Source organism: Microbulbifer magnicolonia, assembly GCF_035117725.1.
GTDB lineage: Bacteria > Pseudomonadota > Gammaproteobacteria > Pseudomonadales > Cellvibrionaceae > Microbulbifer > Microbulbifer magnicolonia.
This window is the reverse complement of record NZ_JAYEFD010000001.1, coordinates 576,716-634,386: the sequence shown is the minus strand read 5'-3', so window position 1 is coordinate 634,386 and position 57,671 is coordinate 576,716. Positions and strand designations below refer to the sequence as shown.

At 55.4% G+C, this 57,671-nt stretch carries 48 protein-coding genes (2 of these 48 running past the window's edge); 30 read left to right on the top strand and 18 right to left on the bottom strand.

The features are described from left to right. The 6 genes from RRF64_RS02790 to RRF64_RS02765 all read right to left on the bottom strand — a co-directional run. A protein-coding gene (locus tag RRF64_RS02790; protein ID WP_323844302.1) for a copper resistance system multicopper oxidase crosses the window boundary here: on the bottom strand, positions 1-603 show its 5' end (the start). The gene continues 1,473 nt to the left of window position 1, outside the view; 603 of the gene's 2,076 nt are visible here — the first part of the coding sequence; the start codon lies at positions 601-603; the stop codon falls past the left edge of the window. A 7-nt stretch (positions 604-610) separates the two neighbouring features. Beyond that, the gene (locus RRF64_RS02785) at positions 611-1,147 is read right to left on the bottom strand and encodes a DUF411 domain-containing protein (protein ID WP_323844301.1); all 537 of its coding nucleotides are present in this window, start codon (positions 1,145-1,147) and stop codon (positions 611-613) included. Positions 1,148-1,308: 161 nt separating this feature from the next. Beyond that, positions 1,309-1,713, bottom strand: a complete 405-nt coding sequence (locus RRF64_RS02780; protein ID WP_323844300.1) for a hypothetical protein — start codon at positions 1,711-1,713, stop codon at positions 1,309-1,311. A gap of 90 nt (positions 1,714-1,803) precedes the next feature. Then, positions 1,804-3,699, bottom strand: coding sequence for an NADH:ubiquinone reductase (Na(+)-transporting) subunit F (gene nqrF / locus RRF64_RS02775; RefSeq protein ID WP_323844299.1), 1,896 nt, complete (start codon positions 3,697-3,699; stop codon positions 1,804-1,806). Beyond that, entirely contained in the window at positions 3,696-4,424 is a 729-nt protein-coding gene (locus RRF64_RS02770) for a PepSY domain-containing protein (RefSeq protein WP_323844298.1), read from the bottom strand. The genes nqrF and RRF64_RS02770 overlap by 4 nt, the downstream gene beginning before the upstream one ends. An 86-nt stretch (positions 4,425-4,510) precedes the next feature. After that, a complete protein-coding gene (locus tag RRF64_RS02765) occupies positions 4,511-7,234 on the bottom strand; it encodes a TonB-dependent receptor domain-containing protein (protein ID WP_323844297.1) in 2,724 nt (907 codons plus the stop codon). 253 nt (positions 7,235-7,487) lie between these two features. On the opposite strand from RRF64_RS02765, the gene RRF64_RS02760 reads away from it, so the two are divergent. The 3 genes from RRF64_RS02760 (at position 7,488) to RRF64_RS02750 (ending at position 9,633) form a co-directional block, all read left to right on the top strand. Then, a complete protein-coding gene (locus tag RRF64_RS02760; protein WP_323844296.1) occupies positions 7,488-7,769 on the top strand; it encodes a hypothetical protein in 282 nt (93 codons plus the stop codon). A gap of 372 nt (positions 7,770-8,141) precedes the next feature. Then, the gene (ppk2, locus tag RRF64_RS02755) at positions 8,142-8,903 is read left to right on the top strand and encodes a polyphosphate kinase 2 (RefSeq protein WP_323844295.1); all 762 of its coding nucleotides are present in this window, start codon (positions 8,142-8,144) and stop codon (positions 8,901-8,903) included. A 166-nt stretch (positions 8,904-9,069) separates the two neighbouring features. Then, the gene (locus RRF64_RS02750; RefSeq protein WP_323844294.1) at positions 9,070-9,633 is read left to right on the top strand and encodes a L,D-transpeptidase; all 564 of its coding nucleotides are present in this window, start codon (positions 9,070-9,072) and stop codon (positions 9,631-9,633) included. Positions 9,634-9,647: 14 nt separating this feature from the next. On the opposite strand, the gene RRF64_RS02745 is transcribed toward RRF64_RS02750, so the two are convergent. Genes RRF64_RS02745 through RRF64_RS02725 form a run of 5 tightly spaced genes read right to left on the bottom strand, consistent with a single transcriptional unit; the run spans position 9,648 to position 16,528 of the window. Beyond that, positions 9,648-9,998, bottom strand: coding sequence for a YkvA family protein (locus RRF64_RS02745; RefSeq protein WP_323844293.1), 351 nt, complete (start codon positions 9,996-9,998; stop codon positions 9,648-9,650). Between the two features lie 38 nt (positions 9,999-10,036). Continuing rightward, positions 10,037-10,654 (bottom strand): class I SAM-dependent methyltransferase, encoded by a 618-nt coding sequence (locus RRF64_RS02740; RefSeq protein WP_323844292.1) that lies wholly within the window; start codon positions 10,652-10,654, stop codon positions 10,037-10,039. A 17-nt stretch (positions 10,655-10,671) separates the two neighbouring features. Continuing rightward, complete coding sequence (locus RRF64_RS02735) at positions 10,672-13,827, bottom strand: efflux RND transporter permease subunit (RefSeq protein ID WP_323844291.1); 3,156 nt, start codon at positions 13,825-13,827, stop codon at positions 10,672-10,674. After that, on the bottom strand, positions 13,824-15,227 hold the full coding sequence (locus tag RRF64_RS02730; protein ID WP_323844290.1) for an efflux RND transporter periplasmic adaptor subunit: 1,404 nt from the start codon (positions 15,225-15,227) through the stop codon (positions 13,824-13,826). Before RRF64_RS02730 ends, RRF64_RS02735 begins: the two co-directional genes overlap by 4 nt. Then, positions 15,224-16,528, bottom strand: coding sequence for a TolC family protein (locus RRF64_RS02725; protein WP_323844289.1), 1,305 nt, complete (start codon positions 16,526-16,528; stop codon positions 15,224-15,226). Before RRF64_RS02725 ends, RRF64_RS02730 begins: the two co-directional genes overlap by 4 nt. 923 nt (positions 16,529-17,451) lie before the next feature. Here RRF64_RS02725 and RRF64_RS02720 point away from each other — a divergent pair. The 6 genes from RRF64_RS02720 (at position 17,452) to RRF64_RS02695 (ending at position 22,220) form a co-directional block, all read left to right on the top strand. Continuing rightward, a complete protein-coding gene (locus RRF64_RS02720; protein ID WP_323844288.1) occupies positions 17,452-17,853 on the top strand; it encodes a MerR family DNA-binding protein in 402 nt (133 codons plus the stop codon). A gap of 2 nt (positions 17,854-17,855) precedes the next feature. Continuing rightward, entirely contained in the window at positions 17,856-18,173 is a 318-nt protein-coding gene (locus RRF64_RS02715; RefSeq protein ID WP_323844287.1) for a heavy-metal-associated domain-containing protein, read from the top strand. 15 nt (positions 18,174-18,188) lie between these two features. Next, a complete protein-coding gene (locus RRF64_RS02710) occupies positions 18,189-20,513 on the top strand; it encodes a heavy metal translocating P-type ATPase (RefSeq protein ID WP_323844286.1) in 2,325 nt (774 codons plus the stop codon). Positions 20,514-20,538: 25 nt separating this feature from the next. After that, on the top strand, positions 20,539-20,892 hold the full coding sequence (locus RRF64_RS02705; protein WP_323844285.1) for a cupredoxin domain-containing protein: 354 nt from the start codon (positions 20,539-20,541) through the stop codon (positions 20,890-20,892). 358 nt (positions 20,893-21,250) lie between these two features. Next, entirely contained in the window at positions 21,251-21,544 is a 294-nt protein-coding gene (locus tag RRF64_RS02700; protein ID WP_323844284.1) for a DUF2933 domain-containing protein, read from the top strand. A gap of 25 nt (positions 21,545-21,569) precedes the next feature. Continuing rightward, positions 21,570-22,220 carry a methyltransferase family protein gene (locus RRF64_RS02695; protein ID WP_323844283.1) on the top strand — a complete coding sequence of 217 codons (651 nt, stop codon included), beginning with the start codon at positions 21,570-21,572 and terminating at the stop codon, positions 22,218-22,220. Between the two features lie 72 nt (positions 22,221-22,292). Here the strand turns inward: RRF64_RS02695 and RRF64_RS02690 are convergent, their stop codons facing one another. Next, entirely contained in the window at positions 22,293-22,655 is a 363-nt protein-coding gene (locus RRF64_RS02690; protein ID WP_323844282.1) for a hypothetical protein, read from the bottom strand. Positions 22,656-22,725: 70 nt separating this feature from the next. Between RRF64_RS02690 and RRF64_RS02685 the strand changes: the two genes are divergently transcribed. The 15 genes from RRF64_RS02685 to RRF64_RS02615 all read left to right on the top strand — a co-directional run bounded on the left by RRF64_RS02685 (position 22,726) and on the right by RRF64_RS02615 (position 40,570). Further along, positions 22,726-24,231, top strand: a complete 1,506-nt coding sequence (locus RRF64_RS02685) for a thymidine phosphorylase family protein (RefSeq protein WP_323844281.1) — start codon at positions 22,726-22,728, stop codon at positions 24,229-24,231. Beyond that, positions 24,231-25,157 carry a ribose-phosphate diphosphokinase gene (locus tag RRF64_RS02680; protein WP_323844280.1) on the top strand — a complete coding sequence of 309 codons (927 nt, stop codon included), beginning with the start codon at positions 24,231-24,233 and terminating at the stop codon, positions 25,155-25,157. Before RRF64_RS02685 ends, RRF64_RS02680 begins: the two co-directional genes overlap by 1 nt. Then, positions 25,154-26,509, top strand: coding sequence for an MBL fold metallo-hydrolase (locus RRF64_RS02675; RefSeq protein WP_323844279.1), 1,356 nt, complete (start codon positions 25,154-25,156; stop codon positions 26,507-26,509). Before RRF64_RS02680 ends, RRF64_RS02675 begins: the two co-directional genes overlap by 4 nt. 33 nt (positions 26,510-26,542) lie before the next feature. Then, positions 26,543-27,001, top strand: coding sequence for an ATPase (locus tag RRF64_RS02670; RefSeq protein WP_323844278.1), 459 nt, complete (start codon positions 26,543-26,545; stop codon positions 26,999-27,001). Positions 27,002-27,041: 40 nt separating this feature from the next. After that, a complete protein-coding gene (locus RRF64_RS02665; protein WP_323844277.1) occupies positions 27,042-27,299 on the top strand; it encodes a DUF5676 family membrane protein in 258 nt (85 codons plus the stop codon). A 23-nt stretch (positions 27,300-27,322) separates the two neighbouring features. Further along, positions 27,323-28,474 (top strand): hypothetical protein, encoded by a 1,152-nt coding sequence (locus tag RRF64_RS02660; protein ID WP_323844276.1) that lies wholly within the window; start codon positions 27,323-27,325, stop codon positions 28,472-28,474. Between the two features lie 9 nt (positions 28,475-28,483). Next, positions 28,484-30,838 carry a phosphoketolase family protein gene (locus RRF64_RS02655; RefSeq protein WP_323844275.1) on the top strand — a complete coding sequence of 785 codons (2,355 nt, stop codon included), beginning with the start codon at positions 28,484-28,486 and terminating at the stop codon, positions 30,836-30,838. Between the two features lie 88 nt (positions 30,839-30,926). Beyond that, entirely contained in the window at positions 30,927-31,127 is a 201-nt protein-coding gene (locus tag RRF64_RS02650; protein WP_323844274.1) for a hypothetical protein, read from the top strand. A 9-nt stretch (positions 31,128-31,136) separates the two neighbouring features. Further along, the gene (ftsH, locus tag RRF64_RS02645) at positions 31,137-32,999 is read left to right on the top strand and encodes an ATP-dependent zinc metalloprotease FtsH (RefSeq protein WP_323844273.1); all 1,863 of its coding nucleotides are present in this window, start codon (positions 31,137-31,139) and stop codon (positions 32,997-32,999) included. Positions 33,000-33,378: 379 nt separating this feature from the next. Continuing rightward, a complete protein-coding gene (locus RRF64_RS02640; protein WP_323844272.1) occupies positions 33,379-34,638 on the top strand; it encodes an MgtC/SapB family protein in 1,260 nt (419 codons plus the stop codon). Between the two features lie 852 nt (positions 34,639-35,490). After that, positions 35,491-36,615 (top strand): phospholipase D-like domain-containing protein, encoded by a 1,125-nt coding sequence (locus tag RRF64_RS02635; protein WP_323844271.1) that lies wholly within the window; start codon positions 35,491-35,493, stop codon positions 36,613-36,615. 34 nt (positions 36,616-36,649) lie between these two features. After that, entirely contained in the window at positions 36,650-37,123 is a 474-nt protein-coding gene (locus tag RRF64_RS02630) for a fatty acid cis/trans isomerase (RefSeq protein WP_323844270.1), read from the top strand. Then, positions 37,111-37,803: a heavy metal response regulator transcription factor gene (locus tag RRF64_RS02625; protein ID WP_323844269.1), complete on the top strand. Its 693-nt coding sequence runs from the start codon at positions 37,111-37,113 to the stop codon at positions 37,801-37,803. The genes RRF64_RS02630 and RRF64_RS02625 overlap by 13 nt, the downstream gene beginning before the upstream one ends. Further along, on the top strand, positions 37,784-39,208 hold the full coding sequence (locus RRF64_RS02620; protein WP_323844268.1) for a heavy metal sensor histidine kinase: 1,425 nt from the start codon (positions 37,784-37,786) through the stop codon (positions 39,206-39,208). The genes RRF64_RS02625 and RRF64_RS02620 overlap by 20 nt, the downstream gene beginning before the upstream one ends. A 78-nt stretch (positions 39,209-39,286) precedes the next feature. Further along, positions 39,287-40,570 (top strand): tyrosine-type recombinase/integrase, encoded by a 1,284-nt coding sequence (locus tag RRF64_RS02615; RefSeq protein WP_323844267.1) that lies wholly within the window; start codon positions 39,287-39,289, stop codon positions 40,568-40,570. Positions 40,571-40,619: 49 nt separating this feature from the next. Here RRF64_RS02615 and RRF64_RS02610 read toward each other — a convergent pair whose 3' ends face one another. Next, positions 40,620-41,198, bottom strand: coding sequence for a hypothetical protein (locus RRF64_RS02610; RefSeq protein ID WP_323844266.1), 579 nt, complete (start codon positions 41,196-41,198; stop codon positions 40,620-40,622). Positions 41,199-41,521: 323 nt separating this feature from the next. Here RRF64_RS02610 and RRF64_RS02605 point away from each other — a divergent pair, with 323 nt between their 5' ends. Beyond that, a complete protein-coding gene (locus RRF64_RS02605; RefSeq protein WP_323844265.1) occupies positions 41,522-42,568 on the top strand; it encodes an IS481 family transposase in 1,047 nt (348 codons plus the stop codon). A gap of 42 nt (positions 42,569-42,610) precedes the next feature. Here the strand turns inward: RRF64_RS02605 and RRF64_RS02600 are convergent, their stop codons facing one another. The 3 genes from RRF64_RS02600 to RRF64_RS02590 form a co-directional block, all read right to left on the bottom strand. Continuing rightward, complete coding sequence (locus RRF64_RS02600; RefSeq protein WP_323844264.1) at positions 42,611-42,892, bottom strand: hypothetical protein; 282 nt, start codon at positions 42,890-42,892, stop codon at positions 42,611-42,613. A 6-nt stretch (positions 42,893-42,898) separates the two neighbouring features. Continuing rightward, the gene (locus tag RRF64_RS02595) at positions 42,899-43,222 is read right to left on the bottom strand and encodes a hypothetical protein (protein WP_323844263.1); all 324 of its coding nucleotides are present in this window, start codon (positions 43,220-43,222) and stop codon (positions 42,899-42,901) included. Between the two features lie 124 nt (positions 43,223-43,346). Further along, positions 43,347-44,207, bottom strand: a complete 861-nt coding sequence (locus RRF64_RS02590) for a SprT-like domain-containing protein (protein WP_323844262.1) — start codon at positions 44,205-44,207, stop codon at positions 43,347-43,349. 173 nt (positions 44,208-44,380) lie between these two features. On the opposite strand from RRF64_RS02590, the gene RRF64_RS02585 reads away from it, so the two are divergent. From RRF64_RS02585 to RRF64_RS02575, 3 genes are all read left to right on the top strand, one after another. Beyond that, on the top strand, positions 44,381-47,452 hold the full coding sequence (locus RRF64_RS02585; RefSeq protein WP_323844261.1) for a Tn3 family transposase: 3,072 nt from the start codon (positions 44,381-44,383) through the stop codon (positions 47,450-47,452). Between the two features lie 405 nt (positions 47,453-47,857). Further along, on the top strand, positions 47,858-49,252 hold the full coding sequence (locus tag RRF64_RS02580) for a DUF1254 domain-containing protein (protein ID WP_323844260.1): 1,395 nt from the start codon (positions 47,858-47,860) through the stop codon (positions 49,250-49,252). A 596-nt stretch (positions 49,253-49,848) separates the two neighbouring features. After that, positions 49,849-52,287, top strand: coding sequence for a glycoside hydrolase family 31 protein (locus tag RRF64_RS02575; RefSeq protein ID WP_323844259.1), 2,439 nt, complete (start codon positions 49,849-49,851; stop codon positions 52,285-52,287). 410 nt (positions 52,288-52,697) lie between these two features. Here the strand turns inward: RRF64_RS02575 and RRF64_RS02570 are convergent, their stop codons facing one another. Then, entirely contained in the window at positions 52,698-52,895 is a 198-nt protein-coding gene (locus tag RRF64_RS02570; protein ID WP_323844258.1) for a hypothetical protein, read from the bottom strand. Between the two features lie 480 nt (positions 52,896-53,375). Further along, positions 53,376-53,870 (bottom strand): SixA phosphatase family protein, encoded by a 495-nt coding sequence (locus RRF64_RS02565; RefSeq protein ID WP_323844257.1) that lies wholly within the window; start codon positions 53,868-53,870, stop codon positions 53,376-53,378. 344 nt (positions 53,871-54,214) lie between these two features. Here RRF64_RS02565 and RRF64_RS02560 point away from each other — a divergent pair, with 344 nt between their 5' ends. Both RRF64_RS02560 and RRF64_RS02555 read left to right on the top strand, forming a co-directional pair. After that, positions 54,215-55,906, top strand: a complete 1,692-nt coding sequence (locus RRF64_RS02560; protein WP_323844256.1) for a VRR-NUC domain-containing protein — start codon at positions 54,215-54,217, stop codon at positions 55,904-55,906. A 17-nt stretch (positions 55,907-55,923) separates the two neighbouring features. Continuing rightward, positions 55,924-57,671, top strand: partial view of an ATP-dependent DNA helicase gene (locus RRF64_RS02555; RefSeq protein WP_323844255.1) — the 5' portion only. Its footprint extends 856 nt past the window's final position; only the first 1,748 of its 2,604 coding nucleotides appear in the window; it begins with the start codon at positions 55,924-55,926; the stop codon falls past the right edge of the window.

Here is a 57,671-nt window from a genome sequence, read left to right as displayed (position 1 = left end):
TTTCAGCTTGGCGTAGATGTCGTGGGGAGATTCGTCGCTCCAGTCGGACAGTAGCACGACGTAATCGCGGTCGTAGGCCACCGGGTCGGCGTCGGCCGGGTCAATCACGATACTGCCGTACAGGCCTTGCTGTTCCTGGAAGTCCGAGTGGCTGTGGTACCAGTAGGTACCGCTCTGGCTCAGCTGGAACTGGTAGGTGAAGGTTTCGCCCGGGCGGATGCCGTTAAAGCTGAGTCCGGGCACGCCGTCCATATTGCTCGGCAGGATGATGCCGTGCCAGTGTATCGAGGTGTCGTGGGCCAGGTGGTTGGTGACGTTCAGCGTCACTGTCTGCCCTTCCTTCCAGCGCAATATCGGGCCGGGCACGCTGCCGTTCACCGCCACTGCAGTGCGCTCGCGGCCGGTGTAATTCACCGGCAGGTAGCCAATGTTCAGGTCGAACTGGTTGCCGCGCAGCGTCTGCGGTGCCGCGCCCGCACGCGGTGCGCTGGCGGAGAGCCCCGCCGGCATACCCAACAGCGCTGCGCCAGCCGCCATACCGGTGACAAAGCGTCGCCGGGACAGTTGCGGCAGCTCAAATTGGGGGCTGTTTCTTCTTTTCATTGGTACCTCAGTGCTGTTGTTCGATGCTGTCCATGCGCGCGTAGACGCTCTCGCTGCCGTTGCTGTTCAGCTGCATCACGTTATAGGGGGTAAAGCGGCCATCCACTTCCATGCCCGGGCTGCCCAGCGGCATGGCCGGCACTGCGAGGCCGCGGGCGCCCGCCGGCGGATTCTGCAGGAACTGGCGGATGAGCTTGGCCGGGATGTGTCCCTCGAAAACATAGCCCTCAGCCGACACGCTGGTGTGGCAGGACTGGTGGCGGGGTTCTATCCGGTGACGGTTCTTGATGTCGTTGAGGTCGTCGACATCCTGTGCGGTAATCGCGAAGCCGCTATCGCGCGCGTGATCCACCCATTTCTTGCAGCAGCCGCAGGTGGCGCTTTTGTAGGTGGTCAGTTCGATGGCCGTGCTATCGGCAGCCTGGGCCGATTCGCTTTGCGCGTCACTTTTCGTGTTCGGGCTGCCGGATTCCGCGTCCGCACAGGCAGTCAGAGCCAGCAGGGCGAGCGCGACCAGGGCAGACATCATGGGCTTGATGATCATGGTTGTTCTCTCTGGTTATACAGGTAGTTTGTTCGGGTGCAGTTACAGGCTGCTGTTTTGCGGATGAATATCCGTCTTGGCGCCACCGGGTGAGAAACTCACCGCGGCGTCAGCGCTTTTCGGGAGGGGATGCGTTTATTTAGGACGCACTGACCCCGTGATCAGCCAATTCGCGGTGGCTTGATCGCGGATTCCGGATTCGGAGAGGAGGTGATATCGCGGTACGTATTGATTGGAAAAGCGCGCGGCAGACTATTGCTGCCGAGTGCGGTAGTGGGTAGTACAGAGGCGCAGTGACCGGGACAGCAGGTGCAGCTCTGCCCGCAGTCTTCTGCGGTGCTCTGAGCTTCGCCGCAATGGGACTGCAATTCCGCCGCCATCGCCTCGCCGTCACCGCAGTGGGCGGCGTGGTCGTCGTCAGCGTCGCCCATCGGGTGGTCGACCGTCATTTCCGCGCTGGCCCCCATCATCTGCGCATGCATATCCGCGCACGGCTGCGCCATCACCTGTCCGAAAACGGTGATCAACATCAGCAACAGCAGTGATTTCGCGATGATCTTTTGCATATGCAGCGCTGGGTGAAATCTGGTCCCGAAGATTAGAGGTTGCACGGCGGCTTGGCAAGCGCCGGGGGTAGGACCGGCGCTGCCGCGCTATCAGCAGCCGAAGTCGTCGAAGGCGATCCTGTCTTCGGTGACACCCAGCGCCGTGAGCATGGCGATACAGGCTTTCAACATCGGCGGCGGGCCGCAGAGGTAGAACTCACAGTTGCCGATTTCCGGGTGACTGCGCAGGTACTGTTCCGCGACGATATCGCTGATGAAGCCGCTGGCTCCGGACCAGTTGTCCTCCGCGCGCGGCTCCGACAGGCCCAGGTGCCAGGCGAAATTGCCGTGCTCGGCGGCCAGTTGGTGGAACTCCTCTGCGTAGAACACTTCGCGCAGGCTGCGCGCCCCGTACCAGAAACTGATTTTGCGGCCGCTGCCCCGATTGCGCAGCTGGTCCACGATGATCGAGCGCAGCGGAGCCATGCCTGCACCGCCACCGATAATCACCATCTCGCGGCCAGTCTCCGCAGCATGGAAATTGCCGAAGGGCCCGGATACTTTCACGCGGTCACCGGGCTGCAGGTTGAACATGAAACTCGATCCCACGCCACCGGGCACCGTGTGGTCGCTCTGGGGCGGCGGCTGAATACGCACGTTCAGTACGACGCTGTTGCCGCTCGCGGACTGGTTGCCGGGCATGACTTCGCCGGGCGCGCTGGCCATGGGCTCGCCGGGCGCGTTAGCCATTGAGTAGGAGCGCCGCACGGGTTCGCGGTGTCCGGCGTTGGCCGCAACCTGCCACTGGTGCCAGTCCGCGCGGAACTCGGTATCCACCGGCAGGTCCGCCAGCCGCAGCTGGTGTGGCGGCACTTCGATCTGCACAAAACTGCCGGCGCGGAAGGCAAAGTTGGCTGTATCCGGCAGACGCAGGTGAATTTCCTTGATGAACGGCGTTAGGAAGCGGGTTTGCACCACTTCGGCGGCGTATTGGCTGGCCTGCAGCAGGCTGTCATCCAGGGTCAGGCGCGTTGCGGCGCTGGCGCGCTGTTGGCACGCCAGTCGATAACCGGCGTCCAGCTCGCTGTGAGACAGCAGTGCTTTTTCACTGGCGCTGACCGGCGCATCGGCATCCATGCGCACCTGGCACAGGCCGCAGCTGCCACCACCACCGCAGTTGGACGGCAGCTGTACGCCGTTGGCGGCGAGGCCGTCGAACAGGTTGCTGCCACTCGCCAGGGCCAGCTGGTTGATCGGATTGGCATTGCTGCCAAACAGCTGTACCGCCACGCGGCTGCGGCGCAGCTTCGCCACCAGGTTGAAATCGTGGCGGGAAAAACTGCTGAACAGCAGCAGGCAGCCGGACAGGGACATCAGCAGGGCGCCGAGACCAAAGGCGATCACGAACGGGTTGTTGAAATCCTGCCGCTCGCTGTAGTCCATGATGTGCAGCATCCAGAAGATATCGAACAGCCGCCAGCTGTCATTGCGGCGTTCCAGCACCCGGCCGTCCTGCGCGGAGATATACAGGCTGGTGGCAAAGTCGTCCGCGACGTCCACGCGCCACATGGCTCCCCGGTGTCGGCGCGCTTCCATATTGGCCGATTCCATAGGCACCGGCTCGCCAATCAGGCTGTCGTCGCCGGCGTAATCCCGTGCGGCGATGGCCGCGGCGCGCGCGCTGTCGATCACCACCGGTGCGCCACGGCCGGTATCGCGCAGCTCGACGCTGTCTTGGGTCTGTACCCGATAGACTGGGCGCTCAAAGCCGGGCTGCAGGCGGATATCGATGACCGAGCCTGGCGCATACAGTCGCGCAATGGCATCGTGACCGACAGTTACTTCGGCGGCGCTGAGTTCGGCGGCAGCCGGGCTGGCGACCAGGTGGCGGCCGCTGACAATTTTGGAATCGAGCAGGTTGAAGGCCAGTCCGCTGGCCAGCCACAGCGCCAGCTGGAGTCCGATAAAAAGGCTGAGCCACTTGTGGGCTACTTTGACAAAATTCATGCGGTGGCCTCCTGCTGTCGCTGTGCACTTGTGCTACTGCGCTTGCCAAAGCTGTAAAACAGCAGCACCAGCCCCGCCAGTACGCTGACCAGGCTGAACAGGGTGGCGATCAGCAGCAGCGGGTTGTGGATGTTGTCGCGTTCCTCGTAATCCATGATGTGCAGCATCCAGAAGAAGTCGAACGCGCGCCAATAGTCGTGGCGGCGGGTGACCAGGGCGCCGGTATTGGGATCGATATAGAAGCTGGTGCCGTAGCGATCATCGAAGTTCACCCGCCACAGTGGCAGCATGCGGGACTGCAGTTCTGTCGGTGGGTTTTCGCTGATCAGTTCCGCGGTGGCCGCCGGCAGGTCGCCGCTGTAGTAGTGCTCGGCCAGTGTTATCGCCGTCTGTTGATCGAGTGGGGAAACCTCGATACCACTGTGGGCGTCGAGTAGGTGGGCGCCGTCGCTGTCGCGCACCACAAAGAATAATTTTTCGCGAATGGATTTCAGCTGCAAGGATTTAACATCGCTGCGATCGCGCAACAGCTCGCTTGTAGGAAATAATTCTGCTGTTGCGGCGGGCAGTGGTTCATTCAGGTTTTTCACCAGATGGTCGCCATGGATGAAGTCCAGGTCCATCACCACCATGTAGGCGCCGCTCAGGGTCCAAAACAGTGCCTGGACACCGACAAACAGGAAGATCCATTTGTGGATCTTCCTGGTAATAGAGGCTGTTTGCATTGTACGTTTTCTCTAGGTTACCGCTGTTGAGAAAATAAACAGCTGGCGGGAGTCTAACCCCCGCCGCCGTGAATGTCCCCGCTGACTCAGTCGAACCGGTAGGTCATGCGCACGTAGCTGCGCATGCCGGCCAGATCGTAGGTCATGGTATCCGTATTGCCATCGGTCCAGCTGGCGACACGGGGTGCCTCCTGATCGAACAGGTTGTCCACGCCAACGCTCATCCGCAGTGCGTCGCTCATCGCATAGGAGAACTGCACATTGTGATAGAAGACGTTGGGCATGCTGGAACCGATGCCGCTGTCCGCGTTGAAGTCATCACCTTCGCCGATCATGCGAATCGAGTAGGTGCCGCTCCACTGGTTGCCGCGCGTGGTCAGAGACGCGTTGGCGCGCCAGTGCGGGTAGCCACCATTGCCACTGCCGATGAAACCGTCGAGTACAAACGGCTCGTCGCCTTCGAAGGCGGTGGTCTCATATTTCTTCAGGTATGAGGCCTTGAAGTCGAAAGTGTGCGACAGGCCGGCCATGTCGAAGTCATACAGTGCACCGAAATCGATACCCTGCATCACTTCGTTACCGGTGTTGAACTTCTGCGTAGACAGGTAGTTCACGTCGCCGTTGACCGGGTTGCGGGTGTGCTGGTCCGGTGCGCAGAAAGCGTGTCCCAGATTGGCGGACTCGTAACACATGGCCAGCTTGGTGGAACCGGACACTTCGCGGATGGCGTCGTCGATCTCGATATCGAAATAATCGAGCGTCAGCGACAGGCCGTCCAGCGGTTGCAGCACCAGGCCGAGGGTGAAGCTTTCGGCACTCTCCGGCGTCAGGTTCGGGTTGCCGCCGCGGTCGGTCAGGATGGTAGTGCCGAGCTGGGTGTAATTCAGCGGTACGCCCGCGGCCTGGCAGTTCTGGTACACGGTGCTGGACGGATCCAGTGATGCATAGTTGGAACACGGGTCGGTGGTGGTCAGGTTGCCCTCGGACACGCCGCCGAACAGTTCCGGCACATTCGGCACGCGGAAGGCGGTGGTCATGGTGCCGCGCACTTTCAGCATGTCGTTGACCTGCCAGTTGAGGCCGGCCTTGTAGGTATCATTGCCGTCGAACAGGTCGTAGTCGGAGTAGCGCAGGGCCAGGTCGAGTTCCAGCGACTGCACCAGCGGCAGATCGGCCAGTACCGGTATCAGCAGCTCGCCGTAAATCTCGCGCGCTTCGGTGGAGCCGGAAATGGGGTCTTCCTGGTTGCCGAGTGCATAGCCCGCCTGTACCAGCGAGTCTGGCTTGCGCCAGCCGCTGTCTTCGCGCCACTCCACACCCGCGGCCACACCCACGGTACCGGCCGGCAGTTCGAACAGGGAACCGTTGATATTCGCGCTCACGCTTTTCTGCTCGTTGCCACCGGTGCCTTCCTGGTTGAAGACGATGTAGTCGAGTACTTCCGGGGTGACGTCGCCGTAACCCAGGTAGTCGGCACAGGGAATACCGTTGCTGCCGCACAGGTTGGTGTCGATGGTTTCGCCCACGCGCTGCATATTGATGTTGTTGGCGATGGCATCGGTGGCGGTGTTGCGGCCCCAGTTAAACGCGACGTCGTAACCCCAGTTGTCGTTGATGTCACCCTCGATGCCGGTGACTATGCGCCAGGTGTCCACTTCCTGGTAGAAGTCCCGCGCACCGTTTTCCAGCAGGCGGCGGCGCTCCAGCACGAAATCGCTGCCGGTGGGATTGGATGGGTGATCGGCGCTGTAAGAGAGGTCCGCCAGGCTCGCCGGGGAGGCGGGCTGCATCGACTGGCGGTTGGTGAACATCAGTTCCGTAAACAGCGTGGCCGAATCGGAAATCTCGTAGTTGCCGAGGGTGGTAAAGCTGAAGCGCTCTATCGGCTGCACGGCATTGAAATACGGGTTGTAGTTGAACCCGTGCTTCAGCCCGTCGTAGGGCTCGTAGAAATCGCCGTTGCCGCCTGGATCCTGATTGAAGTTGACGCGGGTGGGTTCGGTCAGCACTGTGCCGTCTGCCAGGACGGCGCCGGCAGGCAGGGTGGTGCGGCCACCGATGGTGGACGAGCTGCCGCTGCACTGGCTGTCATCGTCCAGCGGGCAGGGCACGCGGTCGGCCAGCGGTGAGGGCTCGTTGTTCTGGTAGCTCATATTGACCATCAGGTTGCCGTGATCGCCGGATACGCCCCAGGTCAGATCGAGTACCGTCTCCTCGCCGTCGCCGAGCGCGGTCTGGCCATATTTGCCCTCGATTTCGAGGCCATCGAATTCCTTCTTGGTGATCAGGTTGACCACACCGGCCACGGCATCGGCACCGTAAGTGGCGGAGGCGCCGTCTTTCAGTACTTCGACGCTTGAAACCAGTGACATCGGAATCATGGACAGGTCGACACTGCTATTGGCGCCGGTGCCGCCGTTGACCACCCGGCGGCCGTTGACCATCACCAGGGTGCGATTGATGCCGAGGCCGCGCAGGTTGATCTGCGGGGTGCCCCAGCCGTTGGAGGTCCAGTAGGCATTGGTCTGGTTGCCGCCGAAGCCGGCCGCGGCGGGCAGGGATTGCAGCAGGTTTTCCAGCGAGCTGATACCGGTGGCTTCAATGGAGGCTTCATCGAGTACGGTAACCGGGCCGACGCCCTCGATATCGGCCCGCTTGATACGGGTACCGGTGACGTTGACTTCTTCAATCTGCGATTTGGCGCCGGCATCTTCGGCTTGGGCATAAGTCATTTGGCCGTAACCGGCAGCGGCAGCCGCCAGTGCAATAAACAGCGGTGTTCTCGCGATCTTGTTGCTCGTATGTGTCATCTCGAATTCCTTTATCTTCTATTTTTTTGGAGTCCCGCGCGATGGTTGTGCAGGGACTAACACACAGGCGTATACGATGTACGCCGTGCGATATTGGACTTGAGTAGTTAGCGGAGGGATTGAATGCGATACCCCGGCCTACCAGAAAGATCTATCTGCTTTTGAAGTGGCAGATTGCGCTTTCAGTAGGCGCACCTATCCCATATCAGGTGGTAATGGGAGGACGCAGGGCCGCTTCGGGAAGAGGAGAGGAATGGAGTTCTGTGTAGATGGCTTTTGCCGTTACGGGCAGGCTCGCTGCACCATGGATTTCACTACCGGGCATGGCGCTGGCGCAGTGACCGGGGCAGCAGCTGCAGGCCTGTTCACAGGCTTCGAGCGTTTCGCCCGCATCACCGGAATTGCAGTGATGGGCGGTCACACCGGCAATGCAGTGATCGCTGGTGGCCAAATCGGTATTTTGGTGGTGGCTATCATCACCTTTACGAGCAGACGCGCAGGGTGCTGCAAAAGCCTGACCGTTAAGGGTCAGTAGCAAAATTAGCAGTAGTAAGCGGGATAGCGCGTTGTTCATGAAGGAATGCGGAAATGGCCCCGAAGTTTTTATTGTCTGATTTCCGTCTGAGATTACGTGCGAATGCTCGTGAGCACAAGCCCCGATGCTGACGTTGGTCTGTTCGACAGTCACCGTGCAAACTGCCGGCGAGGGAATTTTTCGGGGTAAAAAGAATGATGAATAGCGCGCAATTGCCCATACTGCGGATCGGTATCCGCAGAGACTATAGTTTGCCGATATGGAATTGCTATGTCGGTAATTTCAGTGGCAGGCCTGGATAGTTGCCAGCGGAAGCCCGAGTTCGATTGAGAGACCTGTGTTGGCGATACGTTGCATAGCGAGGGGTGAATCTTGAGCGATCCAAAAGGGTATAAGCAGGTACTGCGCGAATTGCAGGTCAAGCTGGTGACACTGCAGCGCCACCTGATCGAACACGATCTGCAGATTCTCGTATTGTTCGAAGGACGCGATGCGGCCGGCAAGGACGGTACTATCAAGCGTATTGTCCAGCACCTGAGCCCGCGGGAGACGCGCGTGGTGGCACTGGGCAAGCCTTCGGACCGGGATAGCGCCAGCTGGTATTTCCAGCGTTTCATTCCCCATTTGCCATCGCGGCAGGAAATGGTGCTGTTCAACCGCAGCTGGTACAACCGCGCCGGAGTCGAGAGGGTCATGGGATTCTGTACCGACCAGGAATACCGGGACTTTATGGATTCGGTAGTGCCTTTCGAAACGATGCTGGTGCGCTCCGGTATTCAGATCATCAAGTACTACCTGGATATCGACAAAGAAGAACAGCGGAAGCGTATGAAGGACCGTAGGGTGGACCCGCTCAAACAGTGGAAAATCAGCCCGGTCGATGAGGTGGCGGTAAAGCACTGGAAAGAGTACAGCGTCGCCCGCAACGAGATGTTCGCCAAGAGCCACAGCGAATTGGTGCCCTGGTATGTGGTGCGGGCCAACAATAAGAAAATCGCGCGACTGAATGTGATCCGCCATCTGCTCACTGCGGTGCAGTGCCCGGAATGCGACCAGCAGGCCGAGGCCGCGGATCCGGACATTGTCTTTCCCTATGACGGAACTCATCTGTTGAACGGCACTATTGCGCCCTAAAACTCAACCAGCAAAGGCTGCTCGGGTTTACGGCCAAACGCCGCCGCACTCCCGTGAGCCTATACACGAGCGATTATTGCCTCTACCGGCTTCGCAGCCCGCGGCATAGTCACGTCTACGGAACTTCGCCGTGCGACGTTAAGCTAGAAGTCCGGGAGGTGATTCAATGCGCCCGAACAGCCAGGACAGTCCGTTTATCGCCGCGCTGGTAATGTGCTTTGTCGTCCTGCTGCCGGCTCCGGCTCAGGTCTTCGCCGATACGGTCGGCTGGTTTGACGAGGAGGCTGCGGTTGACATCTCGCGGGCGCCATCTATTCGAATTTCCCTGGGCGAGCAGCGCGCTTATTTTTATATGGGCGGAGAGCTGGTGGGGATTTCCCGGGTCTCATCCGGTCGGGCCGGTTACCGTACACCGAAAGGCAGCTATCGGGTCAGGGGCAAGAAACTCAGGCACAGATCCACGCTCTATGGCAGTTATGTCGACCGGAATACTCACCGCGTGGTGCGTGCCGACGTAGATACCCGCAAGCACCGCCGCCCGCCCGGCACTTATTACCGCGGCGCCAAGATGGATTACTTTATCCGCTTCAACGGTGGTATCGGACTGCACGCGTCCGGAGACGTACCCAACTATCCCGCATCGCACGGCTGCGTGCGCATGCCGCGGCATATGGCACAGAAATTCTTCCGCTATGCTCCGGTGGGTACGCCGGTCATCGTCACTGATTGAGGTACGCGCTGGTTCTAACCGTTCAGCCCTTTCCAGAGCCAGTAGGCGACAGCGGCGAGCGCAGAGATCCACAAGGTCGCGATGACGACGCTCGCGCGAAAATTTTTCGGCAATGACAGCGGCTGCGCCTCGGCGCGGGCCTGCAGTTCGTGCCACAGCTCGGCCGGCACCAGCTTAATCGCCAGCCAGATACCCAGCGGCAGCAGCAACAGGTCGTCCAGGTAGCCGAGCAGGGGAATAAAGTCCGGGATCAGGTCGATCGGACTGAGTGCATAGGCGACCACGACAATCACGATCAGCTTGGCCAAGAGCGGCGTCCTCGGCTCGCGACTCGCGAGGTAGAGCACCTCCAGCTGCAGTTGCATTCGCCGTGCAAAGCGCCTCAGCCGCTCGATCATTGCGATCAATCCAGCTTGCGGCAGAAACAGTAGACGAAGCGCTGCACCACACCCGCCGGCGTATGGTGCTCCTCCCGTTCCTGCCCGAGCAAATCAAAAGGCGCGCCGAACTCGCCGTGCAGCTGGTCGGCGCTGTAACGCACCACCGGCAGGCCGCTGCATTTTTCCGGGCCGTCTTCGGCGAAGGTGGCCACTATCACATGGCCACCGGGTTTTACCGCGCGCAGCACTGCATCCACATACGCCTTGCGTTCCCGTTCGTCGGTCTGGAAGTGGAACACCGCGCGGTCGTGCCAGACGTCATAGGCCTGTTGGGGCAGGTCGATCTCCAGGATGTTGCCTTCCAGCCAGCGCACCTTATCCGCTCTAGCGCCCAGTCTGTGTTGCGCCTTGGCCAGTGCTTGGCCGGACAGATCGAGCACGGTGAGGTTGTCGTAGCCCTTGTCCAGCAGATCGTCCACAAGCTTGGAGGCGCCGCCGCCCACATCGATAATATTTGCGGACTTGGGCGCGCCCGTCTGTTCGATCAGCCGGACAGATACCTCGGCGTGCTCCTGGAACCAGCTGACTTCGTCTTCCGATTTTGAGCTGTAGATCTTTTCCCAGTGGTTTTTATTTTGCATAAGGCGCGCCATTAAATTTAACTGAGAGACTGTTGATGGTTTGGAGTGTTCGCCGCAATAAGCGCGTGGCGTTTCCACAAATAAAATACTGCGGGCAGCACCAGCAGTGTCAGCAACAGCGCACTCAACATACCACCGACCATCGGCGCGGCAATGCGGCTCATGACTTCGGAGCCGGTACCGGACCCGAACAATATCGGCAGCAGGCCGACGACGATGGCGGCGGCGGTCATCATCACCGGCCGCACCCGCAAGCCGGCGCCCGCCAATACCGCTTCGCGCAGAGACTCCGCGTCGGGGATTGCGCCCTCATGCTCGCTGTCAATGTGCATTTTGGCGTAGCTCTGATTGAGATACACGAGCATGATCACGCCGATTTCCACGGCCACCCCAGCGAGCGCGATAAAGCCGACTCCGACGGCGACGGAAAAATTGAAATCGAGCAGGTAGATAAGCCACAGGGAGCCGACCATTGCCAGCGGCAACGTACCCATAATGATGGCCACTTCCTGAACGTTGCGGAAATTCATATATAGCAACAGCGCGATTATCAGTAGCGTCAGCGGGACCACGTAGGTGAGTTTTTCTATCGCCCGCTGCATATATTCGTACTGCCCCGACCAGGTCACCGAGTAGCCGGCCGGCAGCTGCAGCTTGTTGTCGACGGCGATCCGCGCCTGCTTCACATAGCTGCCGATATCGACGCCCTCGATATCCACGAAGCTCCAGCCGTTCAGCCGCGCGTTTTCACTCTTGATCGCCGGCGGGCCATCTTCCACCGCAATTTTTGCCACGTCGCCGAGGGCGATGCGCTGTCCCGCCGGGGTGACGATCGGCAGCTGTGCAAGCTGTTCGGGCGAGTCGCGGTAATCCTGCGGGTAGCGCAGGTTGACCGGGTAGCGCTCCAGGCCCTCGACAGTCTGGGTGACATTCATACCGCCGACAGCGGTGGCGACAACCTGCTGCACGTCGGCGATATTGAGCCCGTAGCGGGCGGCGCGCTTCCGGTCTATATCCACGGTGATATAGCGGCCGCCGGCAACCCGCTCGGAATACACTGACGCGGTGCCGGGCACCTGTTGCAGAATCTGCTCCAGCTGCTGTCCTATCTGCTGTATCTGTTCGAGATCCGGGCCCGCGACCTTGATGCCCACCGGTGTCTTGATGCCGGTGGCGAGCATGTCGATGCGGGTCTTGATCGGCATTACCCAGGCGTTGGTGACGCCGGGCAGCTTGACCAGTGCATCCAGTTCCTTCTGCAGTTTTTCCGTGGTCATGCCGTCGCGCCACTGGTCGCGCGGCTTCAGCTGGATAAAGGTCTCGATCATGGTCAGCGGCGCCGGGTCGGTGGCGGTTTCGGCGCGACCGATTTTGCCGAACACGGTTTTCACTTCCGGCACGGTGCGGATCAGTTTGTCGGTCTGCTGCAGCAGCTCGCGCGCCTTGCCGATCGAGAGACCGGGGTAGGTGGTGGGCATATACATCAGGTCGCCCTCATCCAGTGGCGGAATAAACTCGCTGCCGATTTTGCCGAGTGGCCACAGCGCAGTGAGCAGCAATACGAGTGCCAGCGCGAGGGTGGTTTTCGGAAACTGCAGTACCCGCTTGAGCGTCGGCATATAGGCGCCGATCAGCCAGCGATTGAGCGGGTTCTTGTGCTCGGGCAATACCCGTCCGCGAATGAAGTAGCCCATCAGTACCGGCACCAGCGTTACCGCCAGCGCCGCGCTCGCCGCCATCGCATAGGTCTTGGTGAATGCCAGCGGCGAGAACATGCGTCCCTCCTGGGCCTCGAGGGCGAATACCGGTAGGAAGCTGACGGTAATGATCAGCAGGCTGAAGAACAGCGCCGGGCCCACTTCCGCGGCGGATTCGGCGACGATCTGCCAGCGGTTGGAGTCGTTGAGCGGTGTGCGCTCCATATGCTTGTGCATGTTCTCGATCATTACGATCGCGCCGTCGATCATCGCCCCGATGGCGATGGCAATGCCGCCCAGCGACATGATGTTGGCGTTGAGCCCCTGCAGGTGCATAACGATAAAGGCGGCGAGTATGCCTACCGGCAGGCTGATAACGGCGACCAGCGACGAGCGCAGGTGAAACAGGAACACCACGCACACCAGCGCGACCACAATGAATTCCTCCAGCAGCTTGTGCCAGAGGTTGTCCACCGCGCGCTCGATCAACGCCGAGCGATCGTAGACGGTAACTATCTCCACGCCCTCGGGCAGGCCCGCCTTGAGTTTTTCCAGCTTGGCCACAACGCCGTCGATGGTCTTCTGGGCGTTTTCGCCGAAGCGCATCACCACGATGCCGCCGACCGCCTCGCCCTCGCCATTCAGTTCGGCGATACCGCGGCGCAGTTGCGGGCCCAGGGCGATATCGGCAACATCTTTGAGCAGAAGGGGTGTGCCATTGACATCCATGCCCAACGGTATTTCGTTCAGGTCGTCGATCGCCTGGATATAGCCGCTGGCCCTGACCATGTATTCGGCTTCCGCCATTTCCACCACCGAGGCACCCACTTCCTGGTTGCCCCGCTGTATCGCCACCTGGATTTGGGACAGCGGAATGCCGTAGGCGCGCAGCTTTTCCGGATCCACCTTGACCTGGTACTGCTTGACCATGCCGCCGAGTGCCGCCACTTCGGAGACGCCGGGCACGGTCTGCAGTTCGTACTTCAGGAACCAGTCCTGCAGGCTGCGCAGTTCGCTGATATCGTGCTTACCGCTGCGGTCGACCAGGGCATAGATATAGACCCAGCCGACGCCGGTGGCATCCGGCCCCAGTTGCGGCCGCGCATTGGCCGGCAGCGTCGGCGCCACCTGGGAGAGATATTCCAGTACCCGCGAGCGCGCCCAGTAGGCATCGGTGTCGTCGTCGAAGATGACATAGACATAGGAATCGCCGAAAAACGAAAAGCCGCGCACGGTGACAGCACCGGGCACCGACAGCATCGCCGTGGTCAGCGGGTAGGTAACCTGGTCCTCGACCACCTGCGGTGCCTGGCCGGGATAGCTGGTCTTGATAATCACCTGCACGTCGGACAGATCCGGAATCGCATCCACCGGTGTCTTCTTCAACGAATAGATACCGGCACCCACCAGGAACAGTGTGGCCAGCAGTACGAAAAGGCGGTTGTTGACCGACCAACGGATAACGGCGGCAATCATGGCTGTTCTCCATGCGTTCCGTGGTCGCTATGGTCGCCGTGGTCCTTGGGCTCTTTGTGTTCGTTGTGTTCACTGTGTTCGCCGTTGTCGTTGTGCCCTTCGTGCTCTTTGTCCTCTCTGTGCTGGATATGCTCGTTGTGCTCCCTGTTCTCTTTGTGCGTACCGTGGTCACTATGTTCGCCATGATTCATCTGACCCCGGGGGGCCATGCGCATGAAATCCGAGGTCTTGCTGGATTCGGAGTCGATCAGGAATTGCGCCGAGGTAACGATGCGCTCGCCCTCCCGGAGTCCTGCCAGTATTTCCACCTGACGTTCGCCGATGCGGCCTGTCTGCACGTTGACCGACTTGAACTTGCCGTCGCCGAGTGCGAGTACCACGCGCGGTTTGCCGCCGGTGCGGATCAGTGCCTCGGCGGGAATCAGCAGTGTCTCCTCGCCGCGGCGCGCGTGGATGGCCAGTTGCGCAAACATATTCGGCTTCAGCTTGTGGTCCGGGTTGCCAAAGCGGGCGCGTATTTGTGCCGTGCGCGTCTTTTCATCCAGAGTCGGGTAGATGTAATCGACGGTGCCGGTCCAGCTCTGTCCGGGCAGGTAGTCCAGCCGCATGGTGACCGGATCGCCCTTGTTTACCTGTGCCGCCTGGCGCTCGAAGACTTCGCCGATGACCCACACCTGGTCGAGCGCGGCGATGGACAGCAGCGCCATGCCCGGCTTGACGAAAATACCCTCGCGCACACTGAGCTTGTCCACCACGCCGGACTGGGGCGCGTAGACGGTGACGGTGCGCTGGACTTTGCGGGTTTTGATCAGCTGCTCGATGGCACTTCGCGGCAGTTGCAACGCGCGCAAACGCTCGCGCGCCGCGTCTATCAGGACGCGGTTATTGTGCTTCAGCGCCAGCACCAGCTCCTCCTGGGCATTGACCAGTTCCGGCGAATAGAGGGTGTACAGGGGCATACCGCGGTTCACCGGATCCCCCTCGGCATTGACGTAGAGTTTTTCTATCCAGCCCTCGACCCTGGGGTTGATCTGTACCAGCTGCTTTTCATCGTACTGCACGTAGCCGACGGTCCTGATTTCCGCATCGAAGCGGCCGCGCTCGACGGCGGCGGTGCGCACGCCCAGGTTATTGACCACTTCCGGAGAGATGCGCACCGTGCCCGGCGAATCTTTTGTGCCCGGTTCCTCTTCGTACACGGGGACCAGGTCCATACCCATGGGCGACTTGCCCGGTTTGTCCCGGCGGTAATTTGGATCCATCGGCGCGACCCAGTACAGCGGCTTGCGCTCGCCGCCGCTGGCCGCCTCTTCCCGGTCGCCGCGCAGCAGCAGTGCGATGGCGATGCCGACAGCGACGCCCAGCGCGATCAGCAGTGTCGTTTTGATACGGTTATTCATTTCTGCGGGGCTCCTGTTTCCGCGGGAACCTGCGCGAGCAGGTAATTCAGCTGCGCGATGATTTTCAGGCGCTCGACCTCGATATCGAGCGCGTCGATTTTGGCGTTGAGTTCGGCGATGCGTGCGCGCACCGCCTCGGCGAAATCGCTCTCATCGTTGTAGTAGCCGGCCAGGGAGGCCTCGGCCTGTTCGCGCATTTGCGGCAGTAACTGTTGCCGATAGAGAGCGCGGCGCTGATCGAGGCGGATGAGTTGCAGGCGCGCATTCTCCAGCTGCGCCAGCAGTTGCCGGAGCAGCAGGGATCTCTCGGTTTCCGTGGCGGCGGTGCGCGCCACTGCGGCACTGAGGGTTTTGTCCTGCCGTTTTTCGGTGAACAGCGGCAGATCGAAACTGACGCCGACGGTGAATAGGTCTGTCCTGTCCTCTCCCTGAGGGTCTTCGCCGCGGAGGCCATAGGCGGCCTTGAGGCCCCACTCGGGTTTGTATTGCTGTTTCGCGAGATCGATGCCGGTGGCCACCGCATCTATCTTCACGTCCAGGGCCAGTACCGCCGGGTGCAGGCGCAACTGCTGATACCAGTCGGACGGGGGGCGGTTGTCCGTCACCGGCACTAGCGGCTCCAGATGCGGCAGGGCACCGCCGGTAGCCCCGGCGTCCTGCACCCATTCCGCCAATCTGCGCTCGGCGCCGTCCTGGCGTTGCCGCAGCATCGTCAGGCGGTCGTCGAGACGGGTCAGTTCCAGTTGTGCGCGGATGACATCCGGCTGGCGCGCGCGGCCGCGGGCCGATGCATAGCCGGCCACGGCCGCATCCACCAGCTGCTCGAACAGGGCGCGGTCGCCCTCGATCAGCTGGATGCTCTCGCGCGCGCCGTAGGCGTCCAGCCACAACTGCGCGACCGTGGCGGTCACCCTGGCGCGCCGATCCGCGCGCAGCAGGGGTTCGCGGGCGGCCAGCTGTTCTTTCTGCTGGCGGGAGAGAGCGCGGCTCGCCCCGCGTGGAAACATCTGGTTGATGCCGACGGCGAACTGAGTCATCGGCTCCTGACCGAAGTTGAAGGTATCCGTGGGAAAGTTGAGCGCGGAGACTTCCATTTTGGGGTCCGGCAGCTGAGCCGCTGCCAGGGCCTCATCCATCAGCGCCGCCTCGGTATGGCGGCTTCCGTCCAACCAGGGGTCGCTTTGGATAGCGATGTCGATTGCCCGGCCGAATGTTAGCCCGGTACTTTGCTGCGCCAAGCTCTTGGGAGCCAGTAGGGCAGTGGCCAGGGCCAGCGCGGCCGGAAAAGTCTTGCCAGTCACAGGGGGAACTCCTCGAACATGCGGGCGCGTGAAAGCGCCGCTTTCTTTATCCAGTGCGGGAAATCAGTATTTTAGTGGGAGGATTGGCTCAGATACGCAAACGCAGTGTAGTCAGCCAGGTACGGTTACCGGGGGTGGCGGGATTAGAATGGGGATAAATGGCGGCGAGGGGCACTGGCGGGGCTAGTATCGACGGCCACTCCACACCAGGCAGCGCGCCCAGTTGCGGGAGGTCCGGCCCCAAGTTCGTCTGTGGAAGTAGAGCCTGTTGCTCCCGGCAGTCCACCTTCAGCGATACCGACAGCTCCTCCGTGCAGCAGTCACAATCCGCTTGCTGCCCCTCAACCATTGCCATCGCCATTGCGGAAACGGTATGCCCAGGCATGGTGCAGGCAAACACCACCTGCACCTGCAGCAACAATAAAAGTATTGCAGCAAGGGAGATTGATCTCGAGGTGTTGGAAGGGTTTGCTATCTTCATCGCCCGCACATATTAGCAGAGACCCCACTGACTGGAAACTGGGGTAGCCTACGGAGGCTAGAGGCTTTCATCATGCACTTACTCTTGCTTTACTGCCATTTCCTGTCGATAGATCCGCTATTCTGCCGCACAATCAACACTCCGGATACGGGGGAGTGAGTAAAAAGATCTCAAGATTACGTATTTGTCATGTTGGGGTCATCTCGGCGTCAGGAATGCTTCCTTAACATCTCAATTAGTGCCCAATCACTCGCGATTGAAAGTGACTTGACCCATGTGCAGCACATAGGTGTAGTCTGCGGACGAAAAAATCTCACTGTGGTTAGTTCTTGTCCTAGGTTTTACTCCGGTGCTTGATCTATATCAAGATAGTAGTGATCGTATTTCCGGTACGCTGTACCTCAGTGCTATCAGCTTGTGCCGGAGCAAGATTATGAGAGTAATGGAAATCGCCAAGCGCTTAGATGTCACGGCGGAAACGGTCCGTTTCTATACGCGGATTGGAGTTTTGCAGCCGACAAAGAACAAGATCAACGGCTACCGGGAATTCAGCGAAAAAGATTTCATCCGTTTGCGATTCGTATTGAATGCCAGGCAGCTGGGCTTTTCGGTAGGCGATATCAAGGAAATTCTCGCCCATGCGGATAAGAAACAATCGCCTTGTCCAACGGTGCGGCGACTGATCGATCAGCGCCTGCATGAGACCGAGCGGCGGTTTACGGAAACTCAGAAGCTGCGGGACCGCATGCAACAGGCGGTGGCGCAGTGGAGCCAAAGGCCGAATAAAGCCCCGACCGGGAATATGATTTGTCACCTGATTGAAGAATTTGCCGCGGAAGATTGAGCATGACGACACCAAAAGTGAAGCAGGATCAAGGTCACGGGGGTTGCTGTTGCACTGGCAAGTCAACCGTTTCCACCAACGAGCATGAAGCTGGAATCGACCGCCCTGAATCCCTTCCTCTTCAGCAATTAAGAGTGAAGGGTGCGCACTGTGGCGGTTGTGTGAAAAATATCGAGCAGACGTTACGCTCCGTTGCCGGGGTCAGTGAGGTGTCTATGGACCTGGCGACCGGCATCGCTTCGGTTGTTGGCATTGTCGAGCCAAACGACCTGATTGAAGCGTTGGACCGAGTGGGCTTCCCTGCGGCGGCTATCAATTAAATCAGGAGCGATTGTATGAGTTCAATAAACATGGAATCCGGCAACTCAAGATGCCATGTAGACGCCGAGACACGTCAGAAGCATCACCATCACGGTCATAACGACAGCTCGGCACAGCAGGAACTGATTATCGAAGGTGCCGGTTGTGCCAGTTGCGTGGGAAAGATCGAAGCGGCGTTAAAGGCAGTGCCGGGAGTGGAAAACGCTGAGATGAATTTCGCTCAGCGCACAGTGAGCGTGACAGGTAATGCCGACGCGACTGCTTTGGTTAAGGCGGTGGAGAAAGCGGGCTATAACGGCAAAGTCGCCGCTGCCGCGAGCGAGGATGATGCGCTGACAGAAAAAGAACAAGCAGACTGGGCCTACTACAAACGGCTAATGCGTGAGATGTCGATCGCATTATTACTGGGTGTGCCCTTGATGGTCTACAGCGTTGTTGTTGGCGAAATGACGGTTAGCACGACGGGTGAACGCCTAGCGTGGCTGATAGTTGGGCTACTAACCCTTGGCGTTATGGTGTTTTCTGGCAAACACTTTTTTGTGGGTGCCTGGCAGTCCTTTAAAAATCATTCGGCCAATATGGACACCCTGATTGCGTTGGGTACTGGTACAGCATGGGTTTACTCCATGGTCGTAGTGTTTGTGCCACACGTTGTCCCGGAAATGGCGCGCCATGTCTATTTCGAGGCAACGGCCATGATTATTGGTTTGATTGATCTTGGTCTCGCTCTCGAACTGAAAGCCCGTGGACGAACATCGGAAGCCATCAAGCGGCTTATCGGTCTGCAGGCCAAAACCGCCAGGGTAATTCGCGACGGCAAGGAATTGGATATCGCCATCGAGCAGGTGCTGATGGATGACGTTGTGCGTGTGCGTCCGGGTGAAAAAATTCCTGTCGATGGTGAAGTTATCGAAGGCCATACCGCCATTGATGAATCCATGTTGACCGGTGAGCCCATGCCGGTGGAAAAAGCCGTTGGTGATAAGGTCGCGGCTGGGACCATCAATAAAACGGGTTCCATTTTGTTTAAGGCAACCCGCGTGGGTAAGGACACGGCACTGGCACAGATCATCAACATGGTCAAACGCGCGCAGAATTCCAAACCGTCTATCGGCCGCCTGGCGGATGTGATCTCAGCGTATTTTGTCCCCGTGGTTATGATCATTGCGGTGGTGAGTGCGCTTGCCTGGCTGAACTTTGGGCCGGCGCCAGCGGTGGCATTCGCGATTGTATCGGCGACGACCGTGCTGATTATCGCCTGTCCCTGTGCGCTGGGCCTCGCCACACCCATGTCCGTAATGGTCGGCGTGGGTAAAGCCGCAGAGGCGGGCGTGCTGATTCGCAACGGAGAAGCGCTGCAAACCGCGTCAAAGATATCCGCGATGATTTTGGATAAAACCGGCACCATCACTTTAGGCGCCCCCAAGGTCACCGACGTGTTGATCGCGGGTAGATATGACGAGGATGCCATTCTTAAACTGGCGGCAACGCTCGAATCCGGTTCCGAGCATCCGTTGGCGCTCGCCATTGTGGAGTCTGCTCAGGAAAAGGGGATCGAAACCGGAAAGGTCGCCAACTTTAACGCCATTGCTGGCCACGGCGTGCAGGCCGAGGTCGAAGGTAAAACCCTGTTGTTCGGCAATGAAAAACTGATGCGTGAGCGCAATATTGAACTCGGGGATTTTGTAGAAAAAGCACAAATCCTGGCAGCCGAGGCCAAAACGCCAATGTATTTCGCCGTGGATAATACGCTCGCTGCGATTATCGCAGTGGCAGACCCTATCAAGGAGGACTCAATTGCCGCCATTAAACGATTGCAGCACAACGGCATTCGCGTCGTCATGCTGACCGGGGATAACCGCGCCACGGCAAAGGCGGTAGCGGAAAAGGCGGGTATCAAGGAATTTTTCGCCGAGGTGTTACCTGAAGATAAATCCAAAAAGGTTCAGGAACTGCAAATGGAAGGCGAAGTGGTCGGCATGACAGGCGACGGTATTAACGATGCTCCGGCGCTGGCGATTGCCAATGTGGGTTTTGCTATTGGTACTGGCACGGACGTCGCTATTGAGAGCGCGGATGTCACCTTAATGCGTGGATCACTGCATGGTCTCGCCGATGCGATTGCCGTGAGCAAGGCCACGCTGCGTAACATCAAGCAAAATCTATTCGGTGCGTTTATTTACAACGTGGCAGGCGTTCCCTTTGCGGCGGGTGTTCTGTATCCATTTTTTGGTCTGCTGTTAAGTCCCGTGATTGCCGGTGCCGCGATGGCGTTCTCTTCGCTTACTGTAGTGACCAATGCTAATCGGTTGCGCCTGTTCAAGGCGCAGGATAATTAAGAGCAACCCGATCAGGAGAGTAGAAATGTTAATTATCAATGTCGCCGGTATTGTACTGATCGCATTAATCGTGTGGTGGTTTTGGCTCTATAAGCCTAAAGAAGCGGAGCTGGGTGAAAACGATCTGGTCATTACCGTGGAAAATGGCACTTACTCGCCCTCGCGTATCAAAATGCCTGCTGGAAAACCGGTGGAAATAAAGTTTATACGCAAGGATCAGTCGCCCTGTTCTGAAACATTTCTCGTGCCGGAGCTGGAAATCAGTGATACCTTGCCGCTCAACAAGCTGAAATCCATCCAGTTGCCTGCATTGAAGTCGGGAGAGTACGCCTTTCATTGCCAGATGCAGATGTACCGCGGGCAGATCACCGTTGACTAGGGATAGTGCCGCCGCCAGCCGCAGGCTGGCGCGAGACCTTGAAATACCGGCAAATCCGCGCATTTGTGAAGACCATCCCTGAGCTTTGCCCTGCGGGCCAGCGATAGCTGGCCAAAACCGCTCCCAGCGGTTTTGTGCGCCAGTATTTCAAGGGCGACAAGCAAATAATTCAGGAGAATTATTTGTTTGCCGGGTTAATGGGAGAATTATTTGTTTGTCGGGTTAATAAATAGGAGGAAAGTCTACGCCTATGCGAAGCGCTGGCTTGTATTGTCCAGATAAATGAACTCTTTTGAATTCAAGACAAATGCAGTGCTGAAGACAATAATTTTAATTTTCATCAGTGATGGGACATGATATGACAACTCAAAAATCATCATTCTGGTTTACCCCTAAAGGTCTGGCAGCGCTGGGGATTATCGGTGCGGCCACATACTTTCTACTAATCGAACACCGTGAGCATGTCTCACAATTTTTACCCTACCTGATTCTCCTGGCATGCCCCTTTATGCATCTTTTTATGCATGGAGGGCATGGTGGTCATGGCGGTAATGGAACACACGGCCAGAACGAGGGCGAGTCTGAACAGGATGCCTATCAACGTGGCCTGGAAAAGGGGCGTAGGGAAAGCCAGCACCGCCACTACCATTAAACTGATTCATAACAGGAGAACGACAATGCACGGTGATTCCGCTTACGGGCTCTGGACGCTGGTGATACTTAATTCGGCGATATTTATTTTCTTTGCCTTTAGTTTCGCCAAGCCACAAACAAAAACTGACTGGCGCAGTTTCGGTGCTTTCTCGGCCTTTGTTATCGCTCTGTTTACCGAGATGTACGGCTTTCCGTTGACGATTTATTTCTTCTCTGGATGGTTGGCGGAAAAATATCCCGGCGTCGATTTTCTCTCCCACGAAAATGGGCATTTGCTGCATACCATCGTGGGGTTCGAGGGGGATCCGCATTTTGATCCACTACATATTGCCAGCAATGTCCTGATTGTACTCGGCTTCTTCCTGCTCGCTTCGGCGTGGAATATTTTGCACAGGGCACAACAAACCCGTTCTCTAGCGACAGCCGGCTGGTATGCCCGCTGTCGGCACCCACAGTACATAGCCTTCATTATGATTATGTTTGGATTTTTATTGCAGTGGCCCACACTGCCCACGTTGGTGATGTTCCCGATATTGGTAGTGGTTTATGTGCGTCTCGCTAAGCGGGAGGAGCGTATGGCGATAGAAGAATTTGGTGAAGAGTATCTCAGCTATATGAAGTCGACACCTGGGTGGATTCCAAAATTCACCATCGACAAAACCGTTTCCACATGATGAGCCCTTTCCGATTATTAACCCGGCTATTGCAGAGATCGACAATTTGTATGGCCTTGATAGCGTGTCATTTTATGCTATTAACCCGACAAACAAATAATTCTCCTGAATTATGTATTTGTCGCCCTTGAAATACTGGCGTAAATGCGCGGATTTACTGGTATTCCAAGGGCTCGCGCCAGCCTGCGGCTGTCGGCGGCACATCCCTGTGCCGCTATTAACCGGGCAATATTCTATTGCCGGGTTAATAAATCCCAGGTGTTGAATCCTGCCTGCGAAGCATCGCGAATCTGTCTGGATGGTATCGAAGACGTGCTGGCTAAACATGACCTGGAAATAGGTCGCGATTGGTGGACCCATTTCAAAGAAGGCTATTACAAGTTTGTCGATGAAAATATAAACGAAAATAGCCGTCATGAATCTTGGATCTGTCATCAGTCACCACCGGGGAAAGGTCTAAAGCGTTGATGAATAACGAGGATAATGAGGTGCCATCGGGAGCATTATGAAAGAAACAAATTCGCTTACGGTCATTGACATGGGTATCGACACCCATCAGGAGCCGGTTGTATACATGCGCAGTGACTGTCACATTTGCCGTTCAGAGGGTTTTACGGCTAACAGTCGTGTGCTGCTGCACTATGAAAACAATTCAATTATCGCCACTTTGAATGTCGTGGATGAAAAGGTGCTGGCGCCTGCGCATGCTGGATTGTCCAAAATTGCCATGCGCCGCTTGGGAGTGCTCGATGGAGTATCGATAACGATAAGTCACGCGCCGGTCATTACCTCACTGACAGCCGTTCGCAAAAAAATATTTGGTCACAAGCTTAGTGATGAGGAAATTTGGGCGATTGTCTCGGACATCAGCGCCCATCGATATTCCGATATTGAAATTGCGAGCTTTCTCAGTGTTTGTGCCGGCAGCCGCCTTGACGTGGATGAAATTATTAGTCTCACGCAGGCTATGGTGGCTTGCGGCAAGCGTTTAACCTGGCCAAATGAGACCCTGATTCTCGACAAACATTGTATAGGCGGGCTACCAGGAAACCGCACAACACCGTTGGTGGTTGCCATTGTCAGCGCGGCAGGATTGACGATTCCAAAAACCTCGTCGAGGGCAATCACGTCACCAGCTGGTACTGCCGATACCATGGAATCCTTGACCACCGTCAATCTAAACCTTGCGGATATTCAACGTGTCGTCAATGAAACCCACGCCTGCCTTGCCTGGGGAGGGGCGGTGAACCTGAGTCCTGCCGACGATCTTTTGATTCGTATCGAGCGAGCGCTGGACCTTGACGGCGAAGGCCAGTTGATTGCCTCGGTACTGTCAAAGAAGATTGCCGCCGGTTCTACTCATGCGGTGATCGATATTCCCGTTGGTGCAACGGCGAAAATTCGCTCGCAAGTAGAGGCCGAGCGCCTGGCATCATTGTTCACCCAGGTCGGGGCGGCCTGCGGTATCCAGATTCGCTGCCTGATTACTGATGGCAGTCAGCCTATCGGAGCCGGCGTCGGACCAGTCGAAGAAGCACGAGACGTATTGGCTGTTTTACAGGGGCGCGATGATGCGCCGCAGGATTTACGCGAACGAGCGCTTTATCTCGCTGCGCACCTGTTCTCACTCGCATATCAGGAGCGCTATGAACTCGGGCTGATCCGGGCAATGGATATCTTGGACAATGGCGAAGCCTGGTTGCAATTTCAGCGGATCCTGGCAGCACAAGGCGGAATCAAATCACTGCCGAAGGCCAGTTATCAACATACAGAAGCTGCTCCGATGACAGGCACATTGCAAGCCATCGACAATCGTCAGCTAGCGCGTTTAGCGAAACTGGCCGGAGCACCGACCACGGCAGCTGCAGGTTTACGTCTGCATAAACGTGTTGGTGACAGAATCGAGCGCGGAGAGCCGCTGTTCACCCTCTACTCCGATACAGCTGGAGAGCAACAATACGCCTTGGATTTTTATCAACAATCAGCAATTTTTAATATTGGAGAGGCTTGATGAACGAACAGAAAGAGACAGTCGGCCAGTCCCCATTGGTTTTTTCCCTTAATGATCACCCGTTGAAGAATTTGTTGACCAGGGCAATTGGCGGTCAGCAGGGCGGTTTTGACACGCGGCAGTTTCCCGATGGTGAGTCTTATCTGCGTGTTTCCTCAATGATTGAGAAAAGTCCCTGTGTGGTTATCGCTGACCTATCGCACCCGAATGACAAGTACTTACCGTTGCTGTTTTTAATCGAAACGTTGCGTGAATTGGGTGCATCCCAGGTCGGTTTAGTCGCACCTTACCTGAGTTATATGCGCCAGGATCGCCGTTTCATTGATGGTGAAGCAGTGACTTCACGCATTTTCGCCCACTCGCTGTCACGTCATATTGATTGGTTGGTTACCGTCGACCCACATCTGCATCGCTATCATGCCTTAGACGAAATCTATTCTGTGCCCAGCCGTGTTGTTCAAGGGGCGCCTGCATTAGCACAGTGGCTGCAGGGGCAAAATAACCTGCTATTGGTGGGACCGGATAGCGAAAGCGAGCAGTGGGTATCGAATATTGCTGAGTTTAGTCAACACCCTTACGTGATTGGCGAGAAGCAGCGTTTGGGAGATCGCAATGTCGAAGTGACCTTGCCGGATATCCATGTTCACGGTGGCCGAACCGCAGTCATTATCGATGATGTAATATCCAGTGGCCAGACTATCCTCCAATGTATAAAAGCCCTTCAATCAAAAGGGATTGACAGTATCCAGTGCGTGGCGGTACACGGTATTTTCGCCGATAATTCCGACAGGGCCTTGATGGCCGCCGGTCTCAGCCAGTTGGTAACTTCCAACACCATTCCCCATTCGTCCAACGCCATTGATATCACGCCGCAGCTGATCACTCCCGTTATCGACATGCTTAATTTGTCAGGAAAGTCTTCATGAAAATTACCTTTTTGGGCGGAACGGAAACCGTGACCGGTTCCAAATTTCTTCTGGAAACAGACAATACCTCGGTATTGGTCGATTGTGGCCTCTATCAGGGCTACAAATGGCTGCGGGAGCGCAACTGGCAATCTCTGCCACTGGATATCGACAAGTTGGATGCTGTCATACTCACCCATGCGCACCTCGACCACTCCGGTTATATCCCGGTGCTGTACAAGCGCGGATTTCGTGGGCCAATTTTTACCCATCATGCCACCAAGGCCTTGTGCCAAATCCTGCTGGCAGATAGCGGCCATATTCAGGAGGAGGACGCCAAATATTACAGTAGACATAAACTGAGCAGGCACGAACACCCTGAACCGCTCTATGACCGTCAAACGGCCGAATCCAGCATGGTCCTGTTTCAATCAGTTGACTTCGATGAACAGGTTGTTGTGGGGGATATTCGTTTTTACTTCCAGCCGGCCGGGCATATTCTTGGGGCTGCCAGCGTTATCGTTGAGGCAGAGGGAAAGCGCATTGGTTTCTCCGGTGATGTGGGCCGATTCAATGATGTACTGATGAAGCCACCGCGCCCCCTGCCTGAGCTTGATTTCTTATTGATGGAATCCACCTATGGTAACCGCCAGCATGAGACAAACGATGCGGCGCAGCAATTGGCCTCCATTGTAAATCGTGTCGCGAAGAGTGGAGGCGTTTTGCTGATTCCGGCTTTTGCGGTGGGGCGGGCGCAGGCCTTGCAACATCTCCTGGCAAGCCTGATGGACCAAGGCGTCATACCAAGGCTTCCGATCTATCTCGACAGTCCAATGGCGATTAAGGTGTCGGATATCTTTTGTCGTTTCAGTGAGCAGCATCGATTGACGGAAGCACAGTGTCACCGTATGTGCGATGTTGTCACCTATACCCGCACGGTGGATGAGTCCAAGGCGCTGGCTGGGCAGGCCTTTCCCCACATTATTATCGCTGGCAGCGGTATGGCCACGGGTGGCCGTATTCTTCACCACTTCAAGCGCCTGTTAGGCCACTCCAAAACCACAGTGCTGTTTACGGGCTATCAGGCAGGCGGCACTCGTGGCGCGAAAATGCTGGAAGGCGTCGATGCGGTGAAGATTCACGGTGACTGGATTCCAGTGAGAGCTGAGGTCGACTTGATCGCGGGTTTATCGGGACACGCCGATTATCTCGAGCTTACCGAGTGGTTGCGACAGTCAGAATTAACCGACGCCACCCGAATCAGGCTGATTCACGGTGATCCGGAGGCTCTTGAAGGCCTGCGAGTGCACTTGCAGGAGCAGACGAAATTCAAAGTGGATGTTGCGGGCTATCGCGATATTTTGCGTCTATAACAGATTCGGAAATCATTGTCAGAGGATAATTTCATGCAAATCGAGACCCTAAAAGATGTGCTGCACTGGACTAAAGAGTTTCATCAGCACCTAAGTCAGTGCTTATCCCACTGCGCGGACAAAAATACTGACGAGCGAGCTCGAATGATCCTTGCCTACCTTTCCGATCATGAAAAAGCGTTGACTAAGGTGGTGACTGGATTTGAAAAATCTGGGGAAGAGCATGCCCTTAACACCTGGTGCTATGAATACCTACACCATCATCCGATTGCCCGGCATGTTCATTGCGATTCCCCCTTCGCCGAACTGAATGCCGAGCAGATTATGGAAGTGATCGTCGATCAGCACCGGCAGGTGATTGAGTTGTATCGCTCCCTCGCATCGAGGGCGGATATTCCGCCTGCGAAAGAATTGCTGGACAACCTGAAGTCGATGGAAGAGCATGAAATGATGCGCATGTCGCAATCTGCCAACCGGTTTGAAGAGATGTAAGCAGTTGGAATCAAAAAACTGCTGAAGAGAAGGGGCTCCTATGCCATTACATACTTTGACATTGGGCCTGACGGGCGGCATTGGCGCCGCCATATTGTGGCTTGTTTGCGGCGTTTTGGTCATGCTGTTCCCTTCAATGTTGTTGTCCCTATGCAATGATATGTTGCCTGGGCAACAGCGGGGGCCGGACTGGCATCTAACTCTGGTTGGGGCAATTAACGGATTGCTGTACTGGATGATCATCGCAGCTATTACGGGTTGGCTTCTGGCCGCTGTTTACAAGCGGTTACTGGCTTAAGTATTGGGTACATCGTCCAAACCATGATGACTTTGCCAAATAAGCAGCCTGCTATACTGACCGTCAATTTAGGAAGTTCCAGTGTCAAATGGGCCCTATTTGGTGCCTCGTCACTGGACGCTTCAGGAACACCTTGCGCCATTGATTACGGACAAGTGTCCATACAGACTGGCGCGGACATACCCTTCCAACTGGATGGCGTGCTTGCAAATTGCGATGTTCGCGTACTGATCGTCAGGGTGGTACATGGTGGTCCGGAATTTCTGGCACCTGTGGAGATCAACGGTGAAAACCTTCAACGGTTGAAATCTGTGATTTCCCTGGCGCCGTTGCACAACAAGGTTGCAATAAATTTCATCGAACAATGGCGGAACACCCGCATTTCATCCCGGGTCTTTGCTGTATTCGACACGGAATTTTTTACCAATCTTCCAGCGGTTGCGCAGGCCTATGGCCTCCCCTCTCCATTGATGAAAAAATACCAGATACGACGCTACGGCTTTCATGGTTTTGCCCATGCCGATATGGTCCGGCAGTGGCGACAATTGAACCCGAGTATAAAACAGTACACTCTCGTCACCGCTCAACTGGGTAGCGGTTGTTCCATCGCTGCCATTCGCGACGGAAAACCGGTGGATACCACTATGGGCTTTACTCCCAATGAAGGTTTGCTGATGCGCACCCGCAGCGGTGATATCGATCCCGGTTTGCTGGTCTGGCTGCAAAAGCAGGAAAGTTGGTCCCCCGAAGAGGCCGACTACATGCTAAATCACGAGTCGGGTTGGCGCGGAATGTCCGCTGGAATCGACAACATGGCTGATCTGTTTATCAGCAGCCGGCCGCAAAGCCGCCTGGCTTTTGAGCTGTTTCGTTATCGCTTCCAGAAAACGCTGGGCGCTTACTTTGCGATTTCAGGCGGCCTGGATGGTGTGGTCCTAAGTGGTGGTATTGCAGAGAATAATGCAGCCATTTGCCGGAACCTGCTGTCCGGGCTTTCGCATCTGAATATAGAATTAGAACCTGACCAGGCCGATAGCGACCTGCCGTTATACCTCTCGACCGCCGAATCTTCGGTGAAATGTTATGTGGTCGCCGCGGATGAGGCGGCCGCGATGTTATGGGCTGTACAAGAGAAATTTTCTGATGATCTTGCCGTTCAGCTCGGAATTGACTGAGGAATCTCCATGTATGTGATAGACCAACAAAATGATCACCGAATCGGTCAACGGGCAAGGTTGTATCGCGAAACTTACCAAGCGTTTGCCCATTGGGCGAATGGTTATGGGGCAATACAACATCGAGATGAGACTCAGGTGCGTGTCTTTGATCTGTGCCAGCAGCTGGTCTGCGCGGGGCGGTTTCCACAGATCGAAGAGGCTTTGGAGTTATTTAGCGCTGCCGACCGCCTGGCGAGCGCGGCCATGTGGCTGGTGGTGCATATGACTTACAGTACCAAGGTAGATCTTGCCGGTGGAACGCTCGAAGCCGGCGACTTCAAGGTCAACCCCCAGGGACATACCGGCGGCTCTCTGAATATGGTTCCCGCCTATGTAGGTTATATGGTCGCCAACCAGCTGGCAGGTATCACCCGCAGCTGGTTGATGGGGCAGGGGCATTGCGTGGCAGCGGTTGATGCGGTCAACGTATTGTTGCAAAACCTCTATCCGGAACAGGCTGAACGTTACCCCTTAAATAACGAAGGGTTGTCGCAGTTATCCCGGGATTTTTACAGCTATGCCATCGCCGATAGCGGCCGGCCCGGTGTCCCCTTGGGCAGCCATGTGAACCCCCATACGGCCGGTGGCCTGATCGAAGGTGGTTATCTCGGCTTTGCCGAACTGCAATATGTGCATATGCCTCTGCCGGGCGAGCGGTTGGTGGCGTTCTTGAGCGATGGCGCTTTTGAAGAACAACGTGGCAGCGATTGGGCCAGCCGCTGGTGGCGTGCCGAAGATTGTGGTCTGGTCACCCCGGTGATGATCGCCAACGGGCGGCGTATTGATCAGCGCTCCACCATGTACCAGCAGGGTGGCCTATCGTGGTTTTATGAGCACCTGGAACACAATGATTTTTACCCTATTGCTATTGACGGGCGCGATCCCGCCGCTTTTATCTGGGGAATTTTTGAAGCGGAGGAAAGACTTCAAGCCTGCAGTACGCATATTCGCCAGGGCACAATGCGCTATCCGGTGAAGTTGCCGTACCTGATTGCCGAAACGGAAAAGGGCTACGGCTTTTACGGCGCTGGAACCAATGCCGCGCACGGTACGCCTTTACCTGGAAACCCGAGAAGTGACGAAGCCTCCCGGGATTTATTTAATTGCCACGCAGCCAGATTGTTTGTTCCGCAAAATGAACTGCACAAGGCTGTCGCGCAATTGACGCAACACGAAGCGGATAACCGCGTTCGGGAAAAGCACCACACGCTCTGTCAGCGTAAAGTTGTACTGCAAGTGCCTTCCGAGGCACCGCTGCACGAACAAGGCGAAACACTTTCACCTATGGCAGCGGTGGATGCACGACTATGCGAGTGGCATCTCGCCAATCCTGATGTGCGCGTACGTGTCGGCAACCCCGATGAGCTACGTAGTAACCGTATGGGTAAGACGCTGGACCTGCTCAAACACCGGGTGCTGAATCCGGAACCCGGTGTGGCCGAGTCGATACAGGGCTCCGTCATTAGCGCCCTTAATGAAGAGGCAGTGGTGAGCGCGGCGCTGGCTAATAAAGGCGGCATGAATCTGGTAGTCAGTTATGAAGCTTTCGCCATGAAGATGATCGGTGCATTGCGCCAAGAAATTATTTTCGCGCGCCACCAGAAAGAGCTCGGGCGAGCGCCGCACTGGTTGTCGTTGCCCGTCATCGCCACTTCCCATTTGTGGGAGAACGGCAAAAACGAGCAATCGCATCAGGATTCCGCCTTCGGCGAAGTACTGCTGGGCGAGATGAACGATATGGCACGGGTGGTGTATCCGCCAGATACCAATAGTGCCATTGCCTGCCTCGACGCCTGCTATCAAAGCCAGGGGAAAATCTGGGCGATGACGATTCCCAAGCAAGAGGTTACTACCGTTTTTAGCCCGGAACAGGCCAGGCAGTTGGTGGAGTGGGGCGCCCTGACACTAGAAGAGGACGAGAATGTCGATGTGCAGTTAGTTGCGGTGGGCGCTTATCAATTGCATGTCTGCCAGGAAGTGAGACAGCTACTGATAGCAGACGGTATTGGCTGCCGTATCACTTGCGTGATCGAACCAGGTCGGTTCCGAATCCCGCGGGATGAACATGAGCAATCATTTATTGGCACGACAAGCATTCGAGCAGAGTTGTTTAGCGATGATATTCGTCTGCGCGTGTTTGTTTGCCACCTGCGACCAGAAATCCTGCTTGGCGTCTGTCGTCCCCTGGACCTTGGCAGTGAACGCTGTTTGGCTTTTGGTTATTCCAATCGGGGCGGAACACTGGATACAAAAGGATTATTACGGGCAAATGGATGCGATGCCCGGTCTATTGCCGCGGCGATCACACAACGGTTGAGCTGAGCGTAAAGAGATCACCCCGATAAGGGCGCGACGCTGCCAAGGCTACTGAAAGCTATGCGGCCGATTACAAGCAAGCGAAGCAGGACTGGTGTCTGAAAGACAGTGTATTTACATCACCCGCTATCCACTGCGAGCTTCGTTTGATGTGATCGAAGTGGCCATCCAAAGGAAAGCGATAACGCCGCATTGCGAGCTTATCGACAGGACGGCGTGCGGGTTTATTCGCCATGGCGAAAATTGTGAATTCGATAATCTGGCGCATTGGCTAATCGGCGGCGGTTGTCATTGAGAAAAAAGTATGAATAAACAAAAGCAGTTTAACCTCGTCTATCTGTTCGTCGCGTTGTGGGGGATTGTATTGTTTCAGAGCTTTTGGGGGCATACAGCCCGCCAAGTTGAGCTCAGTTACAGTGAATTCGAACGCTACCTTGAACAGGACCGGTTAAAGGACCTGGTGGTTGATCAGCAAACCATTAGCGGCAGTTTTAAGGAACCAATCGAGGGAAAAGATCATTTTGTCACGCCAAGGGTTGAATTCGATCTGGCCGAAAAGCTGAATGCCTACAACGTGAATTATAAAGGCGTGGTTTCAGGGGGCCCTTTGGCTACGCTAATCGGTTGGGTAGCGCCGGCTCTGGTATTTTTCCTAGTGTGGATTCTGCTCTTCCGTAAATTTGCCGGCAAGCAAGGGATGGGCGGTATGATGAATATCGGTAAGAGCAAAGCAAAAGTATTAGTGGAAAAAAATACGGGTGTCGATTTCGAAGATGTGGCCGGCGTGGACGAAGCCAAGGATGAATTGATCGAAGTGGTACAGTTTTTAAAGGAACCCGGTCACTACAGCCGGCTGGGTGCACACATCCCCAAGGGCGTATTGCTGGTCGGCCCACCGGGTACCGGTAAAACCCTGATCGCTCGCGCTGTGGCCGGTGAAGCGGGTGTACCCTTTTTTTCGATCAGTGGTTCCGAATTTGTCGAGATGTTTGTCGGCGTCGGTGCGGCCCGGGTCCGGGATTTGTTCGAACAGGCAAAAAGTCATGCGCCGGCGATTATTTTTATTGACGAGTTGGATGCGCTGGGCCGTGTGCGGGGTGTCGGCGCCATGTCCGGGGGGCACGATGAGCGGGAACAAACCCTGAACCAATTGCTGACCGAGTTAGATGGCTTTAATCCCTCAGAGGGTGTGATTATTCTTGCCGCTACCAACCGGCCGGAAATCCTCGACCCGGCACTGTTGCGTGCCGGTCGGTTTGATCGCCAGGTTCTGGTGGATCGTCCGGATAAGATCGGCCGTGAGCAGATCCTGCGTGTGCATATGAAAAAGATCCATTCTGACCAAACCGTCAGCATAGAAGCAGTGGCTTCCATGACGACGGGGTTTACCGGCGCGGACTTGGCGAACCTGGTTAACGAATCAGCCTTACTTGCCACCCGGCGCAGTGCCGATGCCGTGTCCATGGACGATTTTGTCAATGCCATTGAGCGTATTGTTGCGGGCCTGGAGAAGAAAAACCGGCTGATTAATCCCCAGGAAAAGGCCATTGTGGCCCACCACGAAATGGGTCATGCCTTGGTGGGCATGGCGCTCAGTCCGGAGCAGCCGATTCAAAAAGTTTCTATTATTCCGCGCGGTGTGGGCGCACTGGGCTACACCATCCAGCGGCCTTCTGAAGATCGCTACCTGATGAGTAAAAAGGATTTGCAGAACCGGATTGCCGTTTTACTGGCGGGGCGGGCTTCGGAGCAACTAATATTCGGTGAAGTCACCACCGGCGCGGCAGATGACCTGGTAAAAGCCACTGACATTGCCAGAGCTATGGTGACCCAATACGGAATGTCGGATGAGATCGGTATGTTATCCATCGATGTACCGAAAACACAGTTTCTCGATCCCACTCTTGCTGAGTCAAGCCTGCGCTTTGGCCCGGATATGGCGCAACGTGTATCGGTAGCCGTCAGCAAATTACTGGATGAGGCCTTTCAGCTGGCCACTGACGTGCTGACGTTCAATAAGTCGGTTCTTGAGGAGACCGCCCGCGAACTGCTCGCGGAGGAAACCCTGGACGAGCGGCGCCTGGCGTCCATCAAGAAAAAAATTGCCGTTTCCGATTACATCCAGCAGGCGGCATTTTCCCGTTTAGCTTCAGTGGAGGAGCATTGAAGCGGTGACATCTTGAGGGGGTTTTATCGTCTACATCCTCATCTGTATTGTGGCCGCGTTTTGGTCGGGTGGTCACCGGCAGGTCAGGCGGAGCCCCGGAATACCGTCCGCGGTAGAGCGAAGTGATTGGGTGCGGATGCGCAAAACACTATTGAGGTGTTGCAGCAAGCCCGCGGTGCCGTGGTTTTTATCACTGCCTTGCTGCAGTCGCCAATCCCAGGGACCGAAGCGTATTTGAAGCGCCAGCCGGCACGGGCTCTGGATTCTTCCGGGATGTAAAAGGCCATATCGTCACCAATTATCAATTCATCCAGCGCGCCGGACGTGTGGCCGGTGTTAAAGCTGTATTAGCTCATTGTGGAACGGGACTGACTCGCCGATGACTGAATACCAGACAGAACTTTCCCACCTGATGCTCTTTGCGCAAAGCATTGGTATCGGTTTTTTGATCGGCCTGGAACGGGAGCGCCATCACAATACCATCGCCGGAGTGCGCACGTTTACGCTTATCGCACTGGCTGGTAGCCTGGCGGGGTATATCGGCATATTGAATCAAAACGCGGGCGTAGCCATTACCATCGGCGCCCTGGTTGGAGCGGCACTGGTGGTGGCGCAATTTCGGTCAACCTCGGAAGAGCCGGATACCACTACGATAATGGCCGGGGTGATTGCGTTCGGGCTGGGCTATGGGCTCTGGCTCGGTCACCCTCAGCTCCCAGCCGCACTGGCAATAGCCATTACCGCGATACTGTATTTTCGCGAACAGTTGCGGAGCATGCCCAAGCAATTGACCGACAAAGATATCCGCTCGTTTTTCCAGTTCGCGGCAGTAGCGTTTATCCTGTTGCCTGTGCTACCTGATACTACTTATGGGCCCTACGAGGTATTTAACCCCTACCAGGTCGGTTGGCTGGTGGTATTGATCAGTGGCATCAGTCTTGCTGGCTACGTCGCGTTGCGCTGTCTGGAAGGCAAGGCCGGACTCTTGGTAATTGGGCTGTTTGGCGGGCTTGTTTCCACCACAGCGACAACATTAGTCTACGCGCGACACAGTAAGAATATACCGGGATTTACTACTGCTGCCAGCACCATCATCTTGCTCTCCCACATTGTGCTGTTCGTGCGCATCGGAATTTTGGTTGCCGCGGTTGAGCCCTCGATGCTACAGCCCATGTTGTATTGGCTGCTGGGAGGAGGCTTGGCAGGTACGGCGTATGTGGTCTGGGCATATCAAAGCACCGCCAGCAGGAAGAAAGCATTGCCTGAATTGGAAGTACGAAATCCCGCAGAACTGAAGACGGCACTTGGGTTTGCTGCGGGTTTCGTCTTGGTATTGATGCTGTCTTCCTGGATGAACGATCAATTTGCAGATACCGGCGTTTATTTGGTGGCTTTCATTTCGGGGTTGACCGATCTGGACGCCATCACCATTTCAAACCTAAAACTGGTTTCCACGCAAGCGCTCACACCCTCTGTCGCGGTGATCGCTATTGTCATCGCTTTCATTGCCAACCTGATTTTTAAGTTCTCAATCGTGTTATTCGTAGGGGACCAATCCATGCGTCTACCTGTAGCGGCTGGTTTCCTCACATTGCTGATAGGCATTGGATTAGGTATTAGCACGGAGACATTGTGGTAACTACGACTCTTACAGATGACGGAAATGAACTATGAATATTCTGTTGGCACCGATTTATCCCCCTGATATTTTTTCGGCAATTGGGTATAGGCGGATTTTACGGCCACCATGGAGGTTGTTACGACAGCTCACGCCGGGCGGCTTTGGTAGTGGCAGTGGTAGTTTCGGCGGCGGTGCTTCAGGACCTTGGTGATGCGGTTTTCAATCGCCAACCCCCATTCCGCCATTGTTCATGGGCTCTCAACACGGGTAATCGGAGACCGTACTGTCAAGCTCCAGGTTTGGTACGACAACGAATATGCCTACGCCTGTCGATTGTTGGGTTTACTGGCGGGTTTATAACGTTGGCCTATGCGTTTTCATTAGCGGCAAGATGACAGTCGGCGCGATAGATCATAAGGGGGAATTAAAAATGGAAGAATATATAACTCACTCTGGGAATGGGGGCTCACTATTATCATGATTGTGGGGATTTCATGGCTTTCTACCGTTACGTGGTACCTAAAACCTTGCGTGAGTGGGCCAGCGCAGGGATGTGCAGATATTTATCTTTGCGTTGTATGTGGAGATGTATGGGTTTCCTCGGACCATTTATTTTCTTTCGAGATTCTTTGGGCTCGACAGGACCGATCTAAATGCAAGCTTGTGGTCCACCCTGTTGGGTAAGGGAGATACCGGTATGATAATTTCAGTGATTTTCGACTATGTTCTGGTCTCTCTAGGGATTGGCATTTTTTTAGAGTTGGCGGCAGGAGTTCCGTGCGCGACCAGCCAACGAGTTGGTCACTGATGGGCTGTACCACCTTGTACGGTATCCTCTGTACAACGGCTTATAATTGGGGCTGATGACTAATGCTCTCTAACGGAGGAACAAAAACACCTGAGTTTGATTGTATTGCTAACGCTGGTGATCGTAAGGAAACCTTTCGCTTGTTTATTGAGGGCGACGAGTTGTATTCAGCTATGTTGTCCTCAATCGCAAAGGCGAAAGATTGCATACAATTAGAGAGTTATATCTATGCTGATGATAGGGTAGGGCATCAGTTTAGTCAGGCTTTGATCGAACGGGCACGAGCGGGCGTGCTCGTTAGGGTACATATCGATGCAGCTGGTTCCCTGTTCTGGTTCTCACGAAAAATGCAAAACCATCTCCGTGAGCACGGTGTTCAATTGCGCTGGTTTCACCGCTGGAGCTGGCGCCAGCCATGGCGTTACAACCATCGCAATCATCGCAAGCTACTTATCGTCGATAATCGTATCGCGTATCTCGGCGGCTTTAATATCCACAATGAAAATTCCCGTAGCTTTTATGGAGAGTCCCGCTGGCGCGACACCCATGTGAGCTTTGACGGTCCGCTCGTCGACGTGGCCTCACAGTTGTTTGATGCCTTCTGGCAGGGCCGCCAACACTGGGTTCCCAAACAGGAAAATTCCGGTAGCAAATTGTTACACAATCATACCCTGATGTGTCGTTATCGGCTTCGCTGTGTATTTGGGGCTGCATTCAGCAAGGCTAAACAATCTATTTTTCTGACAACTCCTTATCTGGTGCCGGATACGTACACGCTCAAGCAATTACGTCTTGCCGCAGAGCGTGGTGTGGATGTCAGGCTGCTTGTTCCCCGAGAAAGTGACGTGCCAATTGCGCGCTGGGCGGCTCGGCATATTTATGGATCGTTACTCGCGGCAGGCGTACGAATTTATGAATATCTGCCACGTGTACTTCACGCGAAAACCGTAGTCATTGATGGAAGCTGGTCGATGGTCGGAACAGCAAATTTGGATTATCGCAGCTTATTTACCAACTTTGAACTGAATTTGATTACCAGAAATATGAATTTATCCTGTAAATTGAATGATAATTTTAATAATGATTTGCGATTTTCTGAACGCATAGAGTTGGATTCCTGGAAAGAAAGAAAGTGGACATCTCGCGGACTGGAATATTTAGCGATCTTAACGAGGCGTTGGTTGTGACCATGTTGGTCGTGACTGTATTGCGGTAAAGTCAATGGTTATTCATAGATATTTCTTATTGAAGATAGCGGTCGCGCTGCGATTTTTACAGATTGCGTACGCTGTTGCTGATAGTGCTTACACTGTGCGGGTTAAGTCCCGTGCAACATCGCAGTCGGTCTATAATCCCTCGCGATTAGCCGCTAATGCCACGGCGCGGCTTTTCATTGATGGTAAGTCAGTTGCTGATTGGCGCAATCTCGGCTTTCTTGACGTTATCACCGCGGGAATCCATCAGGGGAAAGGTTCACAGAAAAATAACAACGTGAAGCAGACCAAATTTTCTTCCGGTAAAAGACTGCCAGACGATTTTCCACTTGATATTAATCGAGAACTATCTTGCGCCACAACAAGTGAAGTTGATCAATTTTTCGAAAGCCAGCCAGTGTCGGGCAGGCCTATGGTATGGCACCATGGGCTAACCGGTCTTAAAGCGATAAACGGAGCGACACAGCGATGCGGTTGTTAGTGGTCGAAGATGAGATCAAAACAGGCGATTATTTACAACAAGGTCTGACCGAGGCGGGATTTGTGGTGAGCCTCTCACGAAATGGCCTGGATGGGCATCACCTTGCCATGACTGAAACCTTTGACCTGCTGGTGTTGGACGTGATGCTTCCGGGTATGAATGGTTGGCGCATTGTACAGTCACTGCGGAAAGCGGGCCACCAAACACCAGCCCTCTTCCTGACCGCTTGTGACAGCGTGGATGACCGGGTTAAAGGGCTCGAAATAGGCGCGGACGATTACTTGGTTAAACCGTTCGCGTTTGCCGAACTGCTGGCCCGTGTTCGTACCCTTCTACGAAGAAGCACTGCACCGTTATTGACGGATCAAATCAAGGCGATGGACCTGACCCTGGATCTAAGGCGTCATCGTGCCGTGCGCGCGGGTCGCAAAATTAACCTCAGCCACAAGGAGTTCTGCCTGTTGGAGCTGCTGATCAGTCGCCGGGGTGAAGTCTTGCCACGTTCACTTATTGCCTCTCAGGTATGGGACATGAACTTTGATTCCGACACCAACATAATTGATGTGGCTATCCGCCGCCTACGCGCCAAGATCGACGACGATTTTGAGCCGAAGCTTATTCATACCGTACGCGGTTTGGGTTACAAGCTGGATGTCGAGGATGACCGTGACGAAGTTTAGCCTCACTCGGTGTCGCCCGCTATCGCTCAATAGCCGGGTGATGTTCTTCGTAGCGGTTGCGATCAGCTTGAGCGTGTTGATCATTGGCCACCTGGTACAAAGCGCGGTGGAACGGCACTTCGCGGAACAGGACGCCGGCGAGTTGTTGGTCATTACTCATGCGGTGGAGGCAGCCCTGGAAAGGGCAAGCAATGAAGACCTGGCAGCAACGGACGCTTTGGCTCATGCCGTATCAGGGCATCATGGCGTTTATTTTCAGGTCTGGGATGAAAACAATCATTTGATTTATGGACCGCCTGAGTCGCCGCGTTCAGTGCAAACCATTATCCACGCCCCGGCAAACAGAGCCCGTTCTGACAATTTGTATCTCTGGCCACTAGATGGGAAAACCTACCGTGGCACAGTGACACAAACTCAGGTCGGTGAGAGCCGATACCGCATTGTCGCCGCCATTGACATCGGTCCCCATCTCCAATTTCTGCAAAGCTTTGGTCGCACCCTGTGGCTGATCATGACTGTGACTGGGATAGCTACGCTGCTGGCGGGCTGGTTCGGTGTGCAGCAGGGGCACGCGCCGCTACGCGAGCTGAGCGAAGCGATGCGGGATATACAGCCGGATCGGCTGGACGTTCGACTGGACACCGAGACTGTACCAGCTGAGCTAATGACCCTGGTGGAATCTTTTAATAGCATGATCGGCCGTCTGGAAGACAGTTTTGTAAGACTTTCCCACTTTTCGGCCGATATCGCCCATGAGTTGCGCACACCATTAACCAACCTGATTACACAGACTCAGGTGGGGTTGAGCAAATCCAGAAGCCGTGATGAATACCGAGAGTTACTTTATTCAAACCTGGAGGAACAGGAACGGTTGTCCAAGATGGTGAAGGACATGTTATGGCTGGCCCAGAATGAGAATGGTTTACTCAAACCTGATTGGGAACGATTGGAGTTAGTTCAGGAAGTAAAGGCGGCTATAGAGTTCTTTGCTGCCTTGGCGGAAGAAAAGGGTATCCGCTTACAAGTTGATGCTCAGCCAGCAACGGTCATTGGGGACCGGGCAATGTTGCGCCGTGTGTTGTCCAACCTGTTATCCAACGCACTTCCATTCACTCCTGAAGGGGAGAAAGTGCAGTTCAGAATATGGGAGACCGATAAAACTGCATACCTGAGCGTGGAAAATCCGGGCGCGAATATTGACGCCGAACACCTGCCTCGACTGTTCGACCGTTTCTATCGGGTCGATCCCTCACGTCAGCGCCAGACAGAAGGGGCAGGGCTGGGTCTGGCTATCGTCAAATCCATCGTGGACGCGCACGAAGGCACCATTGATGTTTCTTCTGCACATGGGATAACGTCTTTCACAATCAAGCTTCCTCGGCAGCGAGGGTGTTTCGAAAGCTGACTCGCAAAGACAAAGACCTATATCCCACATCCTTCTAATACCCTTTAGTATTCGACATAGCCTGTAGAGACCTGTAGAATGGGTTTCTCACTGAAAACCCGGACTTCAGGCTTACGTATGGCTATCCCCAAACCCGTCCCGCTGTATCCGACCTATGCTGAGCTTAAGGACTTCAGCTTTAACGACTATCCAGACCTCCGGGGCTTCCTGGAATCTGGCGAGACCTGGTGGCAGGCACACTGGCGCTGGGGCCAGGAGTTCCTGAGCTACACGGGCCGCAACAAGTCCGAGCATACCTTTACACGCTTCCGCAATGAGACCGAACGCTTCCTGTTGTGGGTGTTCCTGGTCAAAGGCACACCCACGGAGCGATTGCGCAAGGCCGATATCCTCGAGTATGCGGATTTCTGCTGGCAGCCGCCGGTGTCCTGGATCTGCCTGGCCAACCACGAGAAGTTCCTGTTCAACAACGGCCGGTTTATTCAAAACCCGTCCTGGGCGCCGTTTAAGCTCAAGCAGCCCAAAAATAGCGATAACCCAGACTCAAAGCCGGATAAAAGAAAGTACAAGCCATCACAGCAGACCTTGGCTGCCACGTTTACTGGGATCATTGCTTTCTACAAGTATTTGATGAACGAGGAATATCTGTATGGAAATCCCGCTCAAATTGCCAAACCAGATTGTCGCCATTTTATCAAGGACGCTCAGGTTAAAGAAGTTCGACGGCTGACCGAAGCCCAGTGGCAATATGTGTTTGATGTCGCATTGACCATGGCCGAAGAAGACCCAATCTATGAGCGAAGCCTGTTTGTAATTTGTGCGCTCAAGACGTTATTTCTACGAGTTTCAGAGCTGTCCGAACGCCCGCAATGGACTCCAATCATGAGCCACTTCTGGCAGGATTCGGACGGCAACTGGTGGCTGAAAATTTTCGGTAAAGGCCGGAAATTGCGTGATATTACTGTTCCAAATAGTTTTGTCCCACTCCTTAAGCGATACCGCGCCTACAGAGGCTTAAGTCCGTTGCCGGCTTCAAGAGAAAATCAGCCCATTGTAGAAAAAATTCGCGGACAAGGCGGTATGACATCTCGACAGATCACTCGTATTGTTCAGCAAGTTTTTGATCGTGCTTACGAGGAAATGCGATCCACCGAAGGTGAAGACAGCGCCCGTAAGCTAAAAGAGGCTTCTACACATTGGTTAAGACACACTGGCGCCAGCATGGAGATTGAACGTGGCCGTGCACTCAAGGATCTTTCCGAAGATTTAGGCCACTCAAGTATGGCAACCACCGATACTGTATACGTACAGACTGAGAATCGCATACGCGCGCAAAGCGGAAAAAGTCGCGGCGTCAAATAGCAGGGAAGGTATATTGCGAAACCGAACTCAAGCAGATCTATAAAATGAGTCACCGAGTATTGCCGATTCTTTTCTTGTTGATCACATTGGTATTCCCGGGGACAAGACGATCGTCATAGTGCTTGGAAAAATAGTAGGCGCCATTGAAAGCGAGGAACCAGGCGAGCCTACCATTCGGCCACCGCCTGACCTGAATCTCTCCGAAGTTCGCGTGGTTAGCAAGACTGAGATAAGCGCGCCAGAGCGTACCGGTATGGCGGTCGTATGAACCGAAGAGATACTCACGCTCGTCTGCAAAGGAAAGATTACTAAACAGTAACACCGACGACAGCTTGACTTGGCATCCTTTGTCAATTTCCCAGGTAGTGCCGCTATACCAATAACTCAGCGCCTGAAAGATACCTCTTGAGGATTTCCCGTGAAAGCCCTTGTCAGTCCTAGGGTCAAGGAATTTTACTTCGACACCCATGTACTGATCGGCAAACCCGGCGCGCTGTAGGATCGGCTTAGGCCGGATTACAAAGTCAATCCGGAGATTTCTTTGCTCGCGATCAATATAGCCGAGGCCGTCAACTTCCTCGAAAATCTCAAACCAACGGGAAAATGCCCTCTTGAACCAGTGCGCCAAATCTAGCTCCGAAGACCATCGACTTTCAAGTGCGTCGATATGCGCAGCTCGCTGCTTAACCAGATAACTGTGAAACAACCGGTTGATTTCACAATCAGTGTGTTCAGCTCTAAAGTCCTCGATCGTTTGGTTGATCTGTCTCGAAAAAGCATCGTAGAGATCGACGCTGGGTGGGCGCGAAGGCAGCGCGGGGCGGCTATTGGCCCGTATGTAGTGTGATGGTATTTACCTGACACCTGGCCACTTTTTAAGCGGTGGCCATGGTGCCTCCATTGGGTTAAAAGATTAATCGCCAAACCAATCTTTTACTCAGGAGAATCACCATGGCCACACAAGCGAAAGTAGCACGTCGCAAACTGTCGTTGCTAGAGCTGGCACATGAACTGGGGAATGTTTCCAAGGCCTGCAAGGTCATGGGCTACTCCCGCCAGCAATTCTACGAGATCCGCCGTAACTACCAGACTTACGGCTCTCAGGGGTTGATAGATCGGCTGCCGGGGGCGAGGGGCCCTCACCCAAACCGAGTAACCGACGAGGTAGAAAAAGCCATCCTGGACTATTGCCTGAAGAACCCAACCGAGGGTTGTCTACGAGTGGCCCAAGAACTCTCACTTCAAGGCATACAGGTAAGCTCCGGTGGAGTCAGAGGTGTCTGGGTTCGCCATAACCTCACGACCAAGCACGAGCGGCTATTGCGGCTGGAAAAGACCAGCTCTCAATCGGGCTTTCACCTCACAGATTCCCAAGTCAAAGCGCTCGAACGCTTCAGTCCTGAATTCCGCGAAAGACACATAGAAACGCGGCATACAGGTGATTTAGTTGCTGTAGACACGTTCTTTGTCGGCGTATTGAAAGGCGTCGGCAAGATCTACCTGCAGTCTGTCATTGACTGTTACAGCCGCTATGCCTGGGGCCGTCTCTACACCAACAAGATGCCGGTTACTGCCGTCCATGTTCTGAATAGTGATGTGCTGCCATTCTTCGAGAAACATCTAGCAAAAATCAGCACTATCCTGAGTGACAACGGCCGCGAATTCTGTGGTCGTTCGGACACCCACCCCTATGAACTATTCTTACAGTTGGAGGGGATCGAGCACCGGAAAACTAAAGTGCGGCGTCCTCAGAGCAACGGCTTCGTAGAGCGACTTCACCGAACACTTCTCGATGAACACTTCCGTATCAAGGGAAGGGAGAAGTGGTACGAGTCCCTGGCAGAAATGCAGAATGATCTGGATCAGTATCTGCTCAAGTACAACGAGAAACGGCCCCATCAGGGCCGCAACATGAACGGTCGAACGCCGTATACGATGTTTAAAGCTGGCTTACCTAAGCCAGGAGGAGAGAAGAAGAGCACACCGGCAGCAGCCTAAGTTATCCACAGATCCTAGGAGGCAACTGTCAGGTGAATACCCTCACTGTACAGCCCGTACCCTCCTCATCTCTTCCAGAAACCTAAATTTGACACTGGAATAGAGTTCACCAACTTCCTCATCAAACGGCAGCGGCTGTATAGAGACCCCTTTCTTGGATACCTCACTGCCCACGGCCTCGCCGCAGATCAGACATTGATAGGCGTAAGCCGTCCCCTTACCTTTCTGTCGCTCTCTCAATTCGAGGTGAGTTCTGCAGTCATGCTCAAGGTCTTCAATGCTGGCCGCATTGGCTATGAAACTCGCACCGATAGGATTTGCCATGTGGTATTACTGTACTGATTCCCGTAACTCTTTTTGGTATGAATCCCAAAGTTCAGTTTCGTGCCTGTGTAATCTCGCAATATTAATAAGGATGGAATTAGCTTGATCTGGTAATTCCCAGCAATATCCCATGACTATGTTCTCATACCACTCCAACTCGGGTGGAGGGCACCAATTATCATCTTCCGTTCCAAATGGTGCTGGTACATGCGTGAATGATGACCAGTATCCTCCACGAGACAAATTATGAGAAATTCTTTTTAGTGTTGCATTTGGGTTATCTTCAACAATAATCTCGTGCTTGAGAAAGCAATCTTTTTTCTGGGTCATGAATAACCCCACTAAATAGCCTGATTGTCACATGTCAGGCAATTTACTATATTTTCTGACATGGGTCATCCACCATAACCGCAAAATTGATTCGTGAGCGCTTCGAGGATAAGCGTTCACTTTGTCATTCAAGATCCCCTTCAAACTGGACGTCACAATCGCCACACAATATGTGTAGCTTTGGTCTTCCATACACAATGACATCACAACAAGGGCATTGATAACGGATGCGAGTCTTTCTTCTAGGAGCTTCCAGGATCTGGAGATTGCTTGGCAACAATGAACTGACCGTTGGGCCTGTAGAAGTGAATGGGTATCCTTGATCTAAAGGTGATACTTCGAAGCCATCTTCGGATTGAACATATTCACCAGAGTTACCACTCTCTTCAATGTGCCTATCCAGCAGCGCCCTATTAGGTTTTGAATTAGGGTTGGGTCCTGCAATTACTGGCTCAAATAATCGAGGCAGAGCTTTTCTGTCAAGCCAAGCCAAGCCAATTTCACGGTCCGCTTCAAGCTCCTGAAAGACTTTCAGAAAGCTGCCGTCCTCCAGGATGTAATCCCCCATAAACTGTCCAACTATATTCCCACCGGGCTCACCTGTTGAACTGGGCATCAAACCCACCTCAATCATTTTTTTCGCCCATTCCACATTGTGGTAGTACTTACGCCCGGGGCTCCCGTGGAAATGTTGCCAGCAATGAACCATTTCATGGACCAATGTTTGCATGACTTCAATAAGTCGTGAGCTAGCTATATAGGATGGATTGATCGCTATTTCACTCACAATCTTGCCGTGTACATCACTCCAACGATCACCAGTAAAGTACCCCATTACTCCGGGTTTACGTTGCACTGTGAAAATGACAGGAGGAAGAGATGCATCAAATAACCGCTCGTTAAATCGATCATATGCGACTTGTAGAGATTGATAGAGTTCTGCAGTAGGATTCATCGACTGAATTTTATCAAGTAAGCGATACAATTATCGCATCTTATAAGATATTGGAATTAAAAATCTTCATTTTATTCCATAAATACAATTTTACTGTTGTGTACACTACAGTAAAATCTATATTTTGTTATTAGAATATATTTTTTTATAACCAAATAGAATTAATGGCTTTGCTGGGCCAAGGAAGGGGCTACCAAAATAACATGAGTTCGAAGCAGGAGCACATACTCCCCCCATCCCGGCAAAAGGCTTGGGACGCACCTCCAAAACTCGATTTGCGGCAACGAAGCGTTTTTACGTGTGATTCGATTACCCAGCGGGCACTTAGGAAGATAACTCGCGAGGATTACAAAGTCGGCTTTCTTCTCCAAGTCATTTACTTCACGCGAAAACGTCAATTCTTCAACGTATCAGAGTTTCCAGTAGAACATATCCGTGCAGCTAGAAAAGCTCTATCTCTGAAGTCGACCAAGGCTTCGTTTGACTACCCCACAGATGTCGCTTCCCGGCACAAGAGTAAAATTCTAAAGCAATATGACTGGCAAGCTTTTGATGCGAGTTTCAAGGCAAGGTTTAATGATCTTGCGAATTCCCTAATTGATAAACGTCGCAGAAAATCTGACATCGCGGATTGTTTATTGGAGTATTGCCTGGAGCAACATCGAGAGGTCCCTTCATTTACCACTGTCCGAGAAACTATTCAACATGGATACCGAGACTACGAGGAAAAGCTCGCCACAGAAATCCGTACTCACTTGTCAGATGCGCAACAACAGGTTCTAAATAATCTAGTCTCGGAATCTGACGAATTTCTGCTGCATCGTGATGTCAAACGTATCAAACAGGGAAGCCAACTCAATCACTGCAAGTTAAATGGGAGAATATTGCAGAAATTTCATGATTTGCATACTGAGTTTTTACCTGTAATTTCGGCCTTATACCTTACCCAGGAGGCAACAGAAGATCTCGCTATTTGGGTAAAACAAGCGACCACCACTCAACTCCGAAAGTTTCGAAATCAGGATCGCCGGAACTTACATTTACTGGCATATCTACAGTACCAGCACTTTCACCGTTCAGATGCCGCTGTAGATGCGGGAAAAAAGATCGTCACACAGCTTTTAAATCATGCTAGGGCCTATCAAAATAGAGAAAGTGATAAGCACGAAAGTGAATTCTTAGACGCAGCGGCGGCTATAAGTAATGTTGCTCGCAACAGTAAAGAACTGATCAAGAAAATCATCGATATAGCACGATCAAACAAATTATCAGATCGGGAGAAGGTACGTAAAATTCTAAAATTAGCTGAATCGCTCATGCTTTCAGACATTGAAGATGTCGACGTCACCTTGCAGGCTGTCGACACCGACATAATAAAGCGTCGCCAGAAGTTTGACTACTATAACTTTATATTTTCAAGATCCAGCTCAATTCAGAAATCACTAGGCCCGCTTTTGAGGCCGCTGGTTTTTGAAAGCTGCTCAAGCCCGGAGCTCCTTTCGGCGATAACAGCATATCAGAAAGGTCTGGATAAGATTTCCGATACAACTCCAATGAAATTTTTAACAAAGTACGAGCGTGATCTAATCTGCCGAGAGGACGAGTTTTCCGCTATTGGAAAGTACAAAGCATTACTAATTATCCGCGCTTTCGAGGGGTTTAAAGATGAATCTTTGACTCTAAAGTACAGCTACAAGTACCGACCTACAGAGTCTTATTTTATGCCATCTGAAATATGGCGAAAATCTTTCGATGAGATTCTTATTTCTACAGGCTTGAATGAATACCGTGACCCTGAGAAATACTTGGATTCGATTGGAAAAACCGTGACAGAACTCTTTAAAACGGTTAACCATCGAATCGATAGCGAAGAAAACACGTATGTAAAATTTAATAAAAACGGAACTTGGTCAGTCGACACCCCAGCAACGGACTTTTCAACTGATCAGTTTGTCTCTCAGCTCATGGGAGAAGAAGCAAGCTTTAGTCTTTATCAAATCATCCACCAAATAAATACGTACACAAATTTTACCGAAGAGCTAGAGCATCGCACAAAACGATTTGCCAATGAGGAGTTTATGCTGTCGCATGCCTATGCGGCACTCATGAGCTTGGGTACAAATATTGGCCACAATCATATGGCCAAGGCATGCCAAGAAATTTCTTTAAAGCAGCTTAGAGATATTGAATCTAATCGCTTTTCTGTGAATAACTTAAAGAAAGTAAATGAGAATATAGTACATCTAATTAAGAGCTTGTCACTTCCAAAAGTATATTCTGGTGACGATGGGAGATTACACACCTCTAGTGATGGCCGCAAGATTGTAGTGGCTGTAGATTCACTGATGGCAAATTTTTCATATAAATACTACGGAAAAGATAAAGGAATTAGTGCAAACGCTTTTATCGATGATCAGCAGATTTTCTTTAATGTCAACGTTCTAACATCTTCAGAGCGCGAAGCTCCATATATGCTAGCCGGGATTGCTGAATCCAAGCGTACTCTTTACCCGGAAACCAAACTAAAGAAGGAAAATCACTTACATTCTACAGATACGCATGGATATACAGAAGCGATATTTGCTGGCCTACATTTTTTGGGAGTAACTTTTGCCCCAAGAATAAAATCCGTACAAGGGCAAACGCTATACTCTTATGAAAATGAATCACTAAAAAAGAATAGTAAGTTTAGAATCGGCCCGAAGACCAAGCTAAATAGAAAACTCATTATTAAGCGCTGGGATGACATTTTACGGCTAATGGCCAGCATCAAAATGAACTATGTCTCCGCAAGTGATATTTTTCGAAAACTATCATCAAGCTCAAGAGATACTGAATTGTATCGAGCTGTTAAAGAGTTTGGCCGACTACTTAAAACACACTTTATATTGACTTACGTAGATGATCTGGAGTTGCGTCAAGTAATTGAAAAGCACCTCAGCCGAATCGAACTGGGCCAAGGCTTGTCAAGGTCAATTTTTCACGGCCGAGGTAAACGGCTATATGTTGGCTCAAAAGAAGAGATTGATAGAGTTTTACTCTGCAGCACAATACTTCAGAATATTGTGATTGCATGGAACTATCTCTACTTGTCTGATTATTTGCTTTCTATCGATGATGCTGAACAGCGCCAGTCTATCGCTGATGGTATTTCTAATGGCTCAGTTATCAGTTGGGAGCATATCAATATGCTAGGTAACTTTGATGAGCAACTACAGGGGCCGGCCTTCTTGGCAACCCTCCAGGAAATGCGAAATATCAAACTCCGTACGTAACTCGCAACTACTTAACCTTGATCTCTGTACGGCTCATCCTCCTTCTTGCTGGAGGTGATTCAATAAAAAAACCCATATATATCAATACGTTAAGAGGGCTTTGTGCAATGTTTCCCTCGATTTTGTCAAATAGCCATGCCGCCCCAAAATGCCAAACATCAGATTTAACATAATCTATATTATGCGCACATGAACAGTATGGCGGTACCGACGCAAACGGCCGGCCCCTGGTTACGTCGAACTCCAAATTCAATATGGAAATTGTCTTCCACGTGGACCGCTGGAGGTATATCCGGCGTGAGATTAGCCCTCAACCGCAGATGCTAAACCTATAGTTGAATTTTCGACCGCCTGGCGGCTGTGACTAGCCACCACTCCAAATCAAGAAACTTAAGGAAGAATACCGTGAAAAACTTTCTGCGCTTTACGGCACTCGTCCTCTGGCTACTGCCGCTTGCGGCAAGCCTCGGCGCGCAGGCGCCATCGGTACAGGAGGCGCGGGAAATCGCCCGTGATGCCTACATTTACGCCTATCCGCTGGTGATAATGCACCTCAGCCGGCAAGTGGCAACCAATGTGGAAAAGCCGCAATTTCCCCTGGGTCCAATCAACCAGCTGGCCCACGCCCGGAGCTTCCCCGATGCCAGCATGGACATCATCGCCAGCCCGAATGCGGACACCCTCTACAGCTCGATGAATTTCGATGTATCAAATGAGCCGCTGATCATCACCGTGCCCGACTCCGGTGGGCGCTACTTTCTGCTGCCCTTCCTCGACGAGTGGACCGACGTCTTCACTGTTCCCGGCAAACGCACTACCGGTACCCGTGCCCAGACCTTCGCCATCGTCGGCCCGGGCTGGGAGGGCGAGCTGCCGGCAGGTGTTACCCGCTACGACAGCCCTACGGCCTCCGGCTGGATGGGCGGGCGCGTGCAGACCAATGGCAAGGCGGATTACGAGGCCGTGTACAAGTTTCAGCAAGGGATGAAGGTGGTTCCGCTCAGCGCCTACGGCAAGCCCTATACGCCGCCGAAAGGCGCTGTCGACCCCAAATGGGATATGAGCCCGCCGGTGGACCAGGTGGCAAAGATGGACGCGGAAACTTTCTTTTCGCTGTTTGCCGAAGGCACCAAGAGCAATCCTCCTCATGCGCATGATTACCCGATCCTCGACCGCATGAAGCGTATCGGCATAGAGCCCGGTAAGAGTTTTTCTCTGGACGACCAACCGAATGCTGTCAGGGAGGCTCTTGAAGCGGCACCAGCTGAAGCCCTGCCGAGAATAGTTGCGGCCTGGAAAATGCCCGGTACTTCTGTCAATGGCTGGAACATCAACCTGACCGGTATGGGCAATTACGGCACCAACTATCTGCGTCGGGCAGCAGTTGCCTATGGCGGTCTGGGGGCCAATGTCCCCGAAGATGCCGTCTACCCCACCACTTTCACGGATGCAGACGGAGAACCCCTGCGAAGTGACCGGCGCTATATCGTGCACTTCGACAGGGGCCAGTTGCCACCCGTGCGCGCCTTCTGGTCCCTCACCATGTACAACGACCGTCAGCTGTTCGCCGACAACCCCATAGATCGCTTTGCGATCGGCGATCGGGACAAACTCGAGCTGAACCCGGACGGTTCACTCGATCTCTACATTCAGCGCGAATCACCCGGCCCGGAAAAGGAATCCAACTGGCTGCCCACACCAGCGAGCGGTGATTTCTCCCTGATGATGCGCCTCTACTGGCCAGCCCTCGAGGTCCTCGACGGCTCCTGGGAACCGCCGCCGGTCAAGCGGGTGGACTGAGCACCAGGGGCCGCACTGTGCCCGCGTCACAGGCGGGATGATTGCACCCCGCTCAGGCTTGGTGCCCTCCCCTCCGGGCAGCGGAAACCACCTGAGTGTCCCACACACCGACCAGCGCCAGGATCGCGGTGGAGACAATAGCCACCGCAGCCAAGCAACCGCATCCTGAAATTCCGACTCGACTGCGATAAACATGCTGCCATAAATTCAAATATATTTGCCCCAGTCGACTGCCGGGCGAGATCGCCAGCGACCTGGTCGCGTTGGGGTGACAGCTTTGAAAGGCAGGGTTCTGGACAATTTTCACTGTCGTTTCCGTTGATGCGGAGAACGCGATATGAACGACGCCGGCAACGTTTCGATCGGCCAGCATACGCCTGTCCATTTATCGTTTTTATAAATACGAACATATGCCTGCGATGCAGTTGCGACAAGCGACTTAACAACTAGGGCTATCTCTAAATATCAATGCGTTAGATTATCTGGTTTGACGTATTGGCCCGAATTGCTCAGTACCCGCATAATGTGCCGCTGTCCCCGCGCTCGCGGCGATGCAAGCGAATAACGAAAACTGGATAATTTGGGGGAATGGCGCCGTGAATCTGGCCCTTCGCTTCCTGCTCACCTTCATCTTTGCCCTATTCCTACTGCCGCTGACGGCCTGCGACGGAAGTCGGAGCCGCGCCGCGGAGGTGCGTGCGCAGGACGACGGCAGCTATCTGTTCACCGCGGCGGACGGCCGCCGGTTGCGGGTGCGCGCCTACGGCGAGCATATGCTGCGCCTGCAGAGCGCGCGCGCCGGCGAGGACTTCTTTGCCGACGACCGCTACGAAATGGTGGAGCGCCACGACTGGCCGAGCCGGCTGGCCCTGAGCGAGAGCAAAGGCGAAGTGCGGCTCGGCACCGCCGAAGGCTTAACGGTGATCGTCGACAAACAGAGCCTGGCTGCGCGTTTCGAGGAGGCCGGGCAAGCGCTGCTCGCGGAGAGCGCGCCGGTGAGCTGGCGGGACAACACCATCGCCACCCGCTTCACCTACGATCCTGCCGAGCACTTCACCGGCCTTGGTCACGGCTATTTTGCCCGGGCGGAGAGCCTGGATCTACGCGGCAGGAAAGTTCGCCGCAATTACGGCAGCAGCCACCTCGAGCAGGCGCCGCTGATCGTGCCTTTCTACCTGTCCAGCAAGGGCTACGGGGTATTTCTTAACAGCACCTTCGCCAACACGTTCAACTTTGGCGAGGACAGCAACTACGGCTTCGCCATCGACGACAACGGTTTCGGCGGGCGCATGGACTACTTTTTTATCGCCGGCCCCAAACTCGGCCAGGTGCTAGACCGCTATACACAGCTCACCGGCCGCCCGCGCCTGCCGATGAAGGCGATGTTTGGCCTGCAACTGTCGGACAAGGGTCATGACCACAACTCGGCCACCCCCTCCGACGAGCAGTGGTGGCGGCGCAAGGTCGCGGAACACCGCGCGGCGGGCTTCCCGCTGGATCACCTGGTCAACGACAACCGCTGGCGCGCGGCCGGCGGGCAGCGCTGTGTGTCCAAGCTGGCTTGGGACCCGGAGCGCTACCCGGACCCTGAGGCCTACGGTGCGTGGTTAAAGGCCAAGGGGCTGGTGATGACCCTGGATTTCAACCGCTGTATCGCGCAATTCAGTGACGGTTGGAAAGCGGCGTTCAATCTGCCGGAGTCGGACAATATCGATTTCGCCGACAGTGCACCGGACCTGACCAATGCGGAGTTCCGCCGCTGGTTCTGGGATATCTTTTACCGCACCGCATTCGATCCGGCCCTGGGCTATCCCGGCGAGGCGCTGTGGATCGACGAGTTCGACGAGCAGGGCGCGGCGCCGTTGGATATGGTCCTGGCCAATGGGCGCAGCTCTGCGGAGATGCGCAACTACTGGTTCTTCCTGATTGCCAAGGCGCTGGTGCAGCAGGGCTGGGACAAGTCCGGCATCGAGCGCCGCCCCTTCGTGTGGGTGCGCGGCATGACTGCCGGCGCCCAACGCTATGCCACCCTGTGGAGCGGCGATATCGAGCCCAGTTACAAAGACATGCGCAGCCAGATCCGCGGCATGCAGCTGGCGGGATTGTCAGGCTTCCCGTTCTGGGGACACGACGCCGGCGGTTTCCACGACTGGGAGCGCGGCCTGGGTCCGGATGATCCGATGTATGTGCAGTGGTCCATGGCCTACGGCAGTTTCGCCCCCATTTGGAAACCCCACGGCATGGGCCAGTCGCGCTGGCCGCTGGACCGGCCGCAGAGCGTGCAGACATTCGCGCACTACTACGCGCGCCTGCGCTATGAGCTGATGCCCTATCTATACAGCGCTGCGCACCGCGCCGCCGCGAGCGGCCTGCCGATGGCACGCCCGATGCTGCTGGCATATCCCCGCGAGGAACAGGCGTGGAAGCGCGACCTGCAATACCTGTGGGGGGACGATTTCCTGGTGGCCCCCAACACGGCAGACGATGGCGAAGTGGAAGTCTGGCTGCCCGAGGGCGGCTGGGTGGACTACCACAGCCGCGCGCCGATCGGCGGCGGTCGCGTGCTGAAAGTGCCCGCGCCGCTCGGCACCCTGCCGCTGTTCGTCAGGCAGGGCGCGGTTATACCCAGGCGCGACTACGCGCTGAGCACCGCGTTTGTCGACAAGAGCGTGCTGCTGCTCGAGGTTTATGCCGGAGCCTCCGGCTGCGGCGAGCTGATCGAAGACGACGATGTCAGCGAGGGCTACCGCAAGCGGGGCGAAATTCAGCGCACCGCGCTGCAGTACGACCAGCCGAGCCGCACCCTCACCATCGGCGCCGCCGAGGGCAGTTATCGCGGCGCGCCCACCGAACGCAACTACAAAGTGCGGGTGATCGGCGATCCGGCGTTCGTCTGCGCCGAGATCAACGGCGAGAAACTCAGCGCGCGGACGGACGGCGACAATGCCCTGCTACTCGACCTGGGCAGATACCCACTGCGCGAAACACTGCAGGTGCGCGCCTGTGACCCGCCAATCCTTCAGGCTCGCGACTGATTTAGCGCGCTGAGAGAATCCGCACGGGTTTTTTCAGCAATCCATTTGCCCGGCGCCGGCGGGCATGCGCTCCATGTACCGGCTATTGCTCCGACGCGCGGCGGCGTCGCTGCTCGCAGAATTTGTGGCAGGAACAGGCCCGCTTAATTGTTCTTGTATTACTTGGCAGAGCGGCGACATTTCTCGAATTGATGTGGTGGAAAACGCACAAGCCCAAGTTCTACGATGTGCATCTTCCAGAAGGCAGATTCAAATCCCATGCCGCACTATTGGAAGATATTCCCAGCCTGGGCGATCATCGTGACCAATAGCGAGCATAGATAATCCATTGACAGCTGAGCCAGGCCGACCAAAACGCAAGCCCCCTACCCTAGATCTCGCCTGGCGCGCAGCCGGCCAAACATAAATACTTATGTGTCATCGATATCCATTTGCACTTCCAGACCCTGAACGCGGCGAATCAGTGACGGCTTGACGATGCGGTGCAGGCAATGATCGCGAACGATTGCGGTCAGCCCCTTTGTGGTGTGCAGCGTGGAAATGTATTCCCTGACCCAGCTGCGCGCGTCAGCTTCAGAATTGAAGTCCGCAGAAACCAGTCTCCACAAAAATTGATCCAAACTGATGGAGACTCGGGTCGAGTCTGCATTTTTGCCGTCGATAATCACTGATGCCACGATGAGACCTCGCATAAGTATTTATGCGAATACTACATAAGTATTTATGTGGGCAACACATAATTATTTATGCGGCCGGCACATAAGTATTTATGTGCCTCGGGCGCTGGTGCTTATTTTTGCTCTCACCGATCAAGCTCCCTGCAGTCGCATCCGTGTGGTTCGCACTCTGGTTAGTCTACCTGATCTTCGTGACCCGCCACTTCCCAAGGATTCAGACCTCTCGGTAGATCCCATTCTGGCAATCGTGCCGGCATTGAATCTATGTGCCTGGGGCGGTAACCGGAAAGCCCGATGAAGACGAGGAGCCCTTCCTCTACGCAAACTTATCTGGCCATCTATCAGCTGTTTGAACGTGCGCGCTCGGCACGCCGAATACGCGTGATCAAAATCGGCCTTGAAAAATACAGGTTATTTATGCAGCTTCGGAAAGTCGAAGAGGCGGACGGTACCGCAGGATTCAGCCAGTTCACACCAGCGAGTAATCTTCAAGCCTATATGCAGCACGGCGGCGGTGGGGAACTTGGGCAGCCGCTCGTGGGTAAGGTAATAACCCAAGTCTTCGAGCCCCGGATTGTGGCCGATCACCATCAGGTGTTTCCAGTCGTCGCTCTGTTGCTGCAGAAGGCGCAGCAGCGACTGGTAGCTGGCCCCGTAAAGTTCAGACAGTACCAGTAGTTTATCGCCATCCAGCTCCAGCGTGTCGGCCAGCACCTCTGCGGTATCGAGCGCCCGAACAGCGCCGCTGCTCAGCAGCCGGTCAGGCAGCAGGCCCAAGTCGCGCACTCGCTGCGCCATGGCCGGCAGGTCGCGCTTGCCACGCTTGTTGAGCGGACGGTGGAAATCATCCAGGTCGGGGTTGTCCCAACTGGATTTGGCGTGTCGAATCAGCGTGAGCTTCTTCATGGGAGCGTTCGGTTTGTGTGTTGCCGTTGCAGTATTATTGGTCAAAAAATCCGGAAGCGACTACTGGCGACAGCCGTTCGTTGCTGCCGTCCGCGAACAATTGGGCCCGATTCGATCTGGCGATTCTTTGTGCACCTCGCTGGGCTCTGGGATGGCCGCGTAGTCGCTCCCGGGTTTGTTCCCGTTCCACACATGCTGTATAACCGTACAGCTATCAAGCCCCGACAGAGCTCTTCGACGCACCGCTTGAAATATCCATTCCAATAGCGGCAGTTGCGAAATGAGCTCGGGAACCAATCACAAGCGACTACACAAGCAACTACACAATCGACTAGCAGTACCGTATGACCGATCCCGTTGAACTGGCACCGGATTATTACCTGGCGAACTTCGTCGCCCTCGTCGACTTCGTGATGGCGCGGTATGAATCAATGCTCTCAAAGGGAGAGCGGCAGTTTTACACCGCGTTCCGCGCACTGGACATCAACAGCCAGCGCCTGTATGTGCGGCTGCTGTCGCGCAAGGGGGTGCCCTCCTCAGTGGGCGCCCTATTCCGTCAAAGCAAGCTCATTTACGCCGAGATTGATGATCTACCGCAAGCCGCAGACCGGTTGGTAACGGCGGGCTTACTACAGCGCGATCCGGTATTGCCACTGGAGGAAGTCCTGCCGCTGTTCAGCAAGGCGGAGTTGCTGGCCGCCAGCCCTGTTTCCCTGCCCCGCACCCTCAAGCGCCCGGCGCTGGAGCTGGCACTGCTGGAGCAGCACTCAGAGCCAGCGGTGCTGTTGAACGCACTGCTGGAGACGGAATCCTTGCTGGCGATACAGGCCGCAGCGCACTTTGAAACGTTCAAACTGTGCTTTTTTGGCAACCTCAACCAGGATCTGACCGACTATGTACTGCGGGACCTGGGGCTGTACCGTTACGAAAATTACCCACTGGATCCACAAAGCCTCCCGTTCCAGAGCCGGGCGCAGATTGAACTGCACCTGCGCTATTACGACTGCCTGGCGCAGCTCGACAATGCGCTTGAGACTGGAGTGGACGCGATCCTGGCACTGGCCGGGCGGCTGCCCGCTTTCGGCGCTGGAATCGAGGGCGATGCCACCCTGCTGCGCCGCCTTGACCGCCTCCGTTTGACGCTGGCGCGACAGCTGGAGCGATCGGACGCACTGGAGGCGGCCGACCAGCTGTACCGGCACTGCACGCGCCCACCGGCCCGCGAGCGCCGGGCGCGGATCGCCGTCAGGCGCGGCGATATAGACACCGGCCTGGCCCTGTGCCGCGAGATTCGGGCGGCACCCCACAACGAAGCCGAGCAGGTATTTGCTGAAAGCTTTGGCTACCGCACTGCCAAGAAAGCGGGACGTTCGGAAGGCTGGGAGCCGCCGGCCGGGTACCAGCCGCCGACCCAAACCGCAGTACTGCCGCAGGCTCCGGAACGGGTGGAATTGCTGGCGGCAGCGCACCTGCAACAGGCCTCTCCCGGCGCGGCGGGGGACCGGTGTTTTTACGTGGAAAACTGCCTGTTTAATGGCGTGCTGGGGCTCTATGTCTGGGACATCCTGTTCGCGCCGGTGCCCGGGGCATTCTTCAATCCGTTCCAGGTGGCGCCCAGCGACTTTCGCACACCCGACTTCTATCCACTGCGCCGGGCCGCATTCGAACAGCGCCTGGCCGAACTGGACGGCGACAAGCTCGCGCGACGCGTGTGGCAGCACTATCGGGACAAACAGGGCATTGCCAATCCGCTGGTGGCCTGGGACGCGCTGCCGGAAGCACTGCTGGAACTGGCGCTGGCCCGCATTCCCGCGGACGACTGGCGACGGCTGTTCCGGCGCCTGCTGAGCGACATCGAACATCACCGCGCCGGCCTGCCGGATCTGATCCTGTTCCCGGCAGCGGGCGGCTATGAGCTGGTGGAAGTAAAGGGCCCCGGCGATCGCCTGCAGCAGAACCAGCTGCGCTGGCTGGCCTTTTTTGCCCGACACCACATCCGCCACCGCGTCCTGCATGTGGAGTGGCTGCAGCCTTGAGCGATGCGGAAACTGCCATGCATTGCGCGATAGCAGCCGCAAGCGAAGCAGCGGCCGAGAGCGATCGCCGGCCCCTGCATCTGTCGGTGGGTGAACTGGTGAATTTTGCCTGCCGCCGTGGCGATCTGGTCGGCGACGGCAGCGGCGGACCCACCGCCGAGGAGGGCATCCGCGCGCACCAGAAGCTGCAGAAGCAGCGCCCCGAGGGCAGTGAGTCCGAGTACCGTCTGCAGGTGCAGGTAGCGATCGATGGCACACTGGTGCAGCTCAGCGGGCGGGTGGATATCCTGCACCCGCAGGCGGACCTGCACCGGCCGGTGCAGCTGGACGAGATCAAGACCACTTATTGTCCACCCGACAAGTTGGCGGAGTCGGTGCGCCAGCTGCACTGGGCCCAGCTTAAAATCTACGGTTACTGTTACCTGCTGCAGCGGCAGGCGGAGACCGGCACGGCCGTCGCCGATGCAGAGCGCGTGGCACTGCAGATGCTGTGGCACAACCTCAAGGAAAAGAAGACCTACCCGGAGCTGCTCGAATACGACTGGCCCGAGCTGCAAGCCTTCGCCCGCGCGGCACTGACGGAGTACGTGCAGTGGCACCGCGACTGGCAGCTGCATCGCGCCCGGGTACAATCATCGGCCCGGGCCCTGACATTTCCATTCCCCGACTACCGCCCCGGGCAGCGGGAGCTGGCGGTGGCGGCCTACCGCTGCCTGCGCGACGGCGGCGAGCTGCTGGTGGAGGCGCCGACCGGGATCGGCAAGACCGCCAGCACCCTCTTCCCGGCCATCAAGGCCGTCGGTGAAGCCCAGGTCGAGCAGTTGCTGTATCTCACCGCAAAAAACTCCGGCCGCCAGGTGGTGCGGGAAACGGCGGCGCGGCTGCAAGACAGGGGGCTCCACCTCTCCGTGCTGGAAATCCAGGCGCGGGACAAAACCTGTGCCTGCCGCCTGGGCCTTTGCAGCCGGGATGCGGACAACATCTGCCCGCGCACCCGGGGCTTTTACGATCGCCTGCCCGAGGCCAGGCGGGCACTGCTGGGCCAACCGTTGCTGACGCCGGCTGTGGTGGCAGAAGTGGCGGACCGCCTGCAACTGTGCCCGTTCGAGCTGTCACTGCAAATGCTGCCCTGGGCGGACCTGGTGGTGTGCGACTTCAACTATGTATTCGATCCACTGGTGCGCATGGGTGCGCTGCTGGACCAGCGCATCAAGCGTGCACTGCTGGTGGACGAGGCGCACAATCTGAGCGACCGCGCGCGGGCCATGTACAGCGCCAGGATCACGCGCGGCGACAGCCGCCGCGCCGCAGCGGCCTGCAAGGGCTCCCACCCGACCCTGGGCCGCAGCATCCAGGCGCTGGTGCGCGCGCTGGACAAATGGGTCGCCGAGCGGCGGCAAGAAGGCACCCATGCCGGCAACAGCGAAAACCGGGATGCCGAGCTGTGGGTGACGCCGCCACTCAACGCCGAGGGCTCCGCAGGCGGCTACTGGCCGGCCGCTGTCAGCCGCGCGGCGCACAGGGTAATGGCGGAAGTCACCCGTTTGTGGGAGAAGTCCCAGTCGCCGCCGGAGACGATCGGCGACTGGCCGCGCGCGCTCTACCGCTACCTGCTCATCGAGCAGTTGCTGGGGGAGCAGCATCGCTGCCTCACCCGCGCGGAAAACCGCGATGCGCCCTGGCAGGAGCAGGAAATCAAACTGCTGTGCCTGAACGCCGCCGCTTATCTGCGGCAGACCTATCAGCAGTTCCACGCGGTGATCGC

Excerpts from the sequence above, each read along its gene's own strand:
- RRF64_RS02785 (WP_323844301.1), bottom strand. The coding sequence starts at position 1,147 with ATGATCATCAAGCCCATGATGTCTGCCCTGGTCGCGCTCGCCCTGCTG.
- RRF64_RS02780 (WP_323844300.1), bottom strand. The coding sequence starts at position 1,713 with ATGCAAAAGATCATCGCGAAATCACTGCTGTTGCTGATGTTGATCACC.
- nqrF (WP_323844299.1), bottom strand. The coding sequence starts at position 3,699 with ATGAATTTTGTCAAAGTAGCCCACAAGTGGCTCAGCCTTTTTATCGGA.
- RRF64_RS02770 (WP_323844298.1), bottom strand. The coding sequence starts at position 4,424 with ATGCAAACAGCCTCTATTACCAGGAAGATCCACAAATGGATCTTCCTG.
- RRF64_RS02765 (WP_323844297.1), bottom strand. The coding sequence starts at position 7,234 with ATGACACATACGAGCAACAAGATCGCGAGAACACCGCTGTTTATTGCA.
- RRF64_RS02760 (WP_323844296.1), top strand. The coding sequence starts at position 7,488 with ATGGAGTTCTGTGTAGATGGCTTTTGCCGTTACGGGCAGGCTCGCTGC.
- RRF64_RS02750 (WP_323844294.1), top strand. The coding sequence starts at position 9,070 with ATGCGCCCGAACAGCCAGGACAGTCCGTTTATCGCCGCGCTGGTAATG.
- RRF64_RS02745 (WP_323844293.1), bottom strand. The coding sequence starts at position 9,998 with ATGCAACTGCAGCTGGAGGTGCTCTACCTCGCGAGTCGCGAGCCGAGG.
- RRF64_RS02740 (WP_323844292.1), bottom strand. The coding sequence starts at position 10,654 with ATGCAAAATAAAAACCACTGGGAAAAGATCTACAGCTCAAAATCGGAA.
- RRF64_RS02735 (WP_323844291.1), bottom strand. The coding sequence starts at position 13,827 with ATGATTGCCGCCGTTATCCGTTGGTCGGTCAACAACCGCCTTTTCGTA.
- RRF64_RS02730 (WP_323844290.1), bottom strand. The coding sequence starts at position 15,227 with ATGAATAACCGTATCAAAACGACACTGCTGATCGCGCTGGGCGTCGCT.
- RRF64_RS02720 (WP_323844288.1), top strand. The coding sequence starts at position 17,452 with ATGGAAATCGCCAAGCGCTTAGATGTCACGGCGGAAACGGTCCGTTTC.
- RRF64_RS02715 (WP_323844287.1), top strand. The coding sequence starts at position 17,856 with ATGACGACACCAAAAGTGAAGCAGGATCAAGGTCACGGGGGTTGCTGT.
- RRF64_RS02710 (WP_323844286.1), top strand. The coding sequence starts at position 18,189 with ATGAGTTCAATAAACATGGAATCCGGCAACTCAAGATGCCATGTAGAC.
- RRF64_RS02705 (WP_323844285.1), top strand. The coding sequence starts at position 20,539 with ATGTTAATTATCAATGTCGCCGGTATTGTACTGATCGCATTAATCGTG.
- RRF64_RS02700 (WP_323844284.1), top strand. The coding sequence starts at position 21,251 with ATGACAACTCAAAAATCATCATTCTGGTTTACCCCTAAAGGTCTGGCA.
- RRF64_RS02695 (WP_323844283.1), top strand. The coding sequence starts at position 21,570 with ATGCACGGTGATTCCGCTTACGGGCTCTGGACGCTGGTGATACTTAAT.
- RRF64_RS02690 (WP_323844282.1), bottom strand. The coding sequence starts at position 22,655 with ATGACAGATCCAAGATTCATGACGGCTATTTTCGTTTATATTTTCATC.
- RRF64_RS02685 (WP_323844281.1), top strand. The coding sequence starts at position 22,726 with ATGAAAGAAACAAATTCGCTTACGGTCATTGACATGGGTATCGACACC.
- RRF64_RS02680 (WP_323844280.1), top strand. The coding sequence starts at position 24,231 with ATGAACGAACAGAAAGAGACAGTCGGCCAGTCCCCATTGGTTTTTTCC.
- RRF64_RS02675 (WP_323844279.1), top strand. The coding sequence starts at position 25,154 with ATGAAAATTACCTTTTTGGGCGGAACGGAAACCGTGACCGGTTCCAAA.
- RRF64_RS02670 (WP_323844278.1), top strand. The coding sequence starts at position 26,543 with ATGCAAATCGAGACCCTAAAAGATGTGCTGCACTGGACTAAAGAGTTT.
- RRF64_RS02665 (WP_323844277.1), top strand. The coding sequence starts at position 27,042 with ATGCCATTACATACTTTGACATTGGGCCTGACGGGCGGCATTGGCGCC.
- RRF64_RS02660 (WP_323844276.1), top strand. The coding sequence starts at position 27,323 with ATGATGACTTTGCCAAATAAGCAGCCTGCTATACTGACCGTCAATTTA.
- RRF64_RS02655 (WP_323844275.1), top strand. The coding sequence starts at position 28,484 with ATGTATGTGATAGACCAACAAAATGATCACCGAATCGGTCAACGGGCA.
- ftsH (WP_323844273.1), top strand. The coding sequence starts at position 31,137 with ATGAATAAACAAAAGCAGTTTAACCTCGTCTATCTGTTCGTCGCGTTG.
- RRF64_RS02640 (WP_323844272.1), top strand. The coding sequence starts at position 33,379 with ATGACTGAATACCAGACAGAACTTTCCCACCTGATGCTCTTTGCGCAA.
- RRF64_RS02635 (WP_323844271.1), top strand. The coding sequence starts at position 35,491 with ATGCTCTCTAACGGAGGAACAAAAACACCTGAGTTTGATTGTATTGCT.
- RRF64_RS02630 (WP_323844270.1), top strand. The coding sequence starts at position 36,650 with ATGGTTATTCATAGATATTTCTTATTGAAGATAGCGGTCGCGCTGCGA.
- RRF64_RS02625 (WP_323844269.1), top strand. The coding sequence starts at position 37,111 with ATGCGGTTGTTAGTGGTCGAAGATGAGATCAAAACAGGCGATTATTTA.
- RRF64_RS02620 (WP_323844268.1), top strand. The coding sequence starts at position 37,784 with ATGACCGTGACGAAGTTTAGCCTCACTCGGTGTCGCCCGCTATCGCTC.
- RRF64_RS02615 (WP_323844267.1), top strand. The coding sequence starts at position 39,287 with ATGGGTTTCTCACTGAAAACCCGGACTTCAGGCTTACGTATGGCTATC.
- RRF64_RS02605 (WP_323844265.1), top strand. The coding sequence starts at position 41,522 with ATGGCCACACAAGCGAAAGTAGCACGTCGCAAACTGTCGTTGCTAGAG.
- RRF64_RS02600 (WP_323844264.1), bottom strand. The coding sequence starts at position 42,892 with ATGGCAAATCCTATCGGTGCGAGTTTCATAGCCAATGCGGCCAGCATT.
- RRF64_RS02595 (WP_323844263.1), bottom strand. The coding sequence starts at position 43,222 with ATGACCCAGAAAAAAGATTGCTTTCTCAAGCACGAGATTATTGTTGAA.
- RRF64_RS02585 (WP_323844261.1), top strand. The coding sequence starts at position 44,381 with ATGAGTTCGAAGCAGGAGCACATACTCCCCCCATCCCGGCAAAAGGCT.
- RRF64_RS02565 (WP_323844257.1), bottom strand. The coding sequence starts at position 53,870 with ATGAAGAAGCTCACGCTGATTCGACACGCCAAATCCAGTTGGGACAAC.
- RRF64_RS02560 (WP_323844256.1), top strand. The coding sequence starts at position 54,215 with ATGACCGATCCCGTTGAACTGGCACCGGATTATTACCTGGCGAACTTC.